This is a genomic window from Arthrobacter sorbitolis (assembly GCF_054510995.1).
In genome coordinates this window covers 1-42,651 of the sequence record NZ_JBTNDM010000019.1, presented here as the reverse complement: position 1 = coordinate 42,651, position 42,651 = coordinate 1, and the positions used below count along the sequence as shown (strand labels likewise).

The following is a 42,651-nucleotide window of genomic DNA, read 5'->3' as shown; positions in this document are numbered from 1 at the left end:
GGGGGGGGGGGGGGGGGGGGGGTGGGGGGGAGGAAAGAGAAGGAAGAGAAGAGGAGGTGGGGGGGGCCCGGCCCCCCCCCCCCCCCCCGCCTGTGGCTGCATGCCTACGAGTACTGTTCACACCCCTGTGGCAGTGGACCTGCGTCGGCTTACCCGTCTGCGTCGCACCCCCCCGGCGTGCCTCCTGGATTTAGACCGACTCCCGCTCCACGAGGTGCAGCCCATAGCCCGGGTGGGACGGCTTCTCCACGCCGTCCAGGTCTGCCAGCACCAGTGCGGCCAGGTAGCGGGCCTGCACCTCGATCGACTGCGAGACCGTCGTGAGCGGCGGCGAGGCGAGCCGCGCCGCCGGGACGTCGTCGACGCCCACCACCGCACAGTCGTCCGGGCAGGACAGCCGTTCGGCCCGCACGCCGGCGAGGACCGCGAGCGCGACGTCGTCGTTGTAGGCGGCGACACCGGTGACGTCCTGCTCCCGCCAGTGACGGACAGCCGTGGCGGCGTCCGCGACGTGGAGCCCGACCGGGAGGACCACGGGTGCCGGGAGCTCCAGGTCCGCGCAGGTCCGCCTGACGCCGAGGAGGCGGTCGCGGGCGAAGACCCCGAGCCGTCCATCGGGAGGCCAGGCGTAGCCGATCCGCCGATGTCCGCGGTCCGTGAGGTGGCGGACCTGCAGTGCGCCGATCGCGAGCTGGCTCTCGGCGGGGAGGTCCGCGTCGGGCTGGCGCTCCTCGCCGAGGGTCCCGAGGACCTGGATGCCGGCCCGGCGCATCGCGGAGAGATCCTCGTCGGCGAAGGGGGCGAAACCGATCACCGCACGGGGTGTGACGGCCCGCCAGAGGTCCGAGAGCGGCCTCGTGCCCCTGCCGTGGTATACGAGGACGGACAGGCCCCGCCCGGACAGTCCGTCGGCGAGCTCGTCGAGCAGCGTCTCGATGACCGGGCCCACGGGCCAGTCGGGCAGGATGCACAGCACGAGGTCGCTGTGTCCGGTGCGCAGCGCGCGGGCCGCGGCGGAGGGTGCATACCCGAGCCGGGCTGCGGTCTCGCGCACGCGGCGCCGGGTCGCCTCCGAGACGCTGACGCCGTCCCGCCCCGTCAGGACATAGCTGACGGTGGTGCGTGAGACGCCGCTCTCGCGGGCCACGTCCGCGCTCGTGATGCCCGTCATCGCTCCCCCTTCGCCGCTCTCGTGCGTTGCCAGCAAGTGTAGGTCGACGAGATGCGGCTCTCCCTCGCTACCGACCACGTGGACGTGTCACAAACCGTGCCCGGCCGGTGTCCTATGAGCACAGGGATCCCTCGAGAAAGTGGAACGTCATGGACGGGAAGACACGCGTAGTGGTGCTGGGCGGCGGATACGCCGGGGTGATGGCCGCCAACCGCCTCGCCGGGAGCCGACAGGCACCCGCGGTGGAGGTGACCCTCGTCGATCCGGGACCGCACTTCACGGAGCGGATCCGGTTGCATCAGCTCGCCGCAGGAAGCCGCGACGAGGCAGGGGTCGACTGGACGGAGGTGCTCCACCCGCAGGTTCGACACCTGCGGAGCCGGGCGGTGAGCATCGACGCGGAGACCCGGATCGTCGCGCCGGCCCACCTCGAGCCGGTGCACTTCGACTGGTTGATCTATGCGGTCGGCAGCGGGGAACAGCCGACGTCGCTGCTATCGGTGACCAATCCCGCCGCCGCCAGGACGACCCGGGACAGGGTGACCGGCCTGCCGGCGGGAGCGACGGTCACGATCGCCGGTGCAGGCCCCACCGGAGTGGAGGTGGCCTGTGCGGTCGCGGTGTCGCGCCCGGACCTCTCGATCGCCGTCGTCGCCCCCGCGGGCCTGAACCATCCGCTGACCGCGCACTCCACGGTGGCGCGACGGCTGCGCCACCTCGGCATCACGGTGGAGGACGGCAGGGTGGATCGGGACACCGGGGCCGTCACCTCTGCGGACGGGAGCAGGCACCCTGCGGCGCACGCGGTGATCTGGACCGTCGGTCTGGCCTCGCCACGCCTGGCGTCGGACAGCGGCCTGCCCGTGGACGGTGACGGCCGGCTGATGGTGGATGCGACCCTCACCGTGCCGGGGCGGGAGCGGATCCTCGGGGCCGGCGATGCCGTCGCCGTACAGGGCGTCGCGGGACAGCGCCTGCGGGCATCCTGCGCATCGGCACTCCCGATGGGTGCCCACGCGGCCGACACCGTACTGGCCCGGCTGGCCGGCAGGACGCCCGACGCGATCGACATCGGGTACCTCCTGCAGTGCCTGGACCTGGGCGCGGGGCACGGGCACGTACGGGCCGTACACCCGGACGACACCGCACGCCCCTGGGCCCTGGCCGGTCGGGCCGGCGGCTGGGCCAAGGAGCAGGTGTGCCGCATGACCGTGACCTGGCTTGCACGCGAGGCACGCCGCCCGGGGTCCTTCACCTGGCCGCCCGGACCTGCCGCATCCGTACACTGACGTCGTGACCACCATCCCGGACCAGGACGAGCTGTTCCTCGCCCACCGCTCGATGGTGTTCGCGATCGCCTACGAGATCCTGGGCTCCCGGGCCGATGCCGAGGACATCGTCCAGGAGACCTACCTGCGCTGGGCGGCCGTGGACGGAACCACCGTGCGGAACGCCCGGGCGTACCTCGCGACCACTGCCGGCCACGCCGCACTCAACCACGTGCGCACGGTGGAACGGCGCCGGGAGGACTACCCGAGGCCGTGGCTGCCCGAACCCCTCGTGTCCGACGGCGAGAGCCCGGAGCACCGGCTCCTGGTCGAGGAACAACTCACGTACGCGCTGTCCGTGGTCCTGCAGCAGGGCACGCCGGAGCAACGTGCCGTCTTCATGCTCCACGACGTCTTCGGGCTGCCCTACCCCGACATCGCCGCAGCGATGGGCAGGACCCAGGCCGCGGTTCGCCAGATCGCCCATCGCGCCCGCGCACGGCTCGACGCCGCGTTCGGCACGCAGGTCGGTGCCAAGACCGCGGAGAAAGACGCCGCGGAAGTGCTCGACGCCTTCCTGGCCGCCGTCGCCACCGGGGACCTCCGGGCGCTGATCGACGTGCTGGCCCCGGACGCCGTCCTGCTCTCCGACGGTGGTGGCAGGGTGGTCGCCGCCCGCAAGCCGATCCTCGGCGCCGAGGCCATCGCGGGTTTCCTCCTCAGGATCGCCCGCGCCCCGGAACCCGACCTGCGGGCGGAGATCGCCCCGCTCAACGGTGGCCTGGGGGTCCTGGTCCATGCCGGTGCCCGACTCGAGCTGACCCTGGCCGTCGCGGTCGACGACCGACGAAGGATCACCGGCGTCTACCTCGTGCGCAATCCCGACAAGCTCCCGCAGCGGGGCAGCGCGTAAGCGCCCGGTGTCGCTGCGGCCGGGGTTCGGTTCGGTCCGGTCCGGCCCTGCAGGCTATTCCGACGACGGTGCGGCGATCCGGCCCGGTACCGGCGGAGGGCCGGCACGGAGCCCTGCCGGAGTACCAGCCGCACCCGCGTCGGCCCGGATCGCGCTCGGCGTCGTCACGTACCACCGGCGGACGCAGCGGGTCAGGGCCGACTGCTCGGACAGGCCCACGAGCCCGGCGACCTGCTGCAGCGGCAGGTCGGTGCGCGTGAGCAACCGGAGCGCGGCGTCGCGGCGGGCGTCGTCGAGCAGGGCCTCGAACGTGACGCCCTCGGCGGCCAGGCGCCGCTGGAGCGTGCGCGGATGCATCCCGAGAAGCCGGGCAGCGGACTCGATCCGCGGCGGGGACGTGCCGAGCATGCCGTCGATGGCGTTCCGGACCTGCGGGGCGACGACACGACCGGGCTCCGGGAAATGGCTGTGGAGGTACTCGAGGGCGATCTCCCGAAGCGTCCCGTCGACACCGACCAGTGGCCGGTCCAGCAGGCTCCGTGGCACGCGCAGGAGCGAGGCCGCCTGCCCGAACCGCACGTCCGCCCCGAAGAACTCGGCGTACCGGGACGCGGGGGCCTTCGGCTGGTGGGAGAGGTGGACGGAGTGGAGCCCGTAGGGTCCGTCCACGAGGAAGCGGATCATGCGGTGCGCGAAGGCGAGGATGGCATCGGTCGCCTGGCGCGGCGGCGTCCCCTGGGACGATCCGTAGCACAGGCCCACCTCCCCGGCACGCCCCTCAGGGTCCGGCACGATGGTGAAGCGCAGCACGGGGCTGTGGAGGAAGAGGAACTGGGACGCGCACCCGAGTGCGGCACCGACCGTCGGCGAGTTCTGCACGGCGACGGCGAGCGGACCGAGGATCCCGATGTCCTGGTACTCCGACATGCGCAGGCCCAGGTCGGGGCAGGGCAGCTCACGCGCTGCGCCCTCCAGGAGCTTCGCCATGGCGACGTCGGAGACGAGGACGTCGTCGCTGCCCAGCGCCTCCAGCGGCACACGGTACCGTGCGGCGAGCGCAGCGGCATCACCCCCGAACTGCCCGACGACGTCGCTGAAGCCACGCATGCCGGCGGAACGGATGACGGAGCCCATGTCGTCCAAGGGTAAATAGGTGTCGCGCGAAGTCAAGCCCTGCCCCGACGGCGGCCGGAATAATGGAGGGATGGACACTCCCCTCGAACATCTCGACGTCGTCATCGTCGGCGCCGGTCTCTCCGGCATCGGCGCCGCCTACCGGGTCTCCACCGGACTGCCCGGCAAGAGCTTCGCCGTCCTCGAAGCGCGCGCGGCCATCGGCGGCACGTGGGACCTCTTCCGCTACCCGGGGGTCCGCTCCGACAGCGATATGTTCACCCTCGGCTACCCGTTCCGCCCCTGGACCGAGGCGAAGGCGATCGCCGACGGCTCGTCGATCCTGCAGTACATCCGCGAGACCGCCGACGACCCCCGCATCCGTGAGCGCATCCGCTTCTCCAGCAAGCTGATCAGCGCCGCCTGGTCCTCGGCCGACGCCCACTGGACACTGGACCTGGACGTGACGGCCGACGACGGCAGCGCCCGCACGGTCGAACGCCGGCGGCTCACCTGCGGGTTCCTCTACCTGTGCAGCGGCTACTACGACTACGACCACGGGTACGAGCCGTCCTTCCCCGGCTACGAGTCCTTCCAGGGCGAGACGGTCCGCCCCCAGTTCTGGCCCGAGGACCTCGACTACGCGGGCAAGCGCGTCGTCGTGATCGGCAGTGGCGCCACCGCCGTCACGCTCGTGCCGTCCATGGCGAAGGACGCCGCGCACGTCACCATGCTGCAGCGCTCCCCCACCTACATCACGGCCGTGCCGAGCCGGGACAGGTTCTCGGACACCGCACGCCGACACCTCCCCGCCGGGATCGCCCACCACGTGGCCCGCGCCAAGAACGTCCTGTTCACGCAGGCGTTCTACCAGCTGTGCCGCCGCCGCCCGGAGATCGCCAGGAAGCTCATCAGGACCCAGACGGCGCGGATCCTCGGTGACGAGAAGACCGTGGAGGAGAACTTCACGCCCGCCTACAACCCGTGGGACCAGCGCCTCTGCGTGGCACCGAGCGCCGACTTCTTCAAGGCCCTGAAGTCCGGCAGGGCCTCCGTGGTCACGGACACCATCGACACCTTCACCCCGGGCGGGATCCGCCTCTCCTCGGGCCGGGAACTCGAGGCCGACGTCGTCGTCCCCGCGACCGGGCTGGCGATGCTGCCGCTCGGCGGCGCCACCTTCACCGTGGACGGGCAGCCCGTGAACCTCGGCGACTCCTGGGTGTACCGGGGGCTGATGGTCAGCGGTGTCCCCAACCTCGCCCTCTGCGTGGGCTACACCAACGCGTCGTGGACGCTCCGGGCCGACCTCAGCTCGCGCTACGTCTGCCGTCTCATCCGGTACATGGACCGCCACGGGCACCGCTACGGAGCCCCCGCCGTCGACGGCGAGATGAAGGCCCGCCCCATCCTCGACCTGACCTCCGGGTACGTGCAGCGCGCCGTCTCCGCCTTCCCCAAGCAGGGCGACCGGCAGCCGTGGACCATGCGGCAGAACTACCTGCTCGACGCCCCCACCGCACTCCGCGGCAACCTGGGGAAGAACATGGTCTTCGACGCCCCCACCCCGCCCGCCGTCCCGGCGCCCGACCTGCAGGAGATCCACGCATGAGCATCCGACCCTTCCACTTCGCCGGCGCGACCGCTGTCGTCACCGGAGCCGCGGGAGGCATGGGAGAGCACCTCGCCCGCGGCCTCGCCGAGCGGGGCAGCACCCTGCTGATCGTCGACCGCGACGCGGAGGGGCTCGACGCCGTCGCCTCCTCCATCCGCGCCACCTATCCGGGCAGCACGGTCACCACGTTCGTGGCCGACCTCGCGGACCGCGACGCCGTCGAACGCCTCGCCGCCGACCTGCTGGCCGCGACCGACCGCGTGGATCTCCTGGTCAACAACGCCGGCGTCGCACTGGCCGGACGGTTCGACCAGATCAGCCTGGACGACTTCGACTGGGTCATGGCCATCAACTTCTCCGCCCCCGTCCAGCTCACGCACCATCTGCTGCCGAGGATGACGCCGGGAGCCCACATCGTGAACGTCTCGAGCCTGTTCGGCCTCGTGGGGCCCAGGGGCCAGACCGCCTACTCGTCCAGCAAGTTCGCACTGCGCGGGTTCACCGAGGCACTCCGCAACGAACTGCTGCCCCGCGGGATCGGCACCACGACCGTGCATCCCGGCGGTATCCGGACGAACATCGCGCTCAACGCGCGCATCGGCGGGAACCTGAGCGACGTCGACGTGAAGCGGGCCAAGGACGACTTCCACAAGCTGCTCACCTTCCCCGCCGACAGGGCCGCGGAACTCATGCTCGAAGCCGTCAGGGCCCGCCGGCCACGCCTGCTGATCGGCATCAGCGCCAAGGTGCCCGACGTCGTCGCCCGCGTGGCGCCGATGTCCTTCGGCACCCTCGAGCGCAGCGGCACGAGGCTCCTGCGCCTCGCCGGGAAGGTCCGGCGATGAGCGCCGCCGGCACCGGTCGCGCCCGGGCGACGCGCACCACCTCGCCGTCGGCGCCCGACGACGGCTACCTGAGCGTGAACGGGATCCGTGTCCGCTACCGCGACGCGGGTGTGCAGGAGGGGCCTCCCGTCCTCCTGCTGCACGGGATCGGCCGCAGCCTGGAGGACTGGGAGGGCCTGTACGGGCGGCTGGCCGCCGACCACCGCGTCATCAGCATGGACCTGCCGGGCTTCGGCCTCTCCGAGCGCACCGAAGGCCGGTATTCGCTGGAATCGCTCGCGCGATTCGTGATCGCGGCCCTGGATCTCCTGGGCGAGCATCGTCCGCTGCACGTGGTCGGCAACTCACTGGGCGGGGCGATCGCCCTGAAGATCAGCGCGCTCGAACCAGAGCGCGTGCGGAGCCTCGTACTCGCCAACAGTGCGGGCTTCGGCAAGGAGGTGACCATCGCGCTGCGCGTCATCGCCATCCGCCCCCTCGCTCGACGGCTCCTGAAGGACAAGTCCCGCAAGGTCGCGTACCGCACGGAACGGGCGCTGTTCTACGACAAGAAGTTCGTCACCGACGAGCGACTCGACCGCGCGCAGGAGGTGAGCCGGAACCCGGGGCGCGACGACGTCCTGATCGCCGTCGCGAGCCACCTCGGGACCTTCCGCGGGGTACGGCGACGCTGGCGGACACAGCTGCTCCGGACGGTCGCGGCGCAGCACAAGCCGACGCTCGTGGTGTGGGGCGACGAGGACCGCATCCTGCCGGCGTCGCACCTCGAGCACGCCCGCGCGGTCTTCCCCCACGCGGAGTTCCACCTGTTCGAGAAGACCGGGCACATGCCGCAGATCGAACGGGAGGAGGAGTTCGACGCCCTCGTCCGGCGGTTCATCCGCGGCGTCGAGGAGCAGGGGTAGCCGGCACCCTTTCCGCAGCGCCCGCCGGATGGTGGAATGAGCCATGACGCGCGTCATCTTCTACACGGCCTCCACCCTCAACGGCTTCCTCGCGGACGAGCACAACTCCCTCGACTGGCTCTTCGCCGTCGAGCCTCCCCCGGCCGAACACTACGAGCGCTTCCTCGCTTCGACGGGCGTGCTCGTGGAGGGCTCGACCACGTACGAATGGGTGCTGGCGTTCGAGAAGCTCCTCGAGGAGCCTGCGAAGTGGCGGACCCTGTACGGGGACAGGCCCACGTTCGTCTTCACCACGCGCGACCTGCCCATCCCCGAGGGTGCCGACGTGCGGCTCGTCTCGGGTGACGTCCGCCCGGTGTTCGAGCGCGCGCTCGAGGCAGCGGGAGGGCGTGACATCTGGATCGTCGGCGGCGGCGACCTGGCCGGCCAGTTCCTCGCCGCCGGCCTGCTGGACGAGATCCAGGTGGCGATCGCCCCCGTCGCCCTGACCGGAGGAGCCCCGCTGCTGCCCCTGCGCGTCGCATCGGACCGGCTGACCCTCCGCTCCGCCGAGCAGCAGGGGCAGTTCGCCGTGCTCGTCTACGACGTCGCGCGGGAGGCCTGAGCGGGGTTCCGACTGGGCCCAGGTCCTCTGGCCGGCGCCGAGGGAGCGGCGTACAGTCCAGCCATGATCAACGACGATCCGACCATCACGGACCCCGACCACTACTCCGTGCTCTGGGAGAACGACTTCGTCCGGGTCCTGGAATACGTCGACGAACCCGGGGACCGGACGACGCCGCACGACCACCCGAACAGCGTCCTCGTCCCGCTGACCTCGTTCTCGCGCCGACTCTCCTCCGGCGACAGAGTGTTCGACACGCACCTGTCCGCGGGCCAGGCCGTCTGGCTCCCGGCGCAACGGCACTCCGGGGAGAACACGGGCAGGACGCCCACCCGCGGCATCCTCGTGGAACTGAAGGGCGCCTCGGCGGGAGACGCGTCCCCCGAGACCCTCGGCCCCGATGCGTAGCGGTCCCGGCTGTACCTGCGGACGGGGCCGGCTTCGCCCCGATCACGGCGGATCTTGATGAAACCCCGAGCTCCCCTGCGCTCCAGCTTCATGTCGCACGGAAAGACTGGGTGTCCGGTGGGGACCAGGGAAGGGCCCACCCGGGCGCCCTTCGACCACCGGTCCGGCGGAGGAGGAGCGAGGGTGCAGCCCATCATCGACAAGGCGGCCTTCTCCAGGCTCGTCGCCGACCTGGGCTCCCGGCGGGCCGCTGCATCCTTCGTCTCCCGGTTCACGGACCTGCTGGACGACCACATCCTCACCATCGAACGCTCCTTCCGCAGCGCCGACCCCCAGCAGTGGCGCGACGCAGCCCTGGGGCTCCGACTCGCGGCGGCGAAGGCCGGGGCCGGGAGGCTCCAGGCCACCGCGGCCCTGCTGCTCGAGCCGGACGCACGGGACGCCCGCTCCGCACCGGCGCTCATCGGTCACCTGCGATCCGACGCCAGGGTGTTCACGCTGGCCCACTCGGCGATGTGCGAGGAGCAGGCCCTCGCCGAACGGCTGGCCGCACGCCGGCCGGCGTGACGACGCCGGACTCCGGCACGCCCCCGACGGCCGACCGATCCGCGTCAGCTCCCGGGAGCCGGCGATGCAGGTCGGCCTGGGGGGGGGCCGCCGACCCGGGTCAACGCTCGGGAGCCGCCGGGACGTACGCCTCCTGCCACCGTGCGAGTTCGGCGAAGAACGTGGACCGGGCCGGTTCCGGCGAGAGCGTGAGGTCGTGGATGCCGCCGGCGATCCGCACCAGCGTGACGAGCCCGCCGAGCTTCGGCGCACGGGCGGCGATGTGTGCGACGTCGAGCACCACGTCCGTGGACGACACCCTCGCGGGCTCCTTCGCCGGGTTAGAGGTGGCATCGGAACACGCCACGAGGACGGGGCAGTCGATGGCGAGGCCCCGGTTGAGCTCGGCGTGCCCGCGGCGGATGCCCGCGAGCCAGGCGGCGACAACGGGGAACCCCCCGTGCGGCTTCCAGGTCAGGCTGTAGTCCCACTCCCCGCCGGTGTCGCGGTGCAGGAAGTGGCCGTAGGACACACCGAGCCTCCCGACGACGGCCCGCGGCCTGACCGTCCCGATCCTGTGGACGGCAGCCGTTCCGAGGGTGCGCTGGAACAGGCTCGCATTGAGGTCGAACCAGGGGCTGTTGAGGACGAGTGCGTCGACGATCCCCCGCCCGCGGCGCCGGTGCGCCCAGAGGGACGTGACCAGTCCTCCCGTCGAGTGGCCCATGACCACGAGGACGTCGTGCCCCTCGTCCTCGCGGATGATGCGTGCCGCCTCGTCGAGTTCCTCGTCGTAGTCCTCGAGGGACGTGACGTAGTTCGGGGTCTGGTGCCCGAGGAGGGACCGCCCGTACTTGCGGAGGTCGACCGCGTAGAAATCGAAACCGGCCTCGTGCCAGGCGTCGGCGAGGTGGGTCTGGAAGAAGTAGTCCACGAAGCCGTGCACGTAGAGCACGGCCCTGCGCGATCCGCCGGGAACGGTGCTGCGGATCAGGGTCGCCACCACGTCGCCCTCGTCGTCGGGACGCAGCGGAAGCGTCCGCACCTCGTACCCGGTACCCAGTACGTCCTCGCGATACGCGTCCTGCTGATCCACCTGCGTCAAGTCTGCGGTCCTCCCCGGTCTGTCCCTGCCCGCGCGTCCCTGGAGCGGGCGCCCGGCGCCGGACCCCCTCCGTTCACCGGGAGCAAGGCCAGCGTCACCAGTGTGTCACCGGTCACGGGTAGTCTGCTGCCACCGCATCCCTACAGGAGTTGATTCCACGTGTCACAGAGTTTCACCACGGGCCACCGCCGCGCCGCCGCAGCGGTCGCCATCGGCTGTATCGCAGCCCTCGGACTCGCACCCGCCGCGACCGCCGCACCCGGCGGGACCAAGGGCCCGAAGGACCCGACGGTCTCGATCACCGTGATGGGTACCAGCGACCTCCACGGCTACATCGAGAACTGGGACTACTTCACCGATGCGGAGTACGACGACGCCGCGCACAACGACGTCGGACTCGCCAAGATCTCCACCCTCGTGAACCGGGTCCGCGCGGACCGCGGCGCCGAATCGACCCTCCTGATCGACAACGGCGACACCATCCAGGGCACCTCCCTGACCGACTACTTCGCCACGGTGGAACCCATCACCGAGACGGGTGAGACCCACCCCATGGCCGCCGCGATGAACGCGATGGGTTACGACGCCACGACGCTCGGGAACCACGAATTCAACTACGGGCTCCCGCTCCTGCGCACCTACGAGGAACAGCTCGAGTTCCCGCTGCTCGGCGCCAACGTCAAGGACGCGACCACCGGCGAGGACGCCTTCACGCCCTACGTCATCAAGACGGTCAAGCTCAAGGGCCAGAAGCCCATCAACGTCGGCATCCTCGGGCTCACCACGCCCGGCAGCGCCATCTGGGACAAGAACAACGTCGAGGGCCGCCTCCGGTTCGACGACATGGTGGAACAGGCCCGGAAGTACGTCCCCGAGATGAGGTCCGCCGGCGCCGACGTCGTCGTCGTCAGCTCGCACTCCGGGCCCTCCGGCACGTCCTCCTACGGCGCCGGCCTGCCGGTCGAGAACGCCTCCACCCTCATCGCCGAGCAGGTTCCCGGGATCGACGCGATCCTCGCCGGCCACGAGCACCAGGAGATTCCGGAGCGGTTCGTCACGAACAAGCAGACCGGCGAGCAGGTGCTCCTGACCGAACCGAAGAACTGGGGCATGCGCCTGTCGGTCCTGGACTTCGAGCTCACGAAGGTCCGTGGCCAGTGGGATGTCACGTCGGCGAACTCGGAACTGCTCGACACCGACACGGTGCCGGCGGATCCGAAGATCTCGGCCATCGCGGCCGACCAGCACCAGCGCGTCATCGACTACGTGAACACGCCGATCGGCGCAGCCACCGAGACGATGTCGGCCGCCGACGCGCGGATCCGCGACACGGCCGTCATGGACTTCGTCAACGAAGTCCAGGCCGGCGCGGTGGACAAGGCGCTCGAGGGGACACCGAACGCGGACCTGCCCGTCCTGTCCATCGTGGCGCCCTTCAACCGGGCCGCCGTCATCCCCGAAGGCCCCGTGACGATCCGCGACATGGCGGGCCTGTACGTCTTCCCGAACACGCTCTTCGGCGTCGAGCTGACCGGCGCGCAGGTCAAGGACTACCTCGAGTACTCGGCGAAGTACTTCGTCCAGACCGCTCCGGGCGCCCCCGTCGACCCTGCGACGCTGACCAACGCCGGAGGGACCCCCGACTACAACTACGACATGATGTCCGGCGTCTCCTACGACATCGACATCAGCAAGCCCGTCGGCCAGCGGATCGTGAACCTCAGCTACGGCGGGGCCCCGATCGATCCGGCCCAGCGCTTCGCCGTGGCCACGAACAACTACCGGCAGTCCGGCGGCGGCAACTTCCCGCACATCGCGACGGCCCCCGTGCTCGTGAACCAGACCACCGAGATCCGCCAGCTCCTGATCGACTACCTGATCGCCGAGGGCACGATCGACCCGGCCACGTTCTCCGAGGAGAACTGGAAGCTCACCCGCAACGGCGAGCCGGTCTTCGGCTAGGCCCCCATCGGCGCGGGGACACCCGTACCGAGGCTCCAGAACAGCAGGACGCGGACCCCGGTCCGCGTCCTGCTGTCGTTCGTCCTAGATTGGAGGCATGACCATCGACATCTCGCGGGCGACGGCCGACGACGCCGCCGCGCTCGCCGCCTGCGCCGCCGTCACCTTCCCCCTCGCCTGCCCTGCGGATTCGCGGCCCCAGGACATCCAGCGGCATATCGCCACGCACCTGTCGGCCGAACGGTTCGCGGCGCTCGCCGAGCTGCCGGGGCACACGCTGCTGTGCATCCGCGCGGACGGCGGGATCGCCGGCTGGAGCATGGTCGTCCTGGACCAGCCCACGGACACGGACGTGCTGGCCGCCCTCTCGATCTCGCCGGTCGCGGAGCTCAGCAAGTTCTACGTCCACCCCGACCACCACGGCCGGGGTTCGGCCCCGGCCCTGATGGTCGCGACCCTGGAACTCGCCGCGGCGTCGGGGCTGCCCGGCGTGTGGCTCGGCGTGAACCAGGAGAACGCCCGGGCCATCCGCTTCTACGAGAAGCACGGGTTCCGGAGGGTCGGTACCAAGCGCTTCCGCCTCGGCGACCGCTTCGAGGACGACTTCATCCTGCAGCAGGCACTTCCGGCACGTGCGGAGAGCGCCGCCTGACACCCTCCGCAGGCGATGCTCCTACGCGATCGTCAGCTCGCCCATGCGGCCCCAGCCCTCGGCACCGATGCGCTCGCTGATGATCTCCGGCGTCTCCACGAGGGCCTGCGGCATGTCCTGCATGGCCTGCGAGAAATGGCCGCTGTTCACGTGGGCCTCGGCGGCATCGTCCTGGAACGCCTCCACGAGGACGAACCGGTTCGGGTCCTCGACGCTGCGCGACCAGTCGAACCACAGGTTGCCCGGCTCTCGGCGGGTGGCCTCCGTGAAGTCCCGGGTGAGGTCGATCCAGCGGTCGCTCCACTCGGGCTTCACGGTGAACTTGACGACGATGAAGATCATGGGATGGTGCCTTCCTGACGTGGGTGGGTACCTCTCCAACCTAGGGGGTCGTCCCCCGGACCGCATGCGCACCGGGGCGATGCGGACACCCGGTTGTCAGATGGTGAGGCTCGGGTGCAGCTTCTCCAGGGACCAGGAACGCCGGCGGTGGGATGCCAGGACGGACACCCCCGCCGCGAGCACGAAGAACAGCAGCAGCTGCACGGCAGCGAGCCAGACGAAGCGGAGGTCGCCGCCCGCGATGAGGTGGCGTAACCCGTCGACGGCATGCGTCATGGGCAGCAGCGGACTGAGGAACCGGAAGAATCCCGGCGCGGTCGCCACGGGGTAGGTGCCGCCCGCCGAGGTGAGCTGCAGCATCAGCAGCACCAGCGCCACGAGCCGTCCCACCCCACCGAGGAGGGCGACGAGCGCCTGGTGGACGGCCGTGAACACCAGGGCGGTGAGGACCGTGAAGGCCAGCAGTCCCAGCGGGTGCGGCGTGGTCAGTCCGACACCCACGGCCAGGACACCCAGGAGCACCAGGGCCTGCAGCACGGCGAACAGCGCACCCTGCAGGTAGCCGGCAACCGAGATCCGCCATGACGCAGCCGTCGAGGCGAGAGCCCGTGGCGAGACCGCCCGCAGCACCGTGTACGTGATGATGCCGCCCACCCAGAGCGCCAGCGGGATGAAGTACGGTGCCATGCCCTCGCCGTAGGCGTCCACCGCATGGGCGTGCGTCCTGTCGATCGTGACCGGCGAGGCGGCGACGCCGCTCAGCTCTGCACGCTGGGCGGCGTCGTAGTCCGGCACCTGCCCGGCGCCCTGGTCGAGCTGCTGCGCGAGCTCCGAGGAACCGGCGGACAGCGTCCCGAGGCCGTCCTCGAGCTGCGTCGCGCCGTCGTACGCCCGGGTGGAACCGTCGGCCAGCCCCGCCGCTCCCCCGGCGACCTGCTCCGCACCGTCGCTCAGGGTCGATGCCCCTGCGGCGAGCTGCGTGGCGCCGTCGGAGGCCGACACGATCCCGTCCCGCAGGGCCGGCGCCCCGTCGGCGAGCGTGATGGTGCCGGCCTGGAGCTGCGCGAGCCCGTCGGCGAGGCCCACCGCACCGTCGGAGGCCTGTGCGGCTCCGGCGGCGACTCCGCCCGCGCCCCGGGAGAGGGCGGAGGCACCCGATGCCAGCACAGCGGCGCCATCGGCCGCGTCGGAGGCGCCCCCGGTGGCGGCTGCGGCCCCGGCGGCGAGGTCCGTGGACGACGTGGCAAGGCTTCCGGCGCCGGCCGCGATCCCCTCGCTGCCTGTGGCAGCACTGTCCGCGCCGGCGGCCAGCTGCTGGAGGGCGGCGAGCCGCTCGGCGTCGGTGAGGGAGCCGTAGGTCGCCGCGAGCCCGGCGAGGCCGTCGGCCACGGTCCGGGAACCGGTCGCTGCCTGCCCGGCGGCGGCCTGGAGCCGGGTGGCACCCGCCGAGAGGTCTCCCGCCCCGTCCCCGACCTGTAGCAGGCCGTCGGAGACCGACTGCGTCCCCGTGGCGAGCTGTGCGGCGCCGTCCCGCAGCGTCACCCCGCCTGCGGCTGCGGTTGCGGCTCCCTCTGCGAGCTGCTGCGACTGCGGCACGAGGTCCGCCGTCGCCGTGTCGAGTCGACCCAGGCCGGTGGCGAGATCGTCCGCCCCGGTCTCGAGATCGGCTGCACCGCTTGCCACCCGGGCGCTGCCGGAGGAGAGCTGGGCACTGCCGTCGACGAGGCTCCCCAGCCCGACGACGAGCGAGGCGGATCCCTCGTCGGCGCCCTGTGCGCCCTCGGCGATCCTGCCGGCGCCGTCGCCGGCCTCGGTGAGCTTGCCGTGGAGCGAGGAGAAGCCGAGGTAGATGCTGTCGAGGTAGTCCTCGGTCGCGCCGGACCGTACCTGACGCTGGAGGTTCGCGGCGACGGTGTTGCCCACCTGGCCCACGATGTAGCTGTCGGCGTCGTCGGTGGTGATGTCGAGCATGGCCCGGGCGGGGGCGTCGCCCCCGACGGACGCGAGGGTGGACGAGAACTCCGACGGGATGGTGAGGATCGCGGCGTAGGTGCCGTCGTCGAGGCTCTCCTGCGCCTCGTCGCCGCCGACCCGGACCCAGGTGAAGCCGGCCTCGTCGGAGGAGGTCAGCGACTCGGCGAGGTCGGCGCCGGCGGAGACGGAACGTCCGGCGCCGTCCGGTCCGGTGGCGGTGGCCGGCCGGTCCTCGTCGACGACGGCGGCCGTCAGGTGGTCGAGGTGGCCCGTGGGGTCCCAGTTGGCGGCGAGGTAGAGACCGCCGTAGAGGGCCGGGATGATCGCGATGACCAGCAGGGCGGCCCTGGCCGTGAGCGTGGTGCGGAAGCGGGAGAGTTCCGTGCGGAGCAGGGAGAACACGCGTTACCTGATTTCGGGTTCTGGGGCCGGGGGTGCCTCTAGGGTGTGGACCGTGACGGACCGCAGGGGCAGGGCCCCGAGGCGGTGGCCGGGGCCGAGGACGTCGGCGAGTTCCTGCCGGTCCTGGCACGTGGCGACGACGGTCAGCGGCGGGCCGCCCTCGCGCGGATGCCCGAGGGTGAGCAGTGCGGCCCAGGCGGCGCGGCGCTCGGGGGCGGTGCGGAGCCTGTCGACGTCGTCCACCACGAGGATGTCGGGATCGGAGGCGAGCGCGAGGACGAGGCCGAGCGCGAAGCGTGCCGCAGGGGTGGCGTCGCGGACGAGTTCGCTCCGGTGGAGCCGGGCCTGGACCAGGGGTGCCGCGCCGTCGCCGACCGCCTCCTCCAGGCCGCCCAGGAGGTCGTTGGCCGCAGTGATCGTGCGGTCCACGCGTTCCCGGGACGCGGAGGCCTTCCACCACGGGCCCGCCAGTTTCAGCGCCTCCGCGACGTGGTGCTTCACGGTGAGCGTGCCGTCGAGCGGTGCCACGGTGTCGTTGCCGGTGAAGCCCACCCTGCGGCGTACCGCGCCCGCGTGGCGGGGCAGCGCGAGCCCCAGGACCGTCGCATCCCCGGCGGTGGGGGTGAGCCGCCCGGCGAGGGCGAGCGCCAACGCTGTCTTCCCGGTGCCGGACGGCCCGGCGAGGACGGCCAGCGATCCCGTGGGGGCGTCGAAGGAGACGTCCTCGAAGATCGTCCGCTTGCCGGCGCGGAGCGCCAGCCCCTCGACGGAGACGGCGGGCGCGCCGTGAGCCGGACGAACGGTAGGGGCGGGGTGGGAGGTGGTCATGGCGTCCTTCATTTCAATACTGTCAGTATCCAATACCGATGGTATCGTAGTCCGAGGAGGACGGATGACGACTGGGACGATGGACAACGGCAGCACCACGGCGGGCAGACCCCGACGGCGACCCCGCCGCGAGGACGTCCGGGCCGGCCTGCTCGCGGCGGCACTCGAGGTCTTCGAGGAGATCGGCTACGTCGCCGCGCGCCTCGACACCATCGCCGAGCGCGCGGGCTACACGAAAGGCGCCGTCTACTCCAACTTCGGCTCCAAGCAGGAGCTCTTCGCCACCCTCCTGGGCGAGCGGCTCGCAGACACGGCGGCCGACGTCCTCAGCCAGATGGACGGGATCACCTCGCTCGACGAGACGGTGCTGCACACAGCCCGCTATCTCGCCCGCGGCGTCCTGCGGGAGCAGCGCTGGCATGCGCTCGTCGTCGAGTTCGCCCTGCAGGCCGGCCGCGACCCCGAGGTGGGCGCCGTGTTCCGCGAGCACCGGCGTACCCGGCGCACGCTCCTCGCCACGACGCTGGCCGAGCGTGGTGCGGCCTTCGGGGCGCCGTCGGACCCCGAGCACTACACGGTGTTCGCGACCATCCTCCTGGCGACCGTGAACGGCCTGGCCGTGGAGTGCGCGGCCGATCCCGATGCCGTCACCGAGGACCAGGTCACGGGGAGCATCGCGGCCGTCCTGCGCGCGGCCCTCACACGGTAGGACCTCCAGGAGGTACGGGCATGGACTGGGAAGTACTGCTGAGGTCGGCGCTCGCGCTCCTCGCTGCCTACGTACTCTTCCTCCTGGCCCTGGCCGTCCATGCGCGGCGGCACCCCGAGATCCTCTCCCTGACCGACGTCCTGCGCCTCGGGCCCGACGTCCTGCGGCTGCTCCGCCGCCTCGCTGCGGACCGCACCGTGCCGTGGTGGTCACGGCTCCTGCTCTGGGCCCTGATGGCATACCTGATCCTGCCGATCGACCTCGTCCCGGACTTCCTGCCCGTCATCGGGTATGCGGACGACATCGTCCTCGTGGCCGGCGTGCTGCGCACGGTGGTGAGGAGCGCCGGCACGGGGGCGCTGGAACGGCACTGGCCGGGGTCCGACGCGGGGCTCCGCCTCCTGCGCCGGCTGGCGGGCATCACGGACCCCGACATGCGGAGGTCAAGCCGCAATACTGCGTAACGTAAAGGCGAACGGGCCTTTTCAACAGGCGTAACGTCCTGCGCATGCAGCACTCTCCGGGATCGATCCCCACCCTTGACCTCAGCACCGCACGTTCCGCCGATGGATCCTTCAACCCCGCGTTCATCGACGAACTGCGCGAAGCCGCCCACACCGTCGGCTTCTTCCACATCATCAACTACGGCGCGGCCCCCACCCAGGTGGAGGACCTGTTCTCCATCACGCGGCGTTTCTTCGACCTCCCGCTCGAGGAGCGGCTGAAGCTCCACAACCGCACCAGCCCCCATTTCCGGGGCTACGCCGGCCTCGGCACGGAGATCACGCGCGGCCGCCCCGACGCCCGCGAGCAGATCGACTTCTCCCCCGAACGCGAGGCGCTGGCCGACTACCCGGCCGACGAGCCCTTCTGGTTGCTCCAGGGGCCCAACCTGTGGCCCCGTGAGACCCTGCCCGCGCTCGAGGAGCAGGCCATGGCCTGGGCCGGGCTGATGTCCTCGGTGGGCGCCGAACTGCTCTCCGCCATCGCCGTCGCCCTCCGCCTGCCCGAGGACTACTTCGCCGAGCCCTTCGAGGGGACCCCGGCGTGGATGGCCAAGCTGGTGCACTACGTGGGCGGCGTCGTCGAGGGTGCCGGGTCCCAGGGCGTCGGCGCGCACGCCGACTACGGCTTCGTGACCCTCCTGCTGCAGGACGAGGTGGGCGGCCTCGAGGTCCTGCCCCACAGCGCGAGCGAATGGGTTCCGGTCACGCCGATCCCCGGAGCACTCGTGGTCAACCTGGGCGAGATGCTCGAGGTCGCCACCGAGGGCTACCTCGCGGCGACCATCCACCGCGTCACGGCTCCCGCACCCGGCGTGGACCGCTACGCCATCCCGTTCTTCTGGTCGCCGCGCCTCGACGCCGTGATCGAACCGGTGCCGCTCGCCGAGGACCTGAAGGCCGTCGCCCGCGGCCTCTCGGACGACCCCGAGAACCCCATGCTGTCCTCCTACGGCTCGAACATGCTCAAGGGCCGCCTCCGCGCCCATCCGGACGTCACCGAGATCCACTACCCGGAACTCGCCCGGAAGTAGGCACCGGCCCGCCGTCGGGCGGGGCCGGTCGGGCCGGTCGGGCACACCGCCACCGTGACCCGGACGACGACGGCGGCACCCACCAGGGTGCCGCCGTCGTCGTCCGCTCCTCAGGCGTCGCCCATCTCCTCAGGCGTCGCCCATCATGAGTCCCTCGATCGAGTGCTTCTGGGTGATCGGGGAGAGGGAGTCCACCACCGGGCACGCCACGTGGCGACGGACGCGTTCCGGGAGTGCGTCGTGGAACGGTTTCGTCATCGCCATCGAGTGGTGCTCGGCATTACCCGCACCCGGGGCGTCGACCCCGAGCACGAGGACCGGCCGGGACTTCTGCGACCTGTTGGTCGTCCCCCGATGGATGGTCAGCGCGGAGCGTGCGGAGATGTCGCCCATCGCGGGGTACTTGCGCTCCGCGAGCTCCTCGTACCGGCCGTAGGCCGACTTCGGCGGGAACATCTCGTGATCGAACCCGTCCGGGAGGTCCCACTGGGTACCGGGGGCGACCTCGAACGGACCCATGTCCTCCTCGGTGTCGACCGCGGTCAGGTTGAACGCCAGGGACGTGAGACGTCCGTGCTCCCTGGTCTCAGCCGGCATGGGGAAGTCACGATGCCACGGCTGGTTGACAGCCCCCGGACCGGGTACGTCGAATCCGAGCTCCACGATCTCGTAGTCGGGGCCGAGCACCGACTCACACACCATGCGCACCCACGGGTGGTCCACCAGGTCGAGCCAGCCCCGCATCTGCTCCGGGTGGATCTCGACGTAGTAGCGCTTCGGCCCACGCCCCACCGCGCCGCCTGGTCGGGAGAGCGCCTCCGCCAGTGCGGCGTCGATGTCCTCCCGCATCTCGGCCACCCACTCCCGCGGGAACGCACCCTTCTGCGCGATGATCCCACGCGTGTACAGCCCTTCGAGAGCGGCGATCACCTCCGGCGCTGCGTCTGACGGCGCCGGGATCGCGCGCGGTGACGGACTTCCTGTCGGCTCACGCATCGTGCTCCCTCCAGAAGCTTCCCATGACGATCTTCCGTATCTCGGCCATGGGCAGCTTCGGCTTCCTGTTCTCGTCGGTCAGGCCGTTGGCCTCCTGCAGCGTGTCGGTCAGCTGGGTGTAGCAGAACCCGGAGAGGACAGGGCTCTCGTACAGCGCCGAGAACAGCGCCTGCAGTCTGGTGGCGAAGTCCTCGTCGGAGACGGCGATCGAGTAGCCCCACGTGTCGATCGGGCTGTTCGGCGCATAGAGGATCCCGCCGAACTCGGACACCATGACCGGTTCCGTCCGCTGCAGTTCCGGCAGCACACTGAGGCGGCGGCCGGCCGGTCCCACACCGGCCACGAGCGCGTCGAACGCCTCCGCGTCCCTGTAGTTGGCGTGCAGGTCCTCGTAGTTCGTCGCATAGTCGTGAATCGTGAAGAGATCGGACTCCACGTGCTCCCACCCGTCGTTCGAGATGACCGGCCGCGAGCTGTCGAGCGCCTTCGTCAGGTGGTACATGGCCTGCGCGAAGTGGCGCTGCTCCGGGCTGTGGGCGATCTGCTGCACACCCCAGCTCTCGTTCAGGGGGACCCATGTCACGATGCACGGGTGCGAGCGGTCCCGCTGGACGACACTCGCCCATTCACGGGCGACCCGTTCCATGGCGATGGGCGAGAACTCGAAGGTGCTGCCCATCTCGCCCCAGACGAGCAGGCCGAGACGGTCCGCCCAGTAGAGGAACCGCGGGTCCTCCACCTTCTCGTGCAGGCGCGCCGCATTGAACCCGAGGTCCTTGATCAGCTGGACCTCCTCCCGCAGGGCGTCGGCATCGGGGGCCGCGAGGAGCGATTCGGGCCAGTACCCCTGCTCCAGGACCGAACGAACGTAGTACGGCCGGTCGTTGAGGAGGAAGTGCCGGCCCGCCGTGCCGATGCTGCGCAGCCCGAAGTAGGACCAGATTTCGTCGACGGTCGCTCCGTCGCCGTCGAGCAGGGTGACCTTCGCGTCGATGAGCCGGGGGTGCTCCGGCGACCAGAGGAGCGACTCGTAGGCCTGCCCGTTGGCCTGATGAGGAATGATGCAGTTGAGGACGACGCGGGGCTGCATAGCCGACGTCGTATAGGTGCCGAGGGCGTTCCCCGCGAAGCTCAGGTCGACCCGCACCGTGCGGGCGCTGTGCCGCTGCGGCGAGAGTTCGAGTTCGAGCTGGGCCGATCCCTTCGGCACATCGGGCTCCCACACGACGCCCTCGATGAACGCCGCCGGTACCGATTCGAGCCAGACGGGCTGCCAGATCCCGGTGGTGCGGTGATACCAGATGACGTGTGGGTCCTCGAGCCAGTCCTGTTTGCCGCGCGGCTGGGCGACGTCGTGCGGGTCGTCCTCGGCCCGGACCACGAGCGAGAGCTCGGATGCGCTCGCCGCGTGATCGGTGATGTCGAAAGTGAAGGGACTCTGGCCGCCCTCGTGGCTTCCGACGAGCTGCCCGTTGATCCACACCGTGGCCCGGTAGTCGACGGCACCGAAGTGCAGCAGCAGGTGGTCGCCGTCCCCGGCCCTGCCACTGTCGGTGATGTCGGCGCGTGTGATGGTCCGCCGGTACCAGACGACGGGGTGGAAACTGGTGTCATTCACGCCCGAGCGCACGGATTCCGGGGGGAACGGGACGGTGATCGTCAAGGGGAACCGACCGGCCGAGGCGAACCAGGCCTCTCCCACGCCGGCGTCCTCGTCGTCGTAGCCGAAATCCCACTCACCACCGAGGTCCGCCCACCGCCGACGCAGGAGCTGGGGCCTCGGGTAGGTTCCGTCCTGAAGGCTGGCTGTCGGCATTTCTCGATTCGGCATATCGTTATAGTGCCGCAGTTTTGCAGCGCTGTAAAGACGTCTTGCCGGACAAGGACCGGGCAGGTCAGCGGACGAGGACCGAGCTGGTCAGGGGCGCGCTCTCCCGGACGATCAGTGAATGCGGGACGATGCGGTGGCGTCCGATCCCCTGGAAGCCGTCGATGCGCTCGCGAAGCAGCTCGAGGGCCGTGACGGCCAGTTCCCGCTTGTCCGGGGCGATCGAGGTCAGGGTTGGCGTGGCCCATCGCCCGAGCTCCGTGTCATCCCATCCCACCACCGCGACGTCCTGCGGCACCCGCACGCCCGCGGTCCGCAGGGCGTACAGGGCCCCGGTGGCGAACCGGTCGTCCCGGCAGACGAGCCCGTCGAACTCCAGCCCGCCGGCGAGTGCGTCCCGGACCGCCCGGGCGCTCTCCTCCGGTGCGAAATCCGAGACCGTGAGGACCAGGTCAGGATCGAGCGGTATCTTCGCGTCGACCAGCCCCTGCTGGTAGCCGAGCAGACGCTGGTTCGTCGACCCGGTGAGGTCGCCCTCGACGACGCCGAGGAACGCGATCCGACGCCGGCCCTGTCCCACCAGGTGGTCGACCCCTTCCTGGGCAGCCAGAACATTGTCGATCATCACGTGATCGGCCGTCACCGGCATCGTCGACTCACCGAGGAGAACGACGGGGACATCGCGCTTCAGGCGGGCGACCTCCATGGAGTTCATGCTGACGGGGTGGAAGATGACCCCGTCCACGACGCCGGCCTCCCGGTCGTTCAGCACCGCCCGCTCCGCCTCGGGATTGCTGAGCGTCTGCTCGACCAGGACGCGATACCCCATGACACTGGCTTCCTCGGCGATGCAGCGCGACAGGGCGGAGAAGTAAGGATGGTCGATCTCCGGGATCGCCAGGGCGATCATGCCGGTCCTCCCGGTCGCCAACCGGCGGGCGGTGAGATTCGGCCTGTACCCCAGCTCGTCGATGGCCTGCTGGACCTTTCGGCGCATCTCGGGGGTGACGTGCGGATAGTCATGGACCACGTTCGACACCGTCTTCATGGATACACCGGCCACTTCCGCGACGTCGGCAAGTCGAACTTTTCTCATGTGCAACTCCTTGTGTTCAGCCAAGTCTAGATCGGCGCCGCCCCTGCCCGACAGCTACGCTCGAAGTGGCGCCATCGGGCTCTGGACACCTTCTTTACAGCGCTGTAAGCTCGGTCACACGCCGCACTCGATTCGCAGTGAGCAACGTTTTCAACGAGGAGGACATAATGACCCGAACCAAGCGATCCCTACGTGGACGCCTGAGGGCCGCCACGGCCATCGGCGCCGTCGCACTACTCGGTCTGACCGCCTGCGGAGGATCCGGCGGCGAACAGGCCGCCACCGAATTCACCGGCGAGTACACCGGCCCGGCTGTGGAACTGTCCTTCTGGAACGGCTTCACCGGGGGTGACGGTCCGTTCATGGAGAAGATGATCGAGGAATTCAACGCCGAGCACGAGAACATCAAGGTGTCCTCGAACACGATGCAGTGGGCGGATTTCTACCAGCGGCTCCCAGCGGCCGTCACCGCGGGGGAAGGCCCCGACGTCGGCGTCATGCACCTGGACCAGCTCTCCACCATGGCCGCGCGCAACGTCATCGTCCCCGTCGACGACCTCGCGACCACGCTGGAACTGACCGGAGACGACTTCACGAAGGAGGTCTGGGACGCCGGTATCTATCAGGACGAGCGGTTCGGCATCCCCCTGGACGTGCACTCCCTCGCCATGTACTACAACACCGAGCACTTCGAGAAGGCCGGTATCACCGAGGCACCCACCGACGCGGCGTCCTTCGAGGACGCGCTCAAGAAGCTCCAGGCCGCGGGCTTCGACACCCCGTTCTGGATGCCGGCGCTGTGGCCCAGCCACCTGATGAACCTGTCCCTCCAGTGGCAGAACGGCAACCAGCCGTACGACGGCGAGGCGTCCAAGGCCAACTTCGACTCCGCAGAGGGCCTGGAGGCCATCAACTGGCAGCGGGGCATCGTCGACGACGGATACAGCCCCTCGAACGTCGCGATCGACTCGCAGTACGTCGCCTTCAAGAACGGCGAGACGTCCATCACCTGGGACGGTATCTGGCAGGTCAACGATCTCGAGGCGTCCGGCCTGCCCTACGCGGCCGCGCCCATCCCGACCATCGGTGACGAGAAGGCCGTCTGGGCCAACTCGCACAACTTCTTCCTGCCCCGCCAGGCCCAGCCGGACCCGGACAAGCAGAACGCGGCCAAGGTGTTCATCGCCTGGCTGAGCGAGAACTCGGCCGAGTGGGCCGGTTCCGGCATGATCCCCGCTCGTGAATCGGTCCGTGCCGCGGGCGCGCTCGACGGCCTGCCGCAGGAAGCAATCGCCGAGGAGATCGACACGATGCGGTTTCTCCCGGCGGTCCCCGGTATCGGTGCTGTCCAGACGGAGACCCTCGAGGTCGGCGTCAACAAGGCGGTCCTGGGCGAGGAATCCCCCGAGGACGCCATGGCCGAGGCAGCGGAGAACGCGTCGAAGCTGATGGAAGAGAACAAAGCGTCGTTCGGGGAGTAAGCACCATGACAACGCTGAACGAAAGAAGAGGGGGTGCCCCCGCACGGAAGGGGGCACCCCGCCCGCCGGGGACACCGTCGTCGTCCCGTGAGATCCGCAAGCAGGCTGCAGCAACGCCGTGGCTGTTCCTGGCCCCGTATCTCGTCCTGTTCGTCGCGTTCGTCCTGGTACCCATCGTCCTCGGCGCCTGGATCAGTCTCCACACCTGGGACTACACGAGACCGCTGAAGCCGTTCGTCGGCCTCGAGAACTACGCCGAGCTGTTCAGGCCCGGCACCGGACCGTTCACGAACTTCTGGGGATCGATGCGGGCCACGGGCATCTTCACGCTCTTCAGCGTGCCGCTCCTGCTCACCATCCCGCTCGCCGTGGCACTGCTCATGTCGAAGAAGTTCCCCGGCCGCAACTTCTTCCGGGCGGTCTACTTCGCGCCCTACGTCCTGGGTGTCGCGGTCATCGGCGTGATGTGGCGTTACCTGCTCGACAACAACATCGGGCTCGTCAACCACTATCTGGGGCTGCTCGGCCTGCCGAGCGACATCGCCTGGACCACCTCGACCCCGGCCGCATGGGTCGCCCTCGTCGGCGTCACCGTGTGGTGGACCCTCGGATTCAACGCCGTCATCTACCTCGCCGGTCTCCAGGACATCCCCTCGGAACTCTACGAGGCGGCCCGGATGGACGGCGCCAGCGCCTGGCAGCAGTTCGTGAACGTCACCATCCCCGGACTGCGCCCCGTCCTGTCCTTCGTGACGCTCACGACGCTGATCGCGTCCGTGAACATGTTCGGCCAGTCCTATCTCATGACGCAGGGCGGACCGGGCAGGGAGACCCGCACGGCGATCTACCAGATCGCGGACACGGGCCTCCGCAATTTCCAGATGGGCAGCGCCGCCGCCATGAGCTACGTACTGACCGTCTTCCTCGTAGCCCTGAGCCTCCTGGTCTTCTGGCTGTTCCGCGAACGGAAGGAAGCCCGATGAGCTCGAGCGTCGAGACACGCACCACCCGTACGGACGATCCGGCGGGCAGGCCGGCGCGCAAGCTCCGGCCCGGCACCCTCGCCAAGATCGTCCTCCTCGCGGTGGTGGCACTGATCTTCATCAGCCCGGTGATCTTCATGATCGTCACCTCCTTCAAGACCCGGGCGGACGCGACGGCCATCCCGCCGTCGTGGATCCCCAACCCCTTCTCGCTCGAGGCGTACGAGACGCTCCTGGCCCCGGGGACCAACACCCCGGTCCTGCGGTGGTTCGCCAACAGCATGGTGGCCGCGGTGCTCCACTCGGCGCTCGTCGTCGTGACCGCCTCCCTCGCTGCGTACCCGCTGGCCCGGATGAACTTCCGCGGCAAGAAGATCGTCTTCGCGATCATCGTCGCGACGCTGCTGGTACCCCCGGTCATCCTCGTGATCCCGAACTACCTGCTCGTCAGCGACCTCGGCTGGCTGAACTCGCTCGTCGCGATCATCGTGCCGACGGCGGCCTCGGCGTTCGGCGTGTTCTTCATGCGGCAGTTCTTCATCTCCCTGCCCGACGACCTGGAGGAGGCCGCGCGCATCGACGGCGCGAATCGCGTCCAGATGTTCACCCGCATCATCCTCCCGCTCGCCAAGCCGGCCATGGCGACTCTCGCGCTGCTGGCGTTCCTCGGGAACTGGAACGACTTCCTGTGGCCGGTCTACGTACTCTTCACCCCCGAGGTGCAGACGCTCCCGCCGGGCCTTTCCACCCTGCAGTCGGCGAACGCGGTGCGCTACGACCTCCTGATGGCCGGCGCGGTGGTCGCGAGCGTGCCGGTCTTGGCGCTCTTCGTGTTCCTCCAGCGCTTCATCATCGAGGGCGTGTCGCGCTCCGGGGTCAAGGGGTGAGCCGTCCTTTCCCGGGCCGCCTCCTCGGCGTGATCGCGGTCGCCGCGCTGTCCGCGGCGACCGCCGGCTGCGCTCCGTCGGGGACGTCGGAGGCCGCACCCGCGGTCGAGGAGCAGAACGCCACGCAGGTCCTCGACGAGGAGTTCGCCGACCCCGACATCCTGGAGGTCGACGGCACCTACTACGCCTATGCATCGGCCGGGGACCGCAAGAACGTCCAGATCGCGACGTCGGAGGACCTCGTCGAATGGGAGACGCTCGACGACGCGTTACCCGACCTGCCCTCCTGGACCATCCCCGGCAAGACCTGGGCGCCGGAGGTGACGCAGGTGGCGGATGGGCAGTTCGTCCTGTACTTCACGGCCACGAACTTCAAGCCGGCCCTGCAGTGCATCGGGGTGGCCACCGCGACAGATCCCGCCGGCCCCTTCACCGTCGTCGGGAACGGGATGCTGGTCTGTCCGGAGGACGAGGGCGGGGCCATCGACGCCAGCACCTTCACCGACGACCAGGGCCTCCACCTCGTGTGGAAGAACGACGGCAACTGCTGCGACAAGGACACCTGGATCCAGACCGCTCCCCTCAGCGCGGACGGGTTGGCACTCGCCGGCCCACCGACCAGGCTGATCAAGCAGACCCTCGAATGGGAGGGGCCGCTGGTGGAGGCGCCGACCGTGGTACAGCGCGACGGGAGGTATGTCCTCCTCTACTCGAGCAACTACTACGGCGACGAGTCCTACAACGTGGGGTACGCGTCGGCGCCGGCCCTCGAGGGCCCGTGGGAGAAGGCGCCCGAGCCCATCCTGTCCTCGGACTCGTTCGGCGGCCGCTATGTCGGACCGGGCGGCCAGGATCTCGCCACGGCACCCGACGGCCGGGAGTACCTGCTGTTCCACAGCTGGGACCCGGCCGTGACGTACCGGTCGATGCATGCGGAACCCATCCGCTGGGACGGCGCGGAACTGGTCCTGATCGAGGACTGAGTACCCCGGACATCAGGACGCAGGAGCGGCCGCCACCCGTCAGGGCAGCGGCCGCTCCGTCGTCGGGGCGGGAAGCCCGGCCGTCGCTCCCGAGCGGCCGTCGATCCAGCGGATGCGGATGGGGCCGCGGACACCGGGCTCCACGCGGTCCCCGTGCTGGGTGACGTCCACGCGTCCCTGAGCGGCCAGCTCGAACGCGATGCGCCGCGCCGCCGGCATGAGGTCCCGCCAGGTGTCCCCGCCGATGCTGCGGGCGGCGTCCGACGGACACAGTGTCTTGTCGACGCCCCGCTGCTCCGCGATGCGGAGGATCTCGGCGCGGAGCTCGTCCTCGCCGGCCTGCTCAGGCATCGGCGGAGGGCTTCCCCGGCGCGCGGTCCGTCTTCGGGTGCATCGCGTCGAGCTCCTCCAGCGCGGCCGTCCAGCGCGCCGTGCGCTCGGCCGCGGACTGCTCCCACCAGGGCGTCCCCCGTTCGCCGAGGCCCTCCTTGGCCAGCTGGACGGTGCGCCGGGCACGCGGCAGTGCGGCGCCGTCGTCGCCCTTGGCACTGTTGCGCACTCCCGAGCGGCCGCGCCCGAGGTGGGACATGAGGCGTGCCTTGATGTCGTCGGGCAGCGACGGGTCGGTCTTGCGCCAGCGGCGCCCGCTGTGGAGGAAGAACCGCTTGTCGTCGGTGGTGTTCGCCAGGTCGGCCACCGGGGTCAGCTCGGGGATCCGGGAGGGCCGACGAGCAGCAGCACGGAGAACACCACGGAGATCCCGGCCACGGCGACGAACAGGGCGACGAGCGGGCTCCGCAGCACCCACGCCTGCACCCGCTCCACGGGGTTGCCCGGCGCCTCGGCGCCCGGAGCGAGCCGCCAGGCTCCGGCGAGCTGTCCGCGACGCTCGATCCACCGCTCGTACGGGACCGTGGCGAACGGGACGACCGCCGAGGCGAGTCCGAGCAGCCCCGTGAGCACCGACCAGCGCTGGTTGATCCACACGAACACGAGGGTCACGACGAAGCAGAGGAACACGAACCCGTGCACGGCACCTGCGGGCGGCACGAGGGCCTCGGTGGTACGGGTGACGTACTTGAAGAACATGCCGAGCAGCAGGAAGGCCCAGGTCACCGCCTCGGCCACGGCGACGGTGCGGAAGAGCGTGCGGGGGTTCATGGAGGGCTCCTGGTCGGTCGGTTGGGTCCATTCTCCCATCGGTCCCGACGGTCCCCGTGCCGCGCGGCCCGGGCCCCGGCCCGCCCCCCGGGTCCGGCCGTTAAAAGAAGAAGCAGGCCGGACCGGAGTCCGACCTGCTTCCTACAGTAGATCTAGTAGAAGATCCGAACCCTAGAGGGGCTGGATGTTCGACGCCTGAGGACCCTTGGGGCCCTGCTCGGTGTCGAAGCTGACCTTCTGGTTCTCATCGAGCGAGCGGTAGCCGCTTGCGTTGATGGCGGAGAAGTGTGCGAACACGTCTGCGCTTCCGTCGTCGGGAGCAATGAATCCAAAGCCCTTTTCAGCGTTGAACCACTTCACGGTACCTGTTGCCATTTTTTTCTCATCCTTCTGAAAATCAGACGCACTCCGACTTTCGGAATGCCCCAGTCGCGGCGTGCTGGTCCGCTCTTTCAGAGACGCGGCCTACCCCGCAAGGGCCAGGCCGTGCGAAATACAAATGCGCAACACTACAACTGAGACCACTAAATCAAACACCGGAGGGTAAAGGCAAGCAGGAAGACCAACGATCTTTTTCCGTGACCTTCAGGCGGCCACCGGCAGCATGGCTCCGGCGAGCAGTTCGAAGGACCTGAGCCAGGCCTCGGTGGTGCCGGCCTGGGTCGCGACGATGAGCTCGTCGGCCCCGATCCGGGCTGCGAAGCGCTCGAGGTAGTCCTGGACGACATCGGGCGTCCCCACGGCGCTGTACCGCGCCATGTCGGCCATCTGCTGGCCGCCGGGGGACGCGAGGATCGCCTCGGACTCCTCCCGAGTGAAGGTCTGGCCGCGCCCGAGGAGCAGCGTCACGCGACGCAACATCGCTTCGTGGAACTCGTGGGAGGCGTCGTTCGCCGTGTCGGACGCGATGACGTTGACGCCGGCGATGAAGTGCGGGGTCTCCGACTGGGCCGAGGGCTTGAACTCGCGGCGGTAGATCGAGGCGGCGTCCTGCAGGGCCTGGGGGGCGAAGTGGGAGGCGAAGGCGAACGGCAGGCCGAGGGCGGCGGCGAGCCGTGCCCCGAAGAGCGACGACCCGAGGATGTACAGCGGCACGTTGGTGCCCTTGCCGGGCGTGGCCTGGACACCGGGGACGCGCGACTCGCCGGTCAGGTACCCCTGCAGTTCCAGGACGTCCTGGGGGAAGCTGTCGGCCGACATGGGGTCGCGGCGCAGGGCCCGGGCCGTGGTCTGGTCGCTGCCCGGGGCCCGCCCGAGGCCGAGGTCGATCCGCCCGGGGTGCAGGCTCTCGAGGGTGCCGAACTGCTCGGCGATGGTCAGCGGCGAGTGGTTGGGCAGCATGACGCCGCCGGAGCCGAGCCGGATGGTGGAGGTGTGCGCGGCGACGTGGGCGATGAGCACACTCGTGGCCGAGGAGGCGATGCTGCCCATGTTGTGGTGCTCGGCGTACCAGATACGCCGGTAGCCCCACCTCTCCGCGTGCTGGGCGAGCGCCACGCTGGACGCGAACGTCTCGGCCGGTGTGGAGCCCTCGGCGACCTGCGCGAGATCCAGGATGGACAGGGGGACGGACATGGGTGCACCTTCCGGTTCTTGACCGCCACGGCGGGGTGTGCCATGGGTCTTCTGAGGGAACGGTTGCCCGCGCACATCTATTTCCCCTACCGCCGGGAAGGAGGCAGGCCGTGGCACGGCTCACGCCGCAGCCGTGCTCTGACAGACTGGGCGCATGCCGAACAGCGACCTGCCCACCTCCGAAGCCGAACTCCGCGAACGCCAGGACCTCCTCGTCCGGCAACTCGCCGTGGAGCAGAACACGGCCCGCCTGCAGTCCCTCAGCGACGAGCTCGAGGCCGTGCAGCGGCGCCTCGAGCAGGGCCGCGGCGCCTGAGCCGGCACTCCGGCCGGCACGCGCCCGGCCAGGGCGCATCCGGACTGCACGAACCCGTCCTCGCGGGCGTCGTCACGGCGCTCGTCGGGTTCACGTCGTCGTTCGCCGTGGTCCTCGCGGGGCTGCGGGCCACCGGGGCGACACCGGAGCAGGCCGCCTCGGGCCTGCTGGCCCTGACGGCCGTCGTGGGGCTCGGGATCGTGCTGCTGGCGCTCCGCTACCGCATCCCGGTCACGCTGTCCTGGTCCACTCCCGGCGCCGCCCTGCTCGCCGGTGCGGCGGTGCCCGCCGGCGGGTGGCCGGCAGCGGTGGGGGCGTTCCTCGTGACGGGCCTCCTGATCGTCCTGACCGGCGCCGTGCCGTGGCTCGGCCGTCTCGTCGCGCGGATCCCCCAGCACCTCGCGCAGGCCATGCTCGCCGGCGTGCTGCTGCCTCTCTGCCTCGCGCCCTTCCGGTCGCTCGGCACCATCCCGCTCCTGGTGCTCCCGGTCGTCCTCGTGTGGCTGGCCGCCTCCGCGCTCGCGGCCAAGTGGGCCGTACCGCTCGCCCTCGTCACGGCACTGGCCGTGATCGGGGTGCGTCTCGCCGTCGACGGGACGGCGATCGATGTGTCGTCCCTCGCTCCGTCCGTCGCGTTCACGGTCCCGGCGCTCGATCCCGCCGCCGTCGTCGGTATCGCCCTGCCGCTCTACGTGGTGACCATGGCGTCGCAGAACCTGCCCGGCGTCGCCGTCCTGTCGTCCTTCGGCTACACGGCGCCCTGGCGGCCGGCGCTGGCCGTGACGGGGCTCGGTACGGCCGCCGTCGCCCCGTTCGGCGGGCACGCCGTCAATCTCGCGGCCCTGTCGGCCGCCCTGGCCGCCGGTGAGGGTGCCGGCGAGGACAGGGACAAGCGCTGGATCGCCGCCCTCACGGCAGGGGTCTCCTACCTGGTGCTGGCCGCGGCGTCGGGGGCGCTCGTCGTCGTGGTGGGTGCGGCGCCGGCGGGGCTCGTGGAGGCGGTCGCCGGACTCGCCCTCATCGGCACCATGGCGACGGCGGTGACGGCGTCCTTCAGCGACGCGCGAGGCCGCATGAGCGGCGCCGTGACGTTCCTGCTGGCCGCGTCGGGGCTGTCCGTCCTCGGCATCGGCGGGGCTTTCTGGGCGCTCGTCGGCGGGCTGCTGGTCCGGGCCGTCCTCGAGCGACCGGCTGCACGACCCTGAAGCGAGCGACCCGCTGCGCGACCCTGCGCGACCCTGCCTCGACGGGATCCCGTCGGGTCTAGACGGGCGTCGTCGGCGCCTGCGCCTCGTCGCCCTGGGCACGCGCCTTGCGCTGGCGGGCACGGTCCAGCGCGTTGATGACCGGCGCGGCCGTGATGCCGTGCACCATGATCGAGAGGACGATGACGAGCCCGCCGATGCGCCATAGCGCCGACTCGTCGGCCGTGAACTCGCCCTTCGACAGCGCGTAGCCGAGGTAGTAGATCGAGCCGATGCCGCGTACGCCGAAGAAGGCGAGGACTCCCCGCTCGCGGGGGCCGGTCTTGCCGCGGGAGAGGCTCAGCCAGGCCGAGATCGGGCGGACCAGGAGGATGAAGGCGACGGCGACCCCCACTTCCACGGGGCGCAGCCCGTCGAACAGGCCGCGGGCCACGGCGCCGCCCAGCAGCACGAGCACGACGACGGTCAGGAGGCGTTCGAGCTGCTCGATGTAGCTGTGGAGCACGCCGTGGTAGCCGTGGGTCTGCTCGCCGGCGCGGATGGTGACGGCGCAGACGAACACGGCGATGAAGCCGTAGCCCTCCACGGCCTCGGTCACGCCGTAGGTCAGGAACGTCGCCGCGAGCGCGACGAACCCCTCGGAATGGTTGGCCAGGCGGACGCTCTTCATGGGCGCCCGGAAGAAGATGCGGCCCAGCAGCATGCCCATCCCGACGCCGAACGCGCAGCCGATGATGATGCGCCACAGGACGTCGAGCAGGATCCACTCCGGGAACCACGCGGAGGGGGACATGCCCACGGTGCTGATGAGGATCGCCAGGTACACGAAGGGGAACGCCAGGCCGTCGTTGAGGCCGGCCTCGGAGGTCAGGCCGAAGCGCACCTCGTCCTCCGCCTCGAGGTCCTCCTCCGATTCGGAGGGCTCCCCCACCTGCACCTCGGACGCCAGGACGGGATCGGTGGGTGCCAGCGCGGCGGCAATCAGCAGCGCCGAGGCGAGTCCGAGGCCGAGGAGCCACATCCCCATCAGGGTCAGCACGAGGATGCACAGCGGCATCGCGATGCCGAGCAGCCGCCAGGTCGTGGACCACCGGCGCCAGCCGACCCTGCGGTCCAGGGCGAGGCCCGCCCCCATGAGCGAGACGATGACGCAGACCTCGCTGAGGTGGATCGTGACGTCGCTGTACCGGACGGGATCGGGATCGGGAAGGTCGGGAGAGAAGCTGAAGACCAGGATGCCGGCGGCCAGGAACACCATGGGCATGGAGACGGGAGCGCGCATCAGCAGCCGTGGGAGGAGCGCGGCGGCGAACACGGCGAGCCCTGCCGCCGCATAGGTGATGCTTGCTGCTTCGAACACGCGCGCCCTCTTCCGTCCCTGCCGATCATCAGTACCCTTTCCAACAGTAGGGCAGGCGAGGGAGGGGCACGGTCCGGGCGCGGGGAGGAGTCGGCCGTAGGAGAATGGGCCGCGCTGTGGCAGGAGAGCGTCGCCGCCGCGTGAGAGCATGGAATTATGCCCATTTCCAGTCACCCCATGGTCGATGTCACCGACATCATCAGGATCGTGGGAGGAGCTGCGTTCCAACGCGGGCAGACCTACGCCAAGGACGGCGCCGTCAGTTCCATCGCGTGGGACGCGGACGCGAAGCTCCTGACCGGCCGGGTGCGCGGGAGTGCGCCCTCCGACTACAGGACCAAGCTCCGCCTCGGGCTGAAGGGCGACGGCCGCTTCCGCCCCCTCGAGAACTTCTGCAGCTGCCCCGTGGGCGCCGACTGCAAGCACGTCGCGGCGACCGCGCTGCAGAGCAACACCGAGAGCCTCCTGGCGCAGCACGAACGCGAGCTCGGTGCCCGGCCGGCCCCGCGGCCGTCGGCTCCGGAGGGCTGGCAGGCGTCCCTGATGGATCTCCTCGGGACCGACGAGGCCCCGCACGTGGTGTCCCCGCTGACGCCCCTCGGGCTGCAGTTCGAACTGCGGACCCCCGAGGTCGCCGTCCAGCGGTGGGGGTCCGCGGCCGAGCGCCAGGGCCAGCGCACCCTCAACACCCGCCTCGGCGTGCGCCCGGTCAGCCAGAACGGCAAGGGCAAGTGGATCAAGAACAACCTGTCCTGGGGCAGCATCAGCTACCAGACGTACGGGTTGAAGCTCGACCTGGAGCAGCACCGCTGGTTCTCGCAGTTCCCCGCACTGCACCGCGGGACCGGGGTCAACTACTTCGGCAACAACGACTCCTGGCTGTACCTCGACGACTTCAGCAATCCGCTCCTGTGGCAGCTGCTGGACGAGGCGCAGCGCCTCGGCATCGCGTTCGTGGGGTCCAAGAAGTCGGTCACGATCGAGCTCGCCGACCAGGCGACCCTGAAACTCGACGCGACCGAGACCGACGACGGCTCCCTCCAGCTGCGTCCGGCCCTCGACATCGACGGGCAGCCGCACCCCTCCGACACCGCCCACGTCATCAGCACCCACGGCCTCTACACCGTCGCACCCGACGACACCATCACGCTCGCTCCCACCTCGCGGAAACTCACGCCGAAGGACATCGAGCTGCTGCAGCGCGGCCGCGCCGTCGTCGTCCCCGAGGAGGAGAGGTCCCTCTTCCTGCAGGAGTACTACCCGAAGCTGCGGCAGTCCATCGAGGTGGACAGCAGCGACGGCAGCGTGGAGCTGCCCGAGATCCAGCCGCCGGTCCTCGTGCTGACCACCGCCTACGGCGCCGACGGCTCCGTGTCCCTCGACTGGCACTTCGACTACCCACTCGGCGAGGCCGTGCAGCGCCGGCCGTTCCGCAGGGGCGGTCCCGGCAGCGACGACGGCTACCGTGACGCCGACGCCGAGGACGCGCTGGCGTCGGCCGCCCGCCGGGTGCTCGGGGCCGTCCCGATCAAGGCCCTGAAGCTCGAGGACATGCAGGCCGTCGAGTTCGCCGAGGACGTCCTGCCGAAACTCGTCGAGCTCGAGGGCGTGGACGTGGACGTCGTCGGCGAGAAGCCCGACTACCGCGAACTGACGGAGACCCCGACGCTGCGTATCAGCACCGTGGAGACGGACAACCGGGACTGGTTCGACCTCGGCGTGATGGTGACCGTCAGCGGCCGCACCATCCCCTTCGACTCGATCTTCCGGGCACTCGCCCAGGGCCGGATGAAGCTGAAGCTCGTCGACAACACCTACCTGTCCCTCGAGCAGCCCGTCTTCGACCAGTTGCGCGAACTCATCGAGGAGGCGCGGTCGCTCAGCGAGTGGGACCCCGAGTCCGGCCTGCAGATCAGCCGCTACCAGGCGGGCCTGTGGGCGGACTTCGAAGACCTCGCCGAGGAGACCGAGCAGGCCCAGTCGTGGCGCGACGCCGTCAGCGGGCTCCTCGAACTCGAGGACGTCGAGGCGACCCCCGTCCCCTCCGGTCTCGTCGCGGAGATGCGCCCCTACCAGGCGGAGGGATTCAGCTGGCTGGCGTTCCTCTGGCGGCACCAGCTCGGCGGTGTCCTCGCCGACGACATGGGCCTCGGCAAGACCCTGCAGGCCCTGGCCCTGATGACCTACGCGAAGGAGACCGCGGGCCTCGACGCCCCGTTCCTCGTCGTCGCCCCCACCTCCGTGGTGCCCAACTGGTCCAACGAGGCGCGCCGCTTCGCCCCGGGCCTGAGCGTCGTCGCGATCGGCGACACGCAGGGTGCCTCCGGGGTGCCCGTCCGCGAGCAGGTGCGGGGTGCCGACATCGTTATCACGTCCTACACCCTCTTCCGGCTGGACTTCGCCGCCTACCAGGACCTCCCGTGGGCGGGCCTCGTCCTGGACGAGGCGCAGTTCGTCAAGAACCGCGCGTCCAAGGTGCACCAGGCGGCCAAGGACTTCGACGCGCCGTTCAAGCTCGCGATCACCGGCACGCCCATGGAGAACAACCTCATGGAGCTGTGGTCGATGTTCAACATCGTCGCGCCCGGGCTCTTCCCCTCGGCGAGGAAGTTCACGGAGGACTACCGGACCCCCATCGAGAAGATCGGCGACAACCGGCCGCTCGTCCGCCTGCGGAAACGCATCCGTCCGCTGATGATGCGCCGCACTAAGGAGGCCGTGGCCTCGGACCTCCCGCCCAAGCAGGAGCAGGTCCTCGAGGTCGAACTCCACCCGGAGCACCGGCACATCTACGAGACGTACCTGCAGCGTGAGCGGCAGAAGCTCCTCGGTTTGATCGAGGACATGAACCGGAACCGGATGATCGTGTTCCGGTCGCTGACGCTGCTGCGCATGCTCAGCCTCGACGCCTCCCTCGTGGACCCCGAGCACGAGGGCGTGCCCTCGGCCAAGCTCGAGGTGCTCTTCGAGAACCTCGACGGCATCATCGCCGAGGGTCACAGGGCGCTCGTCTTCAGCCAGTTCACGTCCTACCTCAAGAAGGCGGCCGAGCAGCTCGACGCGCGCGGCATCGAGTACGCCTACCTCGACGGGTCGACACGCAGCCGCGGTGACGTCATCGACTCGTTCAAGGACGGCAAGGCCCCGGTGTTCCTCATCAGCCTCAAGGCCGGCGGCTTCGGCCTCAACCTGACCGAGGCCGACTACTGCTTCCTGCTGGACCCCTGGTGGAACCCGGCGTCCGAGGCGCAGGCCGTGGACCGCACCCACCGCATCGGGCAGACGAAGAACGTCATGGTGTACCGGATGGTGTCCAGGGGCACCATCGAGGAGAAGGTCATGAAGCTGAAGGAGCAGAAGGCCAGGCTGTTCACGTCGGTCATGGACGACGACGCCGTGTTCAGTTCAGCGCTCACGGCGGAGGACATCCGGGGCCTGCTGGAGGCCTAGGCAGGAGCAGCCGGGAGCAGCCGGGCCTGGTCCGGCCTTGCCGGACGCACCCGGGATCAGTCGGGCCCCACGCGGCCCGGCACGCCCCCGGGTCGTCCCCGCTTCGGCACCGTCAGGCGTCGCTCGTACGCAGCACCGGAGCGAGCAGTTCGGCGAAGGCCCGCGGCTGCCGGGCGATCCACCAGTGCCCGCCCGGCACGCTCGTCACCGTCAGGTCGTCCACCCAGTCCTCCAGTCCGTCGACGAGGTGCGGGGAGAGGAACGGGTCCCTGAGGGGCACGAGAACGTGCACGGGCAGGGTGACCCGCCGCCGTCGGGGCGGCTGGGCGTCCGGGGCCATGTTGGTCCGGTACAGGGCGAGGCCGCGCACGGGGTCCGCGCCGACATTGCGCCGCGCCGTCAGCTCGTAGCGGCGCGTCATGCCGTAACGCCAGACCAGTTCCGGGAGGACCGGCAGCCGGAAGAGCCCGACGTACGAACTCCGCAGCACCTGTCCGATGCCCTGGTGCACCCGCCGGGGGCCCCGGAACCGGCTCCTCAGCCAGCGGGAGAAGTGGCGCAGGTCCGGTCCCGAGATGCTCGTGTAGTCGGAGATCACGCCGTCGGAACGCTCGTCCTGGACCGCCGCCCAGCCCTGGATCGAGCCCCAGTCGTGGCCCACGAGCCGCACAGCGCCGGGCATGCCGGCGCCGGAGCGGGCGACGGTGACGACGGTGACGACGGCGAAGATGTCGTCCACGAGTTCCGCCAGGGTGAAGCCCGCGCCGTCGAGCGGCCGTGAGCGGCCGGCGTTCCGCGTGTCGAAGGCCACGAGGTGGTGGCTCGGCGCGAGCTCCCGGACGACGGGGAGGAAGACGCGGTGGTCGTCGGGATACCCGTGCACGAGGACGACGGTCTGCACGTCCGGTCCGGGATCGGGACCGTACTCGAACACGGCGAGGTCGGCGCCCTTCGAACGGATGGTCCTGTGCCGCTCCCGCAATACGTCCATGCGTCCACCCTAGGGGCTGGAGTCGCGGCGAGGGAGGCCGGGTCGGCCGTCCGACGCGGCGTAGGTCAGCCGTCCGGCGCGGCGTCGACAGGTCAGCCGCCCGGCGCTGCGTCGCCCGTCCGGACCCTGCCCGCTTCCAGCCAGACGGCGCTGCGTCGGTAGGTCAGCCGCCCGGCGCTGCGTCGCCCGTCCGGACCCTGCCCGCTTCCAGCCAGACGGTGCGGTGCGCCACCGCGTCGGCGAAGGAGGCGTCGTGCGTCGCGAGGACCACGGCACCGCCCTCCCCGACGTGCCGCACGAGCAGTCCGGCGAGCATCGAGCGGGTCGGCTCGTCCAGGCCGGCCGTGGGTTCGTCGAGCACCCACACGGGAGGCCCCGTGGCGAGAAGGCACGCCATCGCGACGAGCCGCCGCTGGACGAAGCCCAGCTCGTACGGATGGGCCTGAGCGAGGGCGCCGAGCCCCAGCGAGTCGAGGACCTCCACGGCACGTCGGGCGGCGTCCTTCTTCGCCAGTCCCGCGGCGCGCGGACCGTACGCCACCTCGCGCAGGACCGTGCGTTCGAAGAGTTGCTGGTCGGTGTCCTGGAACAGGTAGCCCACCATGGTGGCGAGCGTCCCCGTGGGCTGGCGGAGGATCGGGATGCCTCCCACGGTGACGTTCCCCGCGTCGGCCCGGTGGAGGCCGTTGAGGTGCTGCAGCAGTGTCGACTTGCCGGACCCGTTGGGTCCGCGAACGGCGACGATCTCCCCGGCGCGGACGGAGAGGTCGACGCCGGACAGCGCTGCTCCGCCTGCACGGCGACCGTCGGGATCGTCGCCATCGGGGGCGTGGCCGTCCGGCGCGCCACCTGCCGGACCAGCGCCGTCGGGTGCGCGGCCGTCGGGTGCGCGGCCGTCGGGTGCGTGGCGGTCCGGTGGGTGGCGGTCCGGTGCGTGGCTGAAGCTCACGCGCTCCATCGCGACGAGCTCGGGAGCCGACGGGCCCATCGGCGCCGGTCCGGCTCCCCGTCCGGGACCCGGCGGATCCCCCGCGGTGCCGATGCCGTACCGCGGAAGGCCCGCCCGGCGTGCCTCGACCAGCGGACCGTCGAAGACGCGTCGCCCCTCGGCGAGCGCGAGGACGCGGGCGCCCTGCGGCGCCGTCCGCGGCAGCATCGGTTCACACACGACGACGCCGGTACCGGCCCGGCGCAGGCCGGCCAGTGCTGCCGCGACGTCCTGCGCGGCGTCGTCGTCGAGGCCCTGGAACGGCTCGTCGAGGACGAGGATCCTCGGCCGCTGGACCACGGCCGAGGCGATGACGGTGCGCTGGAGCTGGCCGCCGGAGAGCCGTCGCGGATCGCGGTGCAGCAGGTCCGTCAACGTGAGGACGGCGGCCACCTCCGCGACGAGCCGCTGCAGCTCCCCGGCGGGCACGCCGCGGTTGGCGGGACCGAACGCGATCTCCTCCCCGACCGTCGCCGACATCATGGACAGCTGTCCCCACGCCCCCTGCGCCACGTAGGCCACCCTCGCGCTCCAGGCGGCGGCATCGATCCGGGGGTCGGTGGATGCGCCGTCGAAGCTCACGGTCTCGCCGTCGAGCGTGATGGCGCCGCGGAAGGAGGACCCGGCGTCGCCCCCGGTCTGGCCGGCCAGGAGCCTGGCCAGCGTCGTCTTGCCCGAACCGGACGCGCCGGCGACGATCACGTACTCCCCCGGTCCGACGGCCAGGGTGACGTCCGGGAGGAGCGTGGTGCCGTCGTCGTACGCGAACGAGACGCTTTCGAGCGTGATCACGGCGCCGCCACGAGCCAGACGGCGGAGAAGACACCCACTGCGGCGACCATGCCGCGGCGCACCAGGCGCTGCCGGTGCGAATCGGTGTCGGGCAGGTAGCTCGTGCGGGCTCCTGTCGACGAGAAGCCCCGTGACTCGAGCATGCGGTTGCGCTCGGAGGCGTCCACGAGCAGCCCGATGACCAGCGGCGTCAGGACGGTGAGCAGCGCGCGGAAGCGCGAGAGCGGACTGCGCCCGACGACGAGGCCGCGCGCCTGCTGCGCACGGGTGATCCGGTGCCCCCGCAGCGCGACGTGGGGTACCAGCCCGACGGCGGAGCCCACGATGAAGACGAGCTTCCGGTTCCAGCCGCGGTGCGTCATCGCGGCGAGCAGTTCGGGGACGTCCAGCGTCATCGCGGCCGTCAGCAGCACCCCCGAGAAGACGCCCGTCCGCAGGCCCATGAGGGCGGCGAAGGAGAGGCCCTCGGCCGTCACGCGGGCGACGCCGAAGTCGGCCAGGACCGTGCGGCCCTCGGGGAAGAAGAGGCCGTGGAGCAGGAAGGACGAGACCAGCAGCGGCCCGGTGACCAGGGCGATCGCGAGGCCGATCTGCCGGGGCCTGCCGGACAGCAGCACGGCGGGGAGCACGCCGAGGACGAGCACCGCGAGGGAGAACTGCCAGCGGTTCACCACGAGGACGAGTACCACCAGCAGGACCGCGGCGAGCAGTTCGGTCAGCGGGTTGTAGATCCTGCGGCGTGGCATGGCTCAGGCGATGCCGGCGCCGTCCCCGCGGACGGTCGCCGCAGGGCTCCCGGCGGGTACGGAGTCGGTGCGCTGTCCGAGCACCCGGTGGGTCCGTGCGAAGGGGAACTGGCGGACGGCGCGGGGCGGCAGCGCGTACACGATCAGCGCCACGACGACGAAGACCACGATCTTGTCCAGCGAGTCCGACAGCAGCCCCTGCTTCGTGGCGGCGACCAGCAGCTTGTCCCCCATCGAGCGGAAGACCGCGATGATCGCGTTGGTGCCGAAGGTTCCCGCCGCGCCGAACATGAACACCGCCACCGGGGCCGCGACGAGCCCGCCCACCGCGCCGACGACGAGGCCGGCGACGGGTGCGAGGTACACGCGCCGGAACGCCCCGTACTTCGCGGCGAGGCCCGCGAGCAGTCCGATCAGTGCGGCACCGGCGGCGAAGGGCAGCGCGAACGGGTTGAAGAGGCCCCAAATGGCGTTGCTGAGCGCACCGGTCGCGGCTCCCGCGGCGGGGCCTGCGAGGACGGCGACCAGGACGGTCCCGATGGCGTCGAGGTAGATCTGCATGCCGAGCGACCCGGCGATCTGGCCGATCGCGATGTTGAGGGCGATACCGAGGGGCATCACGACGAGCGAGCTCGTGCTGAGCATCGGCAGGATCCCGCCGACGAGCAGGGCACCTCCACCGAGGAACCCGAAGAGCGTGACGAGGGACGCGGCACTGCCCATGCCGCCGGCGATCTCCACGGGCTGCACGATCACGAGGAACAGGTACGTGGCGGCGATGAGGGCTCCGCCGAGGCCGATGAGCAGGCGGCGGGGCCGCTCGGCAGTGGTGGGGGTTCGGGTCAGGGAGCTCACGATAGTCCTAGGGCGCGATCGGGTGGGACGCACCTCATGTCACCTCGGCGCCGGCCGCGCAGCGATGCGGGCAGGTTCCAGTGTACCGGGGGGCGGGCCGCCGCGGCGGGCGGCCGGACCCGGGGCAACGCCCCCACGGGTCTGGACAGCCGAGCCGGGTGCAGGACAGGGACGCACAGAGAGCGTCTCGGCGGGCCCGCCCGACGGCACGCCACCGGACGTCAGCCGTGCATCCTCGCGAGGTCGGACAGGCGCCGGACCATCAGGTCGAACACCGCCGCCGGGTCGTTGCCCGTGACGATCCGGGCATTCGGGGCACGCTTCCACATGCCCGCGACGTCGGCGACCGTCTGCCCGAAGGTCAGCGGCGACTCCGTCTCGACGTCGACCGTGGCGAGCCGCTCCTCGAAACCCGCCTCCCCCGTCGCGACCATCACCGCGAACAGGTCGTGGAGGTGGGCGATGTAGCCCTGGTCGTACAGGCGGTGGAACTCCATGTAGAAGCGGAGCGCGTCCGACAGGCAGGCCACGACGGCGTTGTCGCTGCGGCTGCGCGTCCCGGGCGGATCACCGGGCGAGAGCAGCTCCGGCCCGGCACCCGCGGCACGCGCGACGGCGTCGACGTGGGCGGGCGTGCACTCGATTCGCTCCGTGGTCTCGAGCGCGCACACCACGGGCAGCTTCTCGACCGGCAGCCCCTCGTACGCGGCGAACACCTCCCTGGCGGCATGCGGGTCCACGTGGATGTTCCACTCGGCCACGGGCGTCGTGTTCCCCGGGTGGTGGAACGCCCCACCCATGATGACGAGGCCCTTCAGGAGCATCGGCAGGTCGGGTTCGGCGCGGATGGCCAGGGCCAGGTTGGTGAGCGGGCCCGTGACCACCCCGGTGATCTGGCCGGGGTGGCAGCGCACGGCCTCGAGCCAGACGTCGACGGCGTGCCGACCGGAGACGCGCCCTCGCGGCGGGGGCAGGACGGCATGGCCGATACCCTGGTCGCCGTGCGTCTCCTCGGTGGTGACGAGGGGTACCTCGAGGGGCACCTCGCTGCCGATCGCCACCTCGATGCCGGCGTGGCCGCACAGCTCGAGCAGGGCCAGGTTGTTCGCCGCGACCTGCCGCGCCCCGACGTTGCCGGCCGTGCAGGTGATCCCCTCCAGGCCGACGCCCGGCGTCGCGAGCAGGTAGAGGAGGGCGACGGCGTCGTCGATGCCGGTGTCGACGTCGAGCAGGAGGCGGTGCCGGCCGCCGTCGGAGGCCACGGTCAGTCGGCCGCGGTGGTGCGGAGCAGCTGCAGGCGGATGGTGCGTGCCGTCTCCATGTGCGTACGGGCGATCGCCCGGGCGTCGTCGCTGCGCCGTTCGGTGATGGCGGCGATGAGCGCCTCGTGCTCGAGGAGCACCTCCTGCCACCGGGTCCCCACGGACAGGGTGGAGCGCGGCGTGTGGATGAGGTGGGTGGAGAGCCTCTGCAGGAGGTCCATGAGGATGGGATTCCGCGCGGAGGCCCACAGCGTGGTGTGGAACTCGAGGTTGTTGGTGACCTTCGTGGTGTCGTCGGGGTCGACGACGGCGCGGTCGCGTTCCAGCAGCGCCTCGAGGCGCATGATGTCGGCGGTCCCGCGGTTGAGGGCCGCCTGGCCGGCGGCTTCCTCCTCGAGCATGACGCGCAGGTCGTAGATCTGGATGACTTCCTGCGGGTCGATCTGCGGCACCTGGAGGCCGCGCGCAGCCCGCTCGAGCAGGCGCTCGTGCTGCAGCCTGCTGAGCGCCTCCCGCACGGGGGTCCGGGAGACGCCGAAGCGCTCGGAGATCATCACTTCGCGCAGGGCCGTGCCGGGTGGGTGGACACCGGCGAGGATCTCGCCGCGGAGGACGCGGAAGATGGCGTCGCCGTCGACGCGCGCCGACAGTTCGGTGGACTCGGTCATGGCGCCCCCTCGGTCGCGGTTCGGGTGGCAGGCGCGGATGCCCTGCGGACGGTCCCGGGGGGGGGGGGGGGGGGGCGGGAAAAAGGAAACGCGGGAGGGGAAGGAGGGGGGGGGGAAAGAAAGAAGACA

At 70.6% G+C, this 42,651-nt stretch carries 41 protein-coding genes; 20 read left to right on the top strand and 21 right to left on the bottom strand.

Going from position 1 to position 42,651, the window contains the following annotated elements; genetic code table 11:
• Positions 1–190 precede the first annotated feature (190 nt).
• Complete coding sequence (locus ACX80K_RS17500; protein WP_459273186.1) at positions 191–1,171, bottom strand: LacI family DNA-binding transcriptional regulator; 981 nt, start codon at positions 1,169–1,171, stop codon at positions 191–193.
• A gap of 149 nt (positions 1,172–1,320) precedes the next feature.
• On the opposite strand from ACX80K_RS17500, the gene ACX80K_RS17495 reads away from it, so the two are divergent.
• The gene (locus ACX80K_RS17495) at positions 1,321–2,460 is read left to right on the top strand and encodes an NAD(P)/FAD-dependent oxidoreductase (protein ID WP_459273185.1); all 1,140 of its coding nucleotides are present in this window, start codon (positions 1,321–1,323) and stop codon (positions 2,458–2,460) included.
• 4 nt (positions 2,461–2,464) lie between these two features.
• On the top strand, positions 2,465–3,352 hold the full coding sequence (locus ACX80K_RS17490) for a sigma-70 family RNA polymerase sigma factor (RefSeq protein ID WP_459273184.1): 888 nt from the start codon (positions 2,465–2,467) through the stop codon (positions 3,350–3,352).
• A 54-nt stretch (positions 3,353–3,406) separates the two neighbouring features.
• On the opposite strand, the gene ACX80K_RS17485 is transcribed toward ACX80K_RS17490, so the two are convergent.
• On the bottom strand, positions 3,407–4,486 hold the full coding sequence (locus tag ACX80K_RS17485; protein ID WP_459273183.1) for an AraC family transcriptional regulator: 1,080 nt from the start codon (positions 4,484–4,486) through the stop codon (positions 3,407–3,409).
• Positions 4,487–4,556: 70 nt separating this feature from the next.
• Here ACX80K_RS17485 and ACX80K_RS17480 point away from each other — a divergent pair, with 70 nt between their 5' ends.
• From ACX80K_RS17480 to ACX80K_RS17455, 6 genes are all read left to right on the top strand, one after another.
• The gene (locus ACX80K_RS17480; protein WP_459273182.1) at positions 4,557–6,077 is read left to right on the top strand and encodes a flavin-containing monooxygenase; all 1,521 of its coding nucleotides are present in this window, start codon (positions 4,557–4,559) and stop codon (positions 6,075–6,077) included.
• Complete coding sequence (locus ACX80K_RS17475) at positions 6,074–6,925, top strand: SDR family NAD(P)-dependent oxidoreductase (RefSeq protein ID WP_459273181.1); 852 nt, start codon at positions 6,074–6,076, stop codon at positions 6,923–6,925. Before ACX80K_RS17480 ends, ACX80K_RS17475 begins: the two co-directional genes overlap by 4 nt.
• A complete protein-coding gene (locus ACX80K_RS17470; protein ID WP_459273180.1) occupies positions 6,922–7,830 on the top strand; it encodes an alpha/beta fold hydrolase in 909 nt (302 codons plus the stop codon). Before ACX80K_RS17475 ends, ACX80K_RS17470 begins: the two co-directional genes overlap by 4 nt.
• A gap of 43 nt (positions 7,831–7,873) precedes the next feature.
• Positions 7,874–8,434 (top strand): dihydrofolate reductase family protein, encoded by a 561-nt coding sequence (locus tag ACX80K_RS17465; protein ID WP_459273179.1) that lies wholly within the window; start codon positions 7,874–7,876, stop codon positions 8,432–8,434.
• Positions 8,435–8,497: 63 nt separating this feature from the next.
• Entirely contained in the window at positions 8,498–8,842 is a 345-nt protein-coding gene (locus ACX80K_RS17460; RefSeq protein ID WP_459273178.1) for a cupin domain-containing protein, read from the top strand.
• A 183-nt stretch (positions 8,843–9,025) separates the two neighbouring features.
• On the top strand, positions 9,026–9,409 hold the full coding sequence (locus ACX80K_RS17455; RefSeq protein ID WP_459273177.1) for a hypothetical protein: 384 nt from the start codon (positions 9,026–9,028) through the stop codon (positions 9,407–9,409).
• A 100-nt stretch (positions 9,410–9,509) separates the two neighbouring features.
• Here the strand turns inward: ACX80K_RS17455 and ACX80K_RS17450 are convergent, their stop codons facing one another.
• A complete protein-coding gene (locus ACX80K_RS17450) occupies positions 9,510–10,484 on the bottom strand; it encodes an alpha/beta hydrolase (RefSeq protein WP_459273188.1) in 975 nt (324 codons plus the stop codon).
• 168 nt (positions 10,485–10,652) lie between these two features.
• On the opposite strand from ACX80K_RS17450, the gene ACX80K_RS17445 reads away from it, so the two are divergent.
• Both ACX80K_RS17445 and ACX80K_RS17440 read left to right on the top strand, forming a co-directional pair.
• Positions 10,653–12,455: a bifunctional metallophosphatase/5'-nucleotidase gene (locus tag ACX80K_RS17445; protein ID WP_459273176.1), complete on the top strand. Its 1,803-nt coding sequence runs from the start codon at positions 10,653–10,655 to the stop codon at positions 12,453–12,455.
• A 97-nt stretch (positions 12,456–12,552) separates the two neighbouring features.
• Complete coding sequence (locus ACX80K_RS17440; RefSeq protein WP_459273175.1) at positions 12,553–13,107, top strand: GNAT family N-acetyltransferase; 555 nt, start codon at positions 12,553–12,555, stop codon at positions 13,105–13,107.
• A 21-nt stretch (positions 13,108–13,128) separates the two neighbouring features.
• Here ACX80K_RS17440 and ACX80K_RS17435 read toward each other — a convergent pair whose 3' ends face one another.
• The 3 genes from ACX80K_RS17435 to ACX80K_RS17425 all read right to left on the bottom strand — a co-directional run bounded on the left by ACX80K_RS17435 (position 13,129) and on the right by ACX80K_RS17425 (position 16,653).
• Positions 13,129–13,449: a putative quinol monooxygenase gene (locus ACX80K_RS17435; RefSeq protein ID WP_459273174.1), complete on the bottom strand. Its 321-nt coding sequence runs from the start codon at positions 13,447–13,449 to the stop codon at positions 13,129–13,131.
• Between the two features lie 96 nt (positions 13,450–13,545).
• A complete protein-coding gene (locus ACX80K_RS17430) occupies positions 13,546–15,825 on the bottom strand; it encodes a YhgE/Pip family protein (RefSeq protein WP_459273173.1) in 2,280 nt (759 codons plus the stop codon).
• A 3-nt stretch (positions 15,826–15,828) separates the two neighbouring features.
• Complete coding sequence (locus tag ACX80K_RS17425) at positions 15,829–16,653, bottom strand: ATP-binding cassette domain-containing protein (protein WP_459273172.1); 825 nt, start codon at positions 16,651–16,653, stop codon at positions 15,829–15,831.
• 64 nt (positions 16,654–16,717) lie between these two features.
• On the opposite strand from ACX80K_RS17425, the gene ACX80K_RS17420 reads away from it, so the two are divergent.
• From ACX80K_RS17420 to ACX80K_RS17410, 3 genes are read left to right on the top strand one after another with little or no spacing between them, the layout of a single operon-like run.
• The gene (locus tag ACX80K_RS17420) at positions 16,718–17,362 is read left to right on the top strand and encodes a TetR/AcrR family transcriptional regulator (RefSeq protein ID WP_459273171.1); all 645 of its coding nucleotides are present in this window, start codon (positions 16,718–16,720) and stop codon (positions 17,360–17,362) included.
• Between the two features lie 20 nt (positions 17,363–17,382).
• On the top strand, positions 17,383–17,826 hold the full coding sequence (locus tag ACX80K_RS17415; RefSeq protein ID WP_459273170.1) for a YkvA family protein: 444 nt from the start codon (positions 17,383–17,385) through the stop codon (positions 17,824–17,826).
• A 44-nt stretch (positions 17,827–17,870) separates the two neighbouring features.
• The gene (locus ACX80K_RS17410) at positions 17,871–18,899 is read left to right on the top strand and encodes an isopenicillin N synthase family dioxygenase (RefSeq protein WP_459273169.1); all 1,029 of its coding nucleotides are present in this window, start codon (positions 17,871–17,873) and stop codon (positions 18,897–18,899) included.
• 129 nt (positions 18,900–19,028) lie between these two features.
• Here the strand turns inward: ACX80K_RS17410 and ACX80K_RS17405 are convergent, their stop codons facing one another.
• The 3 genes from ACX80K_RS17405 to ACX80K_RS17395 all read right to left on the bottom strand — a co-directional run bounded on the left by ACX80K_RS17405 (position 19,029) and on the right by ACX80K_RS17395 (position 22,819).
• Positions 19,029–19,829: a phytanoyl-CoA dioxygenase family protein gene (locus ACX80K_RS17405; RefSeq protein WP_459273168.1), complete on the bottom strand. Its 801-nt coding sequence runs from the start codon at positions 19,827–19,829 to the stop codon at positions 19,029–19,031.
• A gap of 58 nt (positions 19,830–19,887) precedes the next feature.
• Complete coding sequence (locus tag ACX80K_RS17400; protein WP_459273167.1) at positions 19,888–21,711, bottom strand: glycoside hydrolase family 2 protein; 1,824 nt, start codon at positions 21,709–21,711, stop codon at positions 19,888–19,890.
• 79 nt (positions 21,712–21,790) lie between these two features.
• Positions 21,791–22,819, bottom strand: coding sequence for a LacI family DNA-binding transcriptional regulator (locus tag ACX80K_RS17395; protein ID WP_459273166.1), 1,029 nt, complete (start codon positions 22,817–22,819; stop codon positions 21,791–21,793).
• 167 nt (positions 22,820–22,986) lie between these two features.
• On the opposite strand from ACX80K_RS17395, the gene ACX80K_RS17390 reads away from it, so the two are divergent.
• Genes ACX80K_RS17390 through ACX80K_RS17375 form a run of 4 tightly spaced genes read left to right on the top strand, consistent with a single transcriptional unit; the run spans position 22,987 to position 27,153 of the window.
• Positions 22,987–24,300 carry an ABC transporter substrate-binding protein gene (locus tag ACX80K_RS17390; RefSeq protein ID WP_459273165.1) on the top strand — a complete coding sequence of 438 codons (1,314 nt, stop codon included), beginning with the start codon at positions 22,987–22,989 and terminating at the stop codon, positions 24,298–24,300.
• A 5-nt stretch (positions 24,301–24,305) separates the two neighbouring features.
• The gene (locus ACX80K_RS17385; RefSeq protein ID WP_459273163.1) at positions 24,306–25,283 is read left to right on the top strand and encodes a carbohydrate ABC transporter permease; all 978 of its coding nucleotides are present in this window, start codon (positions 24,306–24,308) and stop codon (positions 25,281–25,283) included.
• A complete protein-coding gene (locus ACX80K_RS17380; protein ID WP_459273162.1) occupies positions 25,280–26,170 on the top strand; it encodes a carbohydrate ABC transporter permease in 891 nt (296 codons plus the stop codon). The genes ACX80K_RS17385 and ACX80K_RS17380 overlap by 4 nt, the downstream gene beginning before the upstream one ends.
• On the top strand, positions 26,167–27,153 hold the full coding sequence (locus ACX80K_RS17375) for a glycoside hydrolase family 43 protein (RefSeq protein WP_459273161.1): 987 nt from the start codon (positions 26,167–26,169) through the stop codon (positions 27,151–27,153). The genes ACX80K_RS17380 and ACX80K_RS17375 overlap by 4 nt, the downstream gene beginning before the upstream one ends.
• A gap of 39 nt (positions 27,154–27,192) precedes the next feature.
• Here ACX80K_RS17375 and ACX80K_RS17370 read toward each other — a convergent pair whose 3' ends face one another.
• The 5 genes from ACX80K_RS17370 to ACX80K_RS17350 all read right to left on the bottom strand — a co-directional run bounded on the left by ACX80K_RS17370 (position 27,193) and on the right by ACX80K_RS17350 (position 29,889).
• Complete coding sequence (locus ACX80K_RS17370) at positions 27,193–27,504, bottom strand: DUF3253 domain-containing protein (protein ID WP_459273160.1); 312 nt, start codon at positions 27,502–27,504, stop codon at positions 27,193–27,195.
• The gene (locus tag ACX80K_RS17365; RefSeq protein ID WP_459273159.1) at positions 27,497–27,850 is read right to left on the bottom strand and encodes a 2-polyprenylphenol hydroxylase; all 354 of its coding nucleotides are present in this window, start codon (positions 27,848–27,850) and stop codon (positions 27,497–27,499) included. The genes ACX80K_RS17370 and ACX80K_RS17365 overlap by 8 nt, the downstream gene beginning before the upstream one ends.
• A gap of 5 nt (positions 27,851–27,855) precedes the next feature.
• Positions 27,856–28,314 carry a DUF3817 domain-containing protein gene (locus ACX80K_RS17360; RefSeq protein WP_459273158.1) on the bottom strand — a complete coding sequence of 153 codons (459 nt, stop codon included), beginning with the start codon at positions 28,312–28,314 and terminating at the stop codon, positions 27,856–27,858.
• A gap of 171 nt (positions 28,315–28,485) precedes the next feature.
• The gene (locus ACX80K_RS17355) at positions 28,486–28,689 is read right to left on the bottom strand and encodes a cold-shock protein (RefSeq protein ID WP_026533290.1); all 204 of its coding nucleotides are present in this window, start codon (positions 28,687–28,689) and stop codon (positions 28,486–28,488) included.
• Positions 28,690–28,899: 210 nt separating this feature from the next.
• Complete coding sequence (locus ACX80K_RS17350; protein ID WP_459273157.1) at positions 28,900–29,889, bottom strand: LLM class flavin-dependent oxidoreductase; 990 nt, start codon at positions 29,887–29,889, stop codon at positions 28,900–28,902.
• A 154-nt stretch (positions 29,890–30,043) separates the two neighbouring features.
• Here ACX80K_RS17350 and ACX80K_RS17345 point away from each other — a divergent pair, with 154 nt between their 5' ends.
• Together ACX80K_RS17345 and ACX80K_RS17340 are read left to right on the top strand one after the other, a co-directional pair.
• Positions 30,044–30,205, top strand: a complete 162-nt coding sequence (locus ACX80K_RS17345; protein ID WP_459273189.1) for a hypothetical protein — start codon at positions 30,044–30,046, stop codon at positions 30,203–30,205.
• Positions 30,202–31,410: a benzoate/H(+) symporter BenE family transporter gene (locus tag ACX80K_RS17340; RefSeq protein ID WP_459273187.1), complete on the top strand. Its 1,209-nt coding sequence runs from the start codon at positions 30,202–30,204 to the stop codon at positions 31,408–31,410. Before ACX80K_RS17345 ends, ACX80K_RS17340 begins: the two co-directional genes overlap by 4 nt.
• 58 nt (positions 31,411–31,468) lie before the next feature.
• Here the strand turns inward: ACX80K_RS17340 and ACX80K_RS17335 are convergent, their stop codons facing one another.
• Positions 31,469–32,770 carry a cation:proton antiporter gene (locus ACX80K_RS17335; protein ID WP_459273156.1) on the bottom strand — a complete coding sequence of 434 codons (1,302 nt, stop codon included), beginning with the start codon at positions 32,768–32,770 and terminating at the stop codon, positions 31,469–31,471.
• A gap of 156 nt (positions 32,771–32,926) precedes the next feature.
• On the opposite strand from ACX80K_RS17335, the gene ACX80K_RS17330 reads away from it, so the two are divergent.
• Entirely contained in the window at positions 32,927–36,220 is a 3,294-nt protein-coding gene (locus tag ACX80K_RS17330) for a DEAD/DEAH box helicase (protein WP_459273155.1), read from the top strand.
• A 112-nt stretch (positions 36,221–36,332) separates the two neighbouring features.
• Here ACX80K_RS17330 and ACX80K_RS17325 read toward each other — a convergent pair whose 3' ends face one another.
• The 6 genes from ACX80K_RS17325 to ACX80K_RS17300 all read right to left on the bottom strand — a co-directional run bounded on the left by ACX80K_RS17325 (position 36,333) and on the right by ACX80K_RS17300 (position 42,522).
• On the bottom strand, positions 36,333–37,211 hold the full coding sequence (locus tag ACX80K_RS17325) for an alpha/beta fold hydrolase (RefSeq protein WP_459273153.1): 879 nt from the start codon (positions 37,209–37,211) through the stop codon (positions 36,333–36,335).
• A 163-nt stretch (positions 37,212–37,374) separates the two neighbouring features.
• Complete coding sequence (locus ACX80K_RS17320; RefSeq protein ID WP_459273152.1) at positions 37,375–38,991, bottom strand: ABC transporter ATP-binding protein; 1,617 nt, start codon at positions 38,989–38,991, stop codon at positions 37,375–37,377.
• Positions 38,988–39,737: an energy-coupling factor transporter transmembrane component T gene (locus ACX80K_RS17315; protein ID WP_459273151.1), complete on the bottom strand. Its 750-nt coding sequence runs from the start codon at positions 39,735–39,737 to the stop codon at positions 38,988–38,990. The genes ACX80K_RS17320 and ACX80K_RS17315 overlap by 4 nt, the downstream gene beginning before the upstream one ends.
• Before the next feature lie 3 nt (positions 39,738–39,740).
• Positions 39,741–40,592, bottom strand: a complete 852-nt coding sequence (locus ACX80K_RS17310) for an ECF transporter S component (RefSeq protein WP_459273150.1) — start codon at positions 40,590–40,592, stop codon at positions 39,741–39,743.
• Between the two features lie 221 nt (positions 40,593–40,813).
• Positions 40,814–41,854: a nucleoside hydrolase gene (locus tag ACX80K_RS17305; protein WP_459273149.1), complete on the bottom strand. Its 1,041-nt coding sequence runs from the start codon at positions 41,852–41,854 to the stop codon at positions 40,814–40,816.
• A 2-nt stretch (positions 41,855–41,856) separates the two neighbouring features.
• Complete coding sequence (locus tag ACX80K_RS17300; protein WP_459273148.1) at positions 41,857–42,522, bottom strand: GntR family transcriptional regulator; 666 nt, start codon at positions 42,520–42,522, stop codon at positions 41,857–41,859.
• Between the last annotated feature and the right edge of the window lie 129 nt (positions 42,523–42,651).

Coding starts and splice junctions, on each gene's coding strand:
- ACX80K_RS17500 (WP_459273186.1), bottom strand. CDS start 1,171: ATGACGGGCATCACGAGCGCGGACGTGGCCCGCGAGAGCGGCGTCTCA.
- ACX80K_RS17495 (WP_459273185.1), top strand. CDS start 1,321: ATGGACGGGAAGACACGCGTAGTGGTGCTGGGCGGCGGATACGCCGGG.
- ACX80K_RS17485 (WP_459273183.1), bottom strand. CDS start 4,486: ATGGGCTCCGTCATCCGTTCCGCCGGCATGCGTGGCTTCAGCGACGTC.
- ACX80K_RS17480 (WP_459273182.1), top strand. CDS start 4,557: ATGGACACTCCCCTCGAACATCTCGACGTCGTCATCGTCGGCGCCGGT.
- ACX80K_RS17475 (WP_459273181.1), top strand. CDS start 6,074: ATGAGCATCCGACCCTTCCACTTCGCCGGCGCGACCGCTGTCGTCACC.
- ACX80K_RS17470 (WP_459273180.1), top strand. CDS start 6,922: ATGAGCGCCGCCGGCACCGGTCGCGCCCGGGCGACGCGCACCACCTCG.
- ACX80K_RS17465 (WP_459273179.1), top strand. CDS start 7,874: ATGACGCGCGTCATCTTCTACACGGCCTCCACCCTCAACGGCTTCCTC.
- ACX80K_RS17460 (WP_459273178.1), top strand. CDS start 8,498: ATGATCAACGACGATCCGACCATCACGGACCCCGACCACTACTCCGTG.
- ACX80K_RS17440 (WP_459273175.1), top strand. CDS start 12,553: ATGACCATCGACATCTCGCGGGCGACGGCCGACGACGCCGCCGCGCTC.
- ACX80K_RS17435 (WP_459273174.1), bottom strand. CDS start 13,449: ATGATCTTCATCGTCGTCAAGTTCACCGTGAAGCCCGAGTGGAGCGAC.
- ACX80K_RS17425 (WP_459273172.1), bottom strand. CDS start 16,653: ATGACCACCTCCCACCCCGCCCCTACCGTTCGTCCGGCTCACGGCGCG.
- ACX80K_RS17420 (WP_459273171.1), top strand. CDS start 16,718: ATGACGACTGGGACGATGGACAACGGCAGCACCACGGCGGGCAGACCC.
- ACX80K_RS17415 (WP_459273170.1), top strand. CDS start 17,383: ATGGACTGGGAAGTACTGCTGAGGTCGGCGCTCGCGCTCCTCGCTGCC.
- ACX80K_RS17410 (WP_459273169.1), top strand. CDS start 17,871: ATGCAGCACTCTCCGGGATCGATCCCCACCCTTGACCTCAGCACCGCA.
- ACX80K_RS17400 (WP_459273167.1), bottom strand. CDS start 21,711: ATGCCGACAGCCAGCCTTCAGGACGGAACCTACCCGAGGCCCCAGCTC.
- ACX80K_RS17395 (WP_459273166.1), bottom strand. CDS start 22,819: ATGAGAAAAGTTCGACTTGCCGACGTCGCGGAAGTGGCCGGTGTATCC.
- ACX80K_RS17390 (WP_459273165.1), top strand. CDS start 22,987: ATGACCCGAACCAAGCGATCCCTACGTGGACGCCTGAGGGCCGCCACG.
- ACX80K_RS17385 (WP_459273163.1), top strand. CDS start 24,306: ATGACAACGCTGAACGAAAGAAGAGGGGGTGCCCCCGCACGGAAGGGG.
- ACX80K_RS17380 (WP_459273162.1), top strand. CDS start 25,280: ATGAGCTCGAGCGTCGAGACACGCACCACCCGTACGGACGATCCGGCG.
- ACX80K_RS17370 (WP_459273160.1), bottom strand. CDS start 27,504: ATGCCTGAGCAGGCCGGCGAGGACGAGCTCCGCGCCGAGATCCTCCGC.
- ACX80K_RS17360 (WP_459273158.1), bottom strand. CDS start 28,314: ATGAACCCCCGCACGCTCTTCCGCACCGTCGCCGTGGCCGAGGCGGTG.
- ACX80K_RS17355 (WP_026533290.1), bottom strand. CDS start 28,689: ATGGCAACAGGTACCGTGAAGTGGTTCAACGCTGAAAAGGGCTTTGGA.
- ACX80K_RS17350 (WP_459273157.1), bottom strand. CDS start 29,889: ATGTCCGTCCCCCTGTCCATCCTGGATCTCGCGCAGGTCGCCGAGGGC.
- ACX80K_RS17345 (WP_459273189.1), top strand. CDS start 30,044: ATGCCGAACAGCGACCTGCCCACCTCCGAAGCCGAACTCCGCGAACGC.
- ACX80K_RS17330 (WP_459273155.1), top strand. CDS start 32,927: ATGCCCATTTCCAGTCACCCCATGGTCGATGTCACCGACATCATCAGG.
- ACX80K_RS17325 (WP_459273153.1), bottom strand. CDS start 37,211: ATGGACGTATTGCGGGAGCGGCACAGGACCATCCGTTCGAAGGGCGCC.
- ACX80K_RS17315 (WP_459273151.1), bottom strand. CDS start 39,737: ATGCCACGCCGCAGGATCTACAACCCGCTGACCGAACTGCTCGCCGCG.
- ACX80K_RS17300 (WP_459273148.1), bottom strand. CDS start 42,522: ATGACCGAGTCCACCGAACTGTCGGCGCGCGTCGACGGCGACGCCATC.